Origin of the sequence: Kitasatospora sp. GP30 (assembly GCF_029892145.1) — a bacterium.
GTDB classification, from domain to species: domain Bacteria; phylum Actinomycetota; class Actinomycetes; order Streptomycetales; family Streptomycetaceae; genus Kitasatospora; species Kitasatospora acidiphila.
The window spans coordinates 1-56,214 of record NZ_JARZAH010000012.1 but is presented as its reverse complement, the minus strand read 5'-3'; the positions used below and the strand labels follow the sequence as shown (position 1 = coordinate 56,214).

Below are 56,214 nucleotides of genomic sequence, written 5' to 3'. Positions count from 1 at the left end.
CCGGCACCGGCGGGGCAGGTCCGGCGACCTCGCCGATGCCGATCGTGCCCAGGCCCGCCCAGGCGGCGGCTGGGGGAGTGGGTGGCGCCGAGGGGCAGGGTTCTGCCTCGCCGGCGGGCCGACCGGAGCGGGAGACCCGCGATGCGGCGCAGGTGCAGCGTGCGTCGCGCGGTGGTGGCGGTCCGTCCCGCCGGGAGTCGGCCGGATCGGTGCCGTCCGGCGGTGTGTCCGGAGGCGCCGGTGTCAGCTCGGTACAGCGGGCGCCGCGTTCTTCCGGGGCGTCGGCCGCCGGTGTGGAGAGCGGCAGGCGTGCCAGCGGCTCGGGCGGGTCGGTCCCGTCCGGCTCCGCGTCGGGTGGTGCGGCGGGTGGAAGTGGCAGCAGTAGTCGTGGGAGTGGCTTGGGTGGGCCGGCTCAGTCCGGCTCCGGGGTCGGCGGTGCGGCGTACGTACAGCGGGCGTCCGGTGAGAGGGGTGCGGGTTCCACTGGTGTGCCTTCGGCTGGAGCGGGCAGTGACAGCCGTGCCGGTGGCTCTGCCAGGTCGACGCAGTCCAGCCCCGTGCCTGGGGGCGCCGCGCAGGTGCAGCGTGCGCCCGGGGCGGGCCCTGCCGGGTCGGCGTCGGGGACTGACTCCACCGACCCGCGGACGCGTGGCGGACTGGGAGCCCCACTGAGTGCGCTGCCGCCGAGCGCCGCGGTGTCGAGCGGCGCCGCCCCGCTGCTTGGCGGGGGTGGGATCGCTCGGCGGATCACGAGCGCTGGGGCGAGGAGTGGCACGGGTGGTGGGAGCGGATCGGCCTCCGTGCCCGCGCCGGTGCAGTCGGCCGCGTCGCCCGAGCTGGTGCTGCGCAGCGAGGGCACGCCCCGCGAGGCTGCCTCGACGCTGGACGCGGCAGTCGTTCAGCGCGCCGGCGACGGCCGTCCGGTCCGTCGCGCACGAGGCGGCATCAGCGCGCCAACAGATACTGAGGCGGTTCAAGTCGAGTTGCCGAATGCTGTGCAGGGTGCTGACCGCTCCCAGGGTGGTGCGGTGTCGGCCGACGGTAGGCCCGTCGCGCCGTCGCGCCCGTCGATCGGCGTCCTGGGCGCGATGCCCACCGTTCGGCTGAGCAACTCCGCCCAGGGTGTCGGTGGCGCCGTGCAGCGCGCGGTCGAGCCCATCCAGCGCACCCGGGCGCTGCTCGGCGAGCGCCGCCCGGGGTTCACGCTCGCCACGCCGGCGATCGTCCCCGCACCGGCCGCCGGCGGGGCGGCGAAGCCGGCCGTACCGGTGGTCAGGGCGGCATGGCCGCAGCGCCAGGCGACGAGTACCGAGGCTTCGGCGGCCGAGAAGCCGGCGGTGCAGCGGAGTTCGCGAGGCCCGGTCTCCGCTGCCCTGCGCCCCTCATCGCATGAGTCGGAACGCCGTGGCGGCACCTCGTACTCGGCGCCGTCCGCGCGTCCGATGGGTGCGGCCCCGAGCGCGGCCTCATCGCCGTTTCGTGGTGTGAGCCGTGGCCCGCAGTCGTCGGCCCCCACCGGGGACCGTGGTGCGGCGTCATCGGCGACCCCAGGCGGCGGCGCGCCCAACCTGGCCGTCCAGCGCTCCGCACCCGGTACCCAACTCCCGGCCCAGCCGGTCCAGTCGGCCGAGCAGCCCGGTTACCCCGGCGCCCCTGGCCCGCGTACCTCCGCGCCCGCCCCCGTCGTCCCCCTGGTGCGCCTCGCCCCGCCGTCCAGCCCGGAGTCCCCGACGAGCCTCCAGCGCCTGCCGGTTGGGGCCCGCCCCACTCCGCCACCCGTTACCCAGCCGTCAACCAGCGCCCCGTGGACCCCCGCCACCCTCACAGGTTCACCGACCCGATCACTCTCGCCCTCCTCACCGCAGCCGCGACCGTCGTCCGCCACGGCCCAGGTCCTGCAGCGCGTGGCCCAGCAAACCGGCCTGGTCGGAGTGCCGTTGACCGCTGTCCCGGCCCGCACGCCTACCGTCCCGCGGTCCGCGCCCGCGTCCGCGTCCGTGCAACGCAGCGCCGGCACCACGCCCTCGCCCGCTGCTCCAGCATCGATCACCGTCTCACGCGCCCCCGCCGCCGCACCCCCGGCAAAGCCCGCACCCACCGTCCCCGATGTCGACGAGCTGGCCCGGCGCCTGGTCGAACCCGTCGGCCGGCTGCTGCGCGCCGAGCTGCGCAGGGGGAGGGAGCGCGCCGGACGGCCCTATGACAGTGGTCGCTGACCAGGCCTGAAACCACACCGCCCGCTCGCCAACGGGCAAGGCAAGCAACCGAAGTACGGAACAGGGATGACCGACAACATCTTCGCATCGAGCATCTTCTTCAGGCTCACCATCGGTGGCAACGACCTGGGGGAGTTCGCGACGTGCTCGGGGCTCGGCGCCCAGGTCGAGATCGAGCAGTACCAGGAGGGCGGCAACAACGGTTTCGCCTACCAACTGCCGGGCCGCATCACCTGGTCGAACATCACCCTGACCCGCGCGGTCACCAAGGACACCACCAAGATCGCGCGCTGGTTGGACGAGATCATCCGGCGGGTGCAGCCCAAGGACGGCGAGATCGTGGCGCTGCAGCCGGACGGCACGCCCATCGTCAGCTGGCAGGTGCTCGGCATCGTCCCGGTCCGCTGGGAGGGGCCGACGTTCGACCCGAACAGCTCCCAACCCGGCCTGGAGACCCTGGAGATCGCCCACGTGGGCCTGCGCCCGTCCTGACCCGAGCCCCGCCCGCTCGGCCCCCCAACCCCCGTCCACCGCAACCCGATCGGAGAAGCGACAGGATGTCCTCAGCGGTCCCCGCGAGCGTCACCCGGGCCCAACTGACCATCATGGAGCCCCCGTCGACGGTCGGTGGCCAGCCCGGTGGGGCGTTGGCCACGCTGCAGCTCCAGTTCAACCCGGCTACCCTCAGCCTGAGCAAGTCCACCGAGTGGCGCCGCACGCCCTCCCGGATGGCGGGCGAGTCCGCGCTGCCCGAATTCGTCGGCGCCGGACCGCGTTCGCTCTCGCTGGAGGTGTTCCTCGACGCGACGGCCACCCACGACGACTCGGTGGAGGAGGCCGTGGAGAAGCTGATGAAGGGCTGCGTTCCCACTCCGAGCAGCCTGGACCGCAAGAAGCCGTCGAGCCCGTGGGTCCGGCTGGACTGGGGCACCTCGCGGACCACGTCGTTCAACGGGGTGATGGCCGCGCTCTCCGTCAACTACACGCTCTTCGACGTCGATGGCCACCCGCTGCGGGCCACCTGTTCGCTCACCATCGAGGAGGCCAGCGTCGACCCGGCGGGCCAGAACCCGACCTCCGGTTCCGTGGAGGCCCGCAGCATCCACCGGGTGATCACGGGCGACACCCTGCCGATGCTCGCCTGGCGCGAGTACGGCGATGCGACGGCCTGGCGCACCATCGCCGAGGCCAATGACATCGACGATCCGATGGTGCTGACGCCGGGTATGGAACTGATCGTGCCGGGAATCGACGAGTCGTCGGAGGGGGTGCGCTCATGACGACGCCGGAAGCGCGCAGCGGCCGCTCGTTCGCCGCGGATCCGATCGTCTCGGCGCCCGGTCCGCTGCCGCCGGCCTGGGTGAAGCAGTTGGTGTCCTGCGAGATCGACCAGAGTGTCGGGCTGCCCGACACCGTCGTGCTGTCGTACCGCGACGCGAACCACACCTTCCTCAGCGACACCGGGATCACCATCGGGGCTCAGCTCCAGGTATCCGTGGTCACCGTCCAAGGGAACACCCAGGTAAAGCTGTTCAGCGGCGAGGTGACCGCACTGGAGCTGGACGTGGACGGCACGGGCTCCTACACCGTGGTGCGGGCCGCCGCACTCACCCACCGCCTGATGCGCGGGCGCCGGGTGAAGGCCTACCGCAACATGACGACCACGGACATCGTGCAACAGGTCGCCGCGGGTGCCGGGTTGAGCCTCGGCCGGGTGGACTCGTTCTCCGTCGTCCACCAGCAGCTCTCCCAAGCGAACGTCTCGGACTGGGAGTTCCTCCAGTACCTGGCACAGGAGAGCGGTGCGCTGCTGCGCGTCGACGAGACCGGGCTGCTGGAGTTCGTCAAGCCCGAGCCGGCCTCCTCGGCGCCGGCGCCGTCCACCCCGGCGCCGCAGAGCCCGATGGTGCTGGAGTACGGCCGCAACCTGATGGCGCTGCGCGGGGTGCTGACCGGCGCGGGCGGTGCGAACACGGTCGAGGTGCGCGGCTGGAACGTCGCCACCAAGAACGCCCTGGTCGCCACCGAGCCGTCGGTGACCAGCCAGACCGTGCAGCCCGGCCTGAGTCCCACCATCGGGGCCACCGGCTCAGCGAAGCTGACCGTCACCGATACTCCGTACCGGACGCAGGCGGAGACCACCAGCACGGCCGAGTCGGTCGCCGCCTCGGTCGCGGCCGGATTCGGCGAGTTGGAGGCGGTCGTCGAGGGCAACCCGCAGCTGCGGGCCGGGACCCCGGTCGCCCTGGGCAACGTCGGTCCCGCCTTCTCCGGCCGCTACACCGCGACCGCGGTGCACCACGTGCTGGAGCCCTACCGGGGTTACCGGACCACCGTGGTGGTCAGTGCGGCGCCGGACCGCTCGCTCGCCGGGCTGGTCCTCGGGGGCAACGCACCGCAGCGCGGCGCCCGGATGCCGGGACTGGCGATCGCCGTGGTCACCGACGTCCGGGAACCGGGTGACGGGCAGCGCGGCTGGGTGAAGCTCAAGTTCCCCTGGCTGGACGACACGTATGTGTCCGACTGGGTGCGTACGGTGCAGTGGGGAGGGCAGGGCGGCGGCGGGGTGTTCAGTCCGGAGGTCAACGATGAGGTGCTGGTGGGCTTCGAGCAGGGCAGCCTCGACAGCCCCTATGTGCTGGGCGGGCTCTACAACGGCGTCGACAAGCCCTCGCAGCACGAGGTGCCGCTGATCGACGCGGGCTCCGGCAAGGTCAACCGTCGTTCGCTGGTGTCCCGTTCGGGCAACCGGCTGGAACTGCTGGACGTGCCGGGCGGCCAGTCCGGGGTCCGGCTGGCCAGCGGCGACAAGAAGCTGGAGGTGCGGTTGGACGAGCAGCGCGGCGAGATCAAGCTGACCGTCTCCGGTGGCCTGGGAGGCGGGAGTTCGGTGACGCTCTCGGCTTCCGGTATCACGCTCGACGCGGGCACCGGAGAGGTGAAGGTGACCGGTGGATCGGTGACCGTCAACGGTCAGACCGCGGTCACCGTGAACGGTGGCGTGGAAGCCGTGCTCAAGGCCGATATCGTTCGCATCAACTGACGAAGCCAACCGAAGAGTCAACCGAAGAGTCAACCGACGAGCCAACCGACGAGCCAACCGAAGAGCCAACCGACGAGCCAACCGACGAAGCTAATTGACGAAGCATCAAGTCGACGAAGGAGAGCGAGAATGCCCCCCGCAGCCCGCATGGGCGACGCCACCGACCACGCCGGTGTCATCACCACCCCACCACCAGGAGCCATCGGGGTGGATACCGTGCTGATCGGCGGTCGGCCGGCCGCCGTGACCGGCAGCCTGCACGCGTGCGTCCCGCATGTGGAACTCGGGCCCGCCAACGTCGTCATGCCCAGTCTCGGGTCGGTGACCGGGGGAATGGTGCTGATCGGTGGACTGCCGGCCGCGAAGATGGGGGACGACACGGCCTGCGGGGCCAAGATCGTGGAGGGCGCGTTCAACGTGCTGATCGGAGGCGCACTGTGAACGGCGCCTTCATCGGCCGGGGTTGGGCCTTCCCGCTGCGGGTGAACGCCACCGGCGGTATCGGCATGGTGGATCGGGACCGCGAGATCGCGGAGGCCATCCGGCTGATCCTCGGCACGGCGCCAGGCGAGCGCCCGATGCGGCCCGAATTCGGCTGCGGCATCCACGAGTACGTGTTCGCACCGGGCGACGGCACCACGGCCGGCCGGATCGCCCGCGAGGTGCGCACCGCGCTGGAGCGCTGGGAGCCCCGGATCGACGTCGACGACGTCGTGATCGCCTTCGACACCATCGACGAGGGCACCCTGTACATCGACGTCCACTACACCGTGCGGTCCACCAACGACCGCCGCAACCTGGTGTTCCCGTTCTACACGATCCCCGAGGGCCCGGACGGCGCGGGCCCGCAGGAGGGAGATAGCTGATGGCACTGCCCTCCCCGAACCTCGACGACCGGCGGTTCCAGCAACTCGTCGACGAGGCCAAGCGATACGTGCAACAGCGCGCACCCGAGTGGACCGACCACAATGTGTCCGACCCGGGGGTCACCCTCATCGAGACCTTCGCCTACCTGGTCGACCAGCTGCTGTACCGCCTGAACCGGGTGCCGGAGAAGAACTACTCCGCCTTCCTGGACCTGTTGGGCATCCGGCTCTTCCCGCCGGCGGCGGCCACCGCCGAGGTCGACTTCTGGCTGTCGGCGCCGCAACCCGAGACCGTGCAACTGCGCGCCGGCACCGAGGTGTCCACCGTGCGGACCGAAACCGAGGAGGCCGTGGTGTTCTCCACGGTCGACGACCTCGCCATCGTCCCCAGCTCCCTGGAGCGGCTGGTCACGGCCTCCGTCTCCGGCGAGCAGAACGACCGCACGGCGCGACTTGCCGACGGCCTGGACGTGCCGTGCTTCCAGGCGCGCCCCGAGGTCGGGGACGCCATGCTGTTCGCCCTGCCGGCGGTGGCGCCGCGATGCATCCTGATCGTCAGGCTGGACAGCCGAGTCGAGGGTGTCGGCGTCGACCCGCGGCAGCCGCCACTGGCCTGGGAGGTGTGGGACGGCGCGCGGTGGACCGCCTGCGAGATGGGCCCCGACACCACCGGCGGCCTCAACCGGCCAGGAGAAATGGTGGTGTTCGTGCCCGCCGGGCACACCGCCTCGGTGATCGCCGGGCGCCGGGCGGGCTGGCTGCGCTGCCGGGCCACTGAACCCAAGCCCGGCCAGCCGTTCTACTCGGAGTCCCCGACGATCCGCCGTGCCGAGGTGTTCACGGTCGGTGGCACCGCGACCGTCGCCCACGCCCACACCGTGACCGACGCACCGCTGGGCACCTCGGAGGGGGTTGCCGGCCAGCGCTTCCGCCTCGCCAGGCCGCCCGTGCTGCTCGACGGCGAGCCCCCGGTGGTCGAGGTCTCGGCCGGCGAGGGCTGGGAACGCTGGACGGCCGTCGAGCACTTCGGCGAGTCGGCGCCGACCGATCGGCACGTGGTGATCGACGCGACCACGGGCGAGTTCATGTTCCCGCCTGCTGTCCGCGAACCCGACGGCGGCCTGCGTGCGTTCGGCGCGGTGCCGCCCAAGGGAGCCCAACTGCGCGTGCCGCACTACCGCACGGGCGGCGGGACGGCGGGCAATGTGGCGCGGAGCACGATCTCGGTGCTGCGCAGCTCGGTGCCGTACGTGGCCAGGGTCGACAACCGCGAGGCAGCACGCGGCGGGGTCGACGGCGAGACGGTGGAGAACGCCAAACTGCGGGCCCCGCATCTGCTTCGCCTGCAGGAACGTGCCGTCACAGCCGGAGACTTCGAGATGATCGCCCGTCAGGCCGCCCCGGCCGCAGCCCGGATCAAGTGCGTGTCGGCCGTCGCCGGGGAGGCTGGTGCGGTGCGGGTGCTGGTGGTGCCCGACGCGGTCGCGGACGAGGGCGACCGCCTGCGCTTCGAGCAGCTGATCCCCTCCGAGCCGATGCTGGCCGCGATCGCCCAGGCCCTCGATGAGCGGCGGCTGATCGGCACCCGGCTGGTCGTCCAGCCCCCCAACTACCAAGGGGTGACGGTGGTTGCGCGGCTCACCACCCGGTCCCCGGACGCCGAGCGGGTGTGGGAGGCGGCGCTGGAGGCGCTGTTCCGCTACCTCAACCCGCTGCGCGGCGGCGCCGACGGCACGGGGTGGCCATTCGGCCGGGCGGTGCAGTACGGGGAGATGTTCGGGGTGCTCCAACGGGTGCCCGGCGTGGCGGTGGTGGAGGAGCTGCGGCTGTTCCCGGCGGACCCGATCACCGGGCGCCGGGGCGCACCGGCCGAGCGGGTCGACGTCGAGCCGGACGCGCTGGTCTTCTCGCACCAGCACCAGGTGGTGGTCACCGAGGGCGGTCCGTCATGACGCGTGCCGCGATACCGGGGCTGCCGAGCCGGCATCCGATCGGTGAGTTGCTACCAGGGCTCTACGCTGACGACGACCTCGCCCAGCGGTTCACCGCCGGCCTGGACACCGTCCTCGCCCCGGTCTTCGCCACCCTGGACAACCTGCCCGCCTACTTCCAACCGCACCTGGCGCCAGCGGACTTCCTCGCCTGGCTGGCCGACTGGGTGGCCATGGAGGCCGACCCGGCCTGGCCGGAGGAGGTGCGCCGCGCCGTGTTGCTGCGCGCGGTGGCGCTGCACCGGTGGCGCGGCACCGGGCGGGGGCTCCAGGAGCGGCTGCGGCTGGTGCTCGGCGTCGGTTCGGAGATCGTGGACGGGGGCGGCGTGGCCTGGTCCACCTCGCCGGGGCCGGCCCTCCCGCCCGCGCCCGCAGGGGAGTTGCTGGTGCGCGTCTGGCCCGAGCGCACCTCGGAGGTGGACGAGGAACAGGTGCTGGCGGTGGTCAGGGCGTGCTGCCCGGTCCACCTCGGCTGCCGGGTCGAGATTCTGCAAGGGCCGCCCGATTCGGCTGGCGGAGAGGAGAGTTGACGGATGCGTACCTGCCCCGAATGCGGAGCGGCCAATGAGGACGGTGACGACTTCTGCGGCAACTGCGGTGCCTACCTCGGCTGGTCGCAGTCAGCGGCCGGCCCTGAGCCGGTAGCGGAGACCAGCACACCGGCCGAGCCTGCGGCACCTGCTGCGGCGCCTGCGCCTGTGCCTGCACCTGCACCTGCACCTGCGCCTGCAGTGCCGTCCACGCCTGCTGCGCCGCCTGCGCCTGCTTCCAGCGCGCCCTCCGCACCTGCCGTGCCCTCCGCACCTGCCGTGCCCTCCGCACCTGCCGTGCCCTCCGCACCTGCCGTGCCCTCCGCACCTGCCGTGCAGTCCACGCCGACGCCGGCGCCTGCGGCGCCCGCTGCCGCACCAGAGCCCGAGCCCGCCCCGGCATCTGCCGAGCAGCCGCGAACCTCAAAGCTGGCGCGGGCCTTCAAGTCGGCGGCTGCCCTCAAGCCGCCCGGCCTGTCGGAGCTCGGGAGCCCCGTCAAGCCGCCCAGCGTCTCGGAACTGGGGAGCTCCCTCAGGACGCCCAGCGCCTCGGAACTGGGGAGTCCCGTCGAGCCGCCCAGCGTTCGGGAGGTCGTGAGCCGCCTCGAGCCGCCCAGCGTCCGGGAGCTCGGGAGTTCCTTCAGGCCGCCCAGCATCCGGGGAGTTGTGAGCCGTCTCAAGTCGGCTGGCACCTCGGAGCCCGCGAGCAGCTCCAGGCCCGCGAGCCCCCCGGAGCCGCAGCCCCCCGCGCCCGCCACAGAGCAGTCCCCTGCCCCGGAGCAGCCTGCCGCGCACCAGCAGTCCGCGGCTCCTGCCGCGCCTGCCGCGCCCCCCGCCGAGTCGCCGGGCCCCCGGGCGCCGCAAGCGGAGCCGGCGCCCACCGCACGCCGTCCCGAGCCGCCCCGTCCGCCCGAGCCCGTCCAGCGCCAGTCCGACCCCGTCGCCGTGCAGCCCGCCAAGCCCGTCGCGCCCCGCCCCGTCGTCCGCCCGTCCACGGCCGCCGACACCCAGGTCGGCCCGCCGTGTCCCAACTGCGGCACGCCCAACCGCCCCGACCGCAAGTTCTGCCGACGCTGCGCGGCCCCCCTGACCCCGTCCGTCGAAGCGACGGCCCTGCCCTGGTGGCGCACCCGCTGGCCGTTCCGCCGCAGGGTGCGGATCGGTGGCAACGGCAACGCCCTGCGCCGGATCATCATCCTGCTCCTGGTGGTGGCGCTGGTGGTCGCGGGGATCCTGCTCTACCCGCTCGGCAAGTCCGTGTTCCAGGACACCCTGGACAAGGTCCGCAAGCCGTCGGCGATCACCCCCACCGGTGTGTCCGCGAGCGCCTCGGTGGCGGACCACCCGCCGTCCCTGGCCGACGACGGCCTCACCAACACCTACTGGGGAGCGCCGAAGACCGGGGACTCGATCACCTTCACCTTCGGCTCGCCGTTCCGGCTGGTGGATCTCATCATCCACACCGGCACCTCCACCGACCCGCAGGAGTTCCAGAAGGAGGCCCGCCCGACCAGCGTGGACCTGCAGGTCACGTCGAAGGACGGCAAGGTCCACGAGCAGCAGGTGACCCTGAACGACAAGCCGGGCCCGCAGACCGTGGTGACCGGAGTCAGCGATGCGGTGCGCGTGACCCTGGTCATCCGCGACGCGGCCGGCACCGGCGCCGGACGTCATATCGCCCTGGCGGAGGTGGAGTTCTTCAAGCGCGACTGAGCGCGGCTCGCCATGGGGGAGTGGCAGGCTTCCCCATGGCGATGAGTCAACGCGCGTCACTCGACGGGTGAACGGACGGTGGCGGAACCGGGTCTACGCGGGTCCTGGTGGGCGTTGTTCCAGCGATGGAGCTTCAACTCTCTAGCGGTGTACGGGTGTTCGCCGTTACCTTCTGGCAGTACTCCGACAGCGGCACCTTCCCGGGCGACCAGGACTACTTCAACGGCGCGACCGACCGCCTGCAGGCCCTCGCCCTGGGCTGATGAACCGTCAGAAGCCAATGGCAGCACGGGGGAACCGGTCGAAGCCGGTTCCCCCGCACGGTCACGACCACTTCGCCGCGAGAGACACCACCAGGAACACCACGCCCGCCGCCAGCGCCACCCCGATCGCCCCGGTGCCTACACCGGCGACGACCTTGCGCCCCCGCGCCGCCCAGGCCGCCTGCCGCAGCCGACGACCGGCCGCCGGCGCCGCGAGCTCGACGCCGACGGGCAGCAGCTGCAGCGCACCGCTGAGCGCGGCGACCGCGAATCCGAGCAGGAATACCCAGCCCGCGATCGGCGCCACCCCGACCTGGTTCAGTTGGCCGCCGTGGTACTGCATCGGCAGTCGGTCTCCGGCCCAGTGATCGCCGGTGCTGATCGAGCCGACGGAGAGCCTGCGGCCGTCGTCCGCCTGGAAGACGCCGTGGCAGACGATGCGCCGCTGGCGCCCCGTGCCGTGCGGCTCGCAGTGGTCCACCAGGTATAGCCCCGGGGTGCCGGTCAGCCGAGCCGCGTAGGCCAGGTTGTCGCCGCCCCACCAGCCGCCCGCCGCCGCGCCCCCGCCCAGCAGGAGCACCAGCAGCAGTACGAAGGACGCCAGCCCCGGGTTGCGCGGGGGCGGCTTGCCGATGTGCGACCGGTGCTGCTGTGGCGCGCTCATCCGGGTCCCCCGTTCCAAAGCCATCCGTCGCCGCCCGCCATCCGGACGGCTGTTCGGGCATCATGCCAGGTCAGAGCCGTGAACGGCAGACCCGGGGTCACCCTCGGCGCGCGGGCGGGTGCACGGGCGGCGACGACGCGCGAAGCTTGGGACCGTGGGTACCGTCGCCGCCGTTCGACTGCGGACGTACCAGGGGCTCCCCAGCGAGCCGGTGCGCCCGCGCGGGCTGCCGCGCGTGGCCGAGGTGGTCCCCGCCGGCACGGCCGAGTCGGTGCGCCTCTGCTGGGACACCACCGACCTGCGCCTGCTGGCCCACGGCGGCGCGCTGGAACGCCGCCAGGGCGCGGCCGGCGGCGCCTGGCAGCTCACCCTGCCGGACGGCACCGAGCTCAGTGGCACCGGCGCCACCGTCCCCGCCGAGCTGCACGACCGGATCCGCTCCTACACGGGCGGCCGCCCGCTCCACCCCGTGCTGCGGATCAGCAGCCACCGCGCCCGCTCACTGCTGCGCGACCATCACGGCCGCACCCTCGCCGAGCTGGACCGCACCGAGGTGGTGGCCCAGCCGCTCGGCGGCCCCCCAGGGCCGGGACGACTGGCCGGCTGGACCCGCACCGAGGTCCGCCTGCTCCGCAGCCGGCCCCGGCTGCTCGCCGCCCTCGACGGCCGCCTGCGCGCGGACGGACTGACCGAGGTGCCCGCCACCGTGCCGCAGGCCGTGCTGGTCCACCCCGCCACCCTCAGCGCACCGGCACCGGGCAGCGCCGGCGCCGCCCTCGCCGCCTACCTGCGCCGCCAGTGCGCCCAACTGCTCGCCCTGGACGGTGCGGTGCGCCGGGACGAAGCCGATTCCGTGCACCAGATGCGGGTCTGCGCCCGGCGGCTGCGCAGCAGCCTCACGTCCTGCCGAAGCCTGCTGCGCCAGACCGGAGCTGCCGACATCGCCGTCGAACTCCGTTGGCTGGGGCAGGTGTTGGGAGCCGCGCGGGATGCCGAGACTACCGGGCAACGGCTGGCCGCGGCAGCCGAACAGCTGCCACCCGAGCTCGCGTTGGACAACCCCGCGGCCGGCCTGGCCGAGCGGTTCCGGCAGCGGTATGCGGCGGCCCATCAAGAAGTCCGTGAAGTCCTCGACAGTGAACGGTACTTCACGCTGCTCGCAGCCGTGGAGCAGCTGGCCGCCGACCCGCCGCTGCGGCGCCGGGCCGGGCGCGGCCGCACCGAACTCGAGTGCCTGCTCCGCCGTGAGCAGCGCCGCACCGGCCACCGACTGAACCGGGCGCTGGCGCTGGACGAGGGCCCGACCCGCGACGAGGCCCTGCACGCCGCCCGCAAGGCCGCCAAACGCGCCCGTTACACCGCCGAGTTGGCCGGCGCCAAACCACTGGCCCGCCGGATGCGCACGATCCAGGAGACCCTGGGCAGCTACCAGGACGCCGTGGTCGCCGAGCACCTGCTCCCCACCCTCGCCGCCGAGGCCCACGCCGCCGGCGCCAACTCGTTCTCCTACGGCCTGCTGCACGCCGCCCAGCGGCCCCTCGCCCGGTCCGCCCTGGCAGCGGCGCGGCCGGCCTGGCAGCGGGCCCGCAAGACGAAACTGTGCCGCCTCCGGTGACCTGAGCGTTCTAGGCTGGCGGCATGACGGCGAAGCGCGAGGTTCACAACTTCCTGGCCCGGGTGCGGCAGGAACCGGAGCACTGGGTGCCGGACGGGTCGCTGCGGCGGCTGGCCGGCTTGCTCACCGGTTACCAGGCCGGGCTCACCCCGTACGCGGCAGTCGGTGTACCGGAGTTCGGCCCGGATGGTGCGTTCGCCCACTGGCTCGGCCGGCAGGACGGCTACCAGAGCGCCGAGGCCGCCGACTGGGTGGCACTGATCGAGCGCGACGCCCGCCCACTGGACACCTTCTTCACCCTGGCCCAGCGCTACTGTGAAGAGCAGCCGGCCACCGGGGTGGACCTGGTCCGCCATCTGAGCCGGAACACCTTCGTCACCCTCTACCGGCGCCGCCCGCTGCTGGACGAGACCACCGCAGGGCTGCGTGCCCAGGGCTGCCGAGTGGTGCAGGTCGACACCGCCGGTTGGACCGGCCAGCACGATCTGCACCGCGAGTTGGCCGCCGCGCTGGACTTCCCCGACTACTACGGCCACAACTTCGACGCCCTGAACGACTGCCTGCGTGATGTCTTCGACGACACCGCGGCGCCGCTCGCCCTGGTCCTCACCGGTTTCGACCACTACGCCCGCACCGACCCGGAGGCCGCGCACATCCTGCTCGACATCGTCGCCGACCGGGCCCGGGTGCACGCGGTCTCCGGCTGCCACCTGCTCTGCCTGGTGCAGAGCGACGACCCGCACCTCACCCTGGAACCGGTCGGCGCGATCTCGGCGCTGTGGAACGACGCGGAGTGGCTGAACGCGAACCGGACCTGACGGCTGAGGATGTGACGGCTCCGAGTGTGACGGCTGCGGACGTGACAGCTCCCAACCCGACGGCTCCGGACGTGACGGCTGATCACCCCCGCCGCTCCGGGAACCCGTGCGCCCGGGTCGCGAGCACGATGCCCAGCGCCGGAGCGAGCAGCACCACCACCGTCCACGGCAGCGCCAGCGTCCCCAGCGCGCCGAGCAGCACCCCGCCGACCGCGCCGCCCCCGGCCATGGCACCGTTCCAGAGGGTGACCAGCATGGCCATCACGGAGTCGGCGGCCGCCCCACCGGCGTTGCCCCCAGCCGTCTGCAGCAGCGTCGGCACCCCGCCCCAGCCGAGCCCCCAGAGCGCGGCGGCCAGGTAGACCAGGGCAGTGCTGCCGCTCGACACGGCGAGCAGCGCGGCGGCGGCGCCGACCAGCAGGGTGGCGCCGATCATCAACGTCCGCAGCCGGCGGCCGATCTGGGCGCCGGTGATCGAGATGCTGACCAGTGAGGCCGCGCCGAACACCAGCAGCACCAGGCCCACCGAGTTCCCCAGGCCGAGCCGGCCGAGGAAGGGCGCGATGAAGGTGTAGAGGATGGTGTGGGCCAGCACGAAGGTGAGGGTCACGCCGAGCACCGCCGCCACCCCGGGCAGCCGCACCGCCTGCCGCATCGGCAGCCGCGCACCCGCGCGCTGCCCGGGGTGGTCCGGCACGGCCAGCAGGATCCACCCGATCAGCAGCACCGCCAGCACACTCACACTGAGGAACGCCCACCGCCAGCCGACAGCCCGCCCCAGAAACGTACCGGCGGGCACCCCGAGCGAGAGCGCCACCGGAATCCCGGCCATCGCGATGGCGATCGCCCGGCCCTGGAGCGCCTCGGGCGCCATCCGTCGCGCGTAGCCGGCCAGCAGCGACCAGGCCAGCCCGGCGGCCACCCCGGCGAGGAACCGCCCGACCATCGCCACCGGGTAGTTCAGCGCGACGGCGGTGAGGGTGTTCGCCACGGCAAAGGTCGCCATCGCGGTGAGCAGCAGCCGCCGGCGCGACCAGCCTGCGGTGGCGGCGGTCAGCGGCAGGGCGGTGAGCGCGGTGCCGATCGCGTACACGGTCACCGACTGGCCCATCGCGGACGCCCCGACCCGGAGCGAACCGCTCATCGCGGGCAGCAGCCCGGCCGGCATGACCTCGGTGAGGCAGGTGATGAAGACCGCCGTCGCCAGCGCCAACAGGCCGGCCAGCGGCAGGCGTTGGTGATCAGTGGTGACCCTTGCGGCGGTGGCGGGTGAAGCGGTGTCAGTCGTCATGCCGGATATGGTCGAACCTGACACTGGTGTGAGAATCAACCGGACCAGCTGTGGGCTGGGCCACACGCGAATCGGCGCGCCGGCGCCGCGACTGCTCCCCTCCAGCGGCGCGATTGAGCTCAGCAGCGGGAAACGGCGTCCGCTTGCTCTCGGAAAGCAGCCGGCGGTGGAAGCCGGTCAGGACAACGGCGGCCCGTGCATGGCGTTCGATGATCGCCGCGATCTCGGGCAGAACGCCATCAGGCCTTCGGCCTTCGATCCACTCCCGAAGGAACGCGTCTGGATCCATACCGCCCCGAACGCGGTTGACGAGGTGGTGGTGGATCAGATGGCTCGCGGTGTAGTGGCGGTCATACGCGAGATGGTCCGAGAGGAACTGCTCCTCGGCCGCAGAGAGTTCGAAACCCGAGCTCAGGGCCAGCCCGAAGTCCGCGAAGTAGATCAGCCGGCCGTCGGTCAGGAGGTTGCGGAAGTGGGCATCGAAGTGCACGAGCCCGCGAGAGCTCATGAACTCCGTCCCCTGCGCCAAGGCATCCGCCACCCACGAGTACGCCCGGCCGCCGTCGGTCGCCAGCCCAGCCTCCCGATGCTCGTGCAGCCACGCGCCGAGCGTCTGCGGCACGTATTCCAAGAAGAGCACCAGGCTGTAGGACGACCGGACGATGGCCTCCAACCGCTCGCGCACGGCCGGTGAGCCCTCCCAGTGCGCGACCACTCCGTCGATGCCCCCGAACTCGTCCGCGAAGCCCTCGGGCGGTGAGTCGGGCAGGACACGCCAGTGGTACATCAGCGGAAAGCCCTGGTACTCCTTCCCCAGAACCCAGTTGGTGGTCATGGTGTGTACGGCCAGCTCCCGCCAGGCCCCGAATCCAGCCGAGCCCACCCCGTACTGGTAGAACATCGGCAGTCCGAAGAGGTTAGCCGTCGACCGGACGTTCTCCGGCCGAGTCTCGACGTCCGTCAACGGCACCCTCTTGACGAACACCCGCCTCCCGTCGACGTCCAACTCTGCACACCTGCCGCCGATCCCGGCCGCGACCGCAGCAGCGGACGCCACGACATCGCTGAGTCGCCGGTCGCTCAGCAGGGACAGCCGGGTGCCCACGGTCCCGTAGACAGCGAGCCGCGCGGCGTACGTGGAATCGGGGTGGCCCATCGCCGGCTCCTCAGTGCCCCGAACCAGGGCGTCAATGATCGTCATGGCCACGGATACCAGGCCGCCGGTGGTCTATCTCAGGGCCTTTTCGGCCGACGAGGTCGCCGCGCGGCCGGGCAGGGTACGTGCTGTGATGGCGCGCACCGAAGAGGAACAGCTTGGGCGGGCATTCGAGGTCATCGGACCGTTTGTGGCCGTCGGCCGGCCCGGGGAGACCTTGCCGCCCGTTGGAGCAGCCCGTCTCTACATGCCGGATAACGGCTGGGACCAGGCCGTGCTGGAACTGGTGCGGGAGGCAGGATTGATACTGCTGGGTGCGGGGACCAGTGCCGGTATCCGGTGGGAGATCGAACAGGTCACCGCGATGGTCCCACCTGAGAAGATCGTCATAGTCGTGCCTTTCGGTAAGCGGGGGTACGAAGAGTTCCGGTCGACGGCAGGCGGGTACTTTCCGCGCGGTCTGCCAGCGTGGGGCGAGGGGCCTGCACGCACCCGCCTGGGGCTGCGCGCGGCCGTGTACTTCGGGCTGGACTGGACACCGCATTTCGAGCGCTTCGACACGCGGGTCCGCGCGACGGTGGAGGGGAGTTGCTTCCGGTGCCTGCTCAATGTGTACCGGCAGAACGGTATCCAGCTACCTGGCACGTTCCCGGTGGCTGTCGACGAGCGGGCCGTAGACGGCTGATCGCACTCGCTCCGCGGCGGCTCCGGTGGCCCGCTCGTTCCAGCGGCGTGATCCGCTACCAGGGGCCCGACCATCCCTCCGCTTCGGTGATGACGACGAGACCGCCGTCGCCGACACAGGCGATGAGCGGTTCACGAGGGTGAACGCTGAGCGCGTGCACACGGCCGGAAACGGGGAGGCGGGCAAGAGTGCGGCCGGTCGTGCGTGCTGAGAGGACCAGGAAGCCGTCGTTCCCGGCGCTGATGATGATGCTTCCCGATGGCGAGACCGCCAGTGCGTTCACCACCCCGCGGTGGACTTCGCGGTACCACACGGGTGCGTTCGCGCTGCTGGACCAGTGCGCCAGCGATCCGTCCGAGCCGCCGGAGACCACCGAGTCGGGCCCCGCCCAGCGGAGGGCGGTCACCGGTGAGCCCGGGTGGCGTCCCAACGGCGTGCGAGCCCAGCCGGTGTCGAGCCCGGTGAGCTCGATGTGACCGTCGGCGTCTGCGACGGCCACCGTGTTGCCGGCCCCAAGAGCGAGGACGGTGACCGCTGCCGAGTGCTGCTGCGCAGCGGTGACCGGAACACCCGTGCGAGGGTCCCAGAGGTGGAGCAGCCCGCGGTCGCCACCCGAGGCCACGAAGGCACCATCCGTCGCGGCCGCACACGCCCGCACCGGTGCGCCATCCCCGGCGAACCGCTGGAGTTTGACGGAGCGACAGACGTCCCACACCTGGCACGATCCGTCGAACCCGCCGGTGACGACCAGGCCACCGGTGAGCGGTGCCAGGCCCCAGACCTGTGCCCCGTGCTCGCCGACAGCCACGGCAGCCGGCATCGGCCCGGCAGCTGAGGACGGGAGTTCGGCCCGCAGTACCGCACCGTCGTCACCGGCGGCGAGGACGATCTGCCCGCCGCCGGCCGACACGTCGTCGTACAGCATGAGGACGGTCGAGCCCGGGTGTTCGACGGCCGGGCCCACCTCCTGACCGGTGGCGGTCTCCCAGCGCCTGACCGTGCCGTCGACCGAGGCTGTCACCAGCAGCGCGCCGTCGCGGCTGAACGAGCACTGCTGCACGAGGCCGTCGTGCCCGCCGAGGCGCGAACCGCGGGCTGCCGCGACGTCCCAGACGCACGCCGTGCCGTCTCCGCTCACCGAGGCCAGGACCCGCCCGTCCGGGGACAGGGCGGCTCCCACGGACGTCGTGGTGTGGGCGTTCAGTACCGCCGAGAGGTGCAGCCCCGGCAGTGCCCAGAGATGGACCTGTCCGCTGTCCGTGGGTGTGGCGAGCAAGGAGCCATCGGCGCTGAGCGCACAGTCCACGACGGACGAGGACAACCGATGCTCCTGGAGCCGGCGCCGGGTGGTCAGATCCCAGAGGACGACGCGCCCCTCCAGCCCGTAGGGGTCGGCCGTGCCGACGGTGACGAGCGAGCGGCTGTCCGGCCCGAGGGCGACCCCGGCCAAGGGTTCCCCAGTGCCACAGACCAGTTCGGCAACGGGCCCCGAGCCGTCCGTGCGGCGGACGTAGGCCACTCCCTCCCTGCCTCCGTAGGCCACCATCTCTCCCGTGGGGCTGACGGCACCACAGGTCAACTGCTCGGGCGCTGGCAGCTCACCCTCAGGGTTCAGCTCCGGCAGACTCCAGCGCCGAATCCACCCGTCGGTGCCGAAGGTCAGCACCGCGCTGCCGTCGGGAAGAACAGCACAGGCGGTGCAAGCGGGATCATGCGCGGTCCGCCAGGCAACCTGCCGACCGGTACGAACCTCCCACACGTGTACCGCACCGGCCGGATTACCGGTCGTGGCGATGACGAACCTCCCATCCGGTGTGGCAGCACAGGACTGCGGAACGACGGACATACCGGTGAGGGTCCGCACGCGGCGACCTGTTGCGAACTCCCAGAGGCCGACGCTCCGCTGCTCATCCGCGATGGCCAGCAGCCCGGTGCGGGGCACGAACGCGCAGGCGAGCAACCGGCGCTTGTCGGAGCCATCGCTCATGCGGCGGATCAGCGACTCGGACTCGGGTGGGCGAGTGCGTGACCGCAGGACCAGGGAAGTTCCCGCTCCGGTCCGCCGACGAGCCTCGGCGCGAACGAGCTCCGCCAGATCGGGCTCCCACTGGAGCCGGTTGGCCACTTGCTGCCAGGCGAGTTCCGGGTTGGCGGCCAGGGTGTGGGCCTCCAACCGCATTGCCCTGGCGAACTGCTCCAGGACTCTGCCATGGACCGCCGTCTTCCCTGCGCCGGTGGTGCTGGGCCCAGCGCCGCCCGGTGCGCGGTCCTGGTCGTCCACGGCCCCCTGCGGCCATACGCGCAACGCCAGTTCGTAGTCGTCCTGGAGCGCGTAGATGCCGGTATGGGACCTCGTTCCCTGGCCTTGCCCGCTCTCCACGCCCACCGCCGTGAGCTTCCGCTCCAGGAAGCCCAAGTCCGTGAGGGTGGCATACAGCTCGTCCCATGAGCTGGACAGCGCTTGGTGGTAAGGGAGTTCAGCCAGCTTTCGGGTATTCGGCGCCACCTGCGCGCCACCTGTCATGTCCACCGGCTGCGCCCCGAAGTAGCGTGCGAGGCGCCTGTGCAGCGCGGTGCTTCCGTTCTCGCCGAGATACCTGGCGCTCACCGCCTCGGTCAACTGTCGGTGATAGAAGCCGAGTAACAGCCGTCCCTCACTGCGCCGCACATTGAGGTACGGCTCCAGATCCATGCGCAACCGCGCCCACAGCACAGGCGGAAGCATGCCTCCGGTCCTGGGGGACCGGGGCATCTGCTCCGCCACCTCCCGCAACACGGACGCGTTCGCAGAGAGCAGATCCAGCAGCTCCGACTCGCTGAGTCCGTTGCGGGACACGGCCAGGAGGCTGAGAGCCTCCTGGACCAGAACGGCTCCGTGCTCCTTCTCAAGCCATTCGAGCAACCGACGTGTCATCCCGGGCACATCTGCGGTGAGCGAGCCACGAACCACCTGCGTGTACGACGCCCAGCGACGGGCCTCCCCGAACGCGAGCCGCAGCTGCAACGGATTCCCGTGCTCGGCGAAAGCCCGCAGCACCTCGTCCCGCTGCTCCGGCACCAGGGAACGCCCGGCTTCGGCGAGCCACTGGTCGAGTAGCTCCCCGCCGTCAGCCAGCCCGAGCCCAGGCAGCCGTAGCGGGATCGCCCCCGCTTCAACGGCAGCCGCAGCGGCGGAACTCCCCTCCTGGGCCGAGAGCACCACGGACACCCCGCGCGGCAGTTCGGTCGGCAACCAGCTCAGGTCGGGGGCTCCCGACAGCTGGTCCAGGGCATCGAGGACCACGACGACTCCGGGATCGGGCGGGACCGCAGCGAGCGACTCGCGCACCGCCTCGGCAGCGAAGGAGGGTCGTTCCGGCCGGCTGTCCAGCGGTCGGTCCAGGCGCGGCAGGTTCCGGCGCAGATCGTCGAGAAGGGTCCGCAGGTCAGCCGACTGCGGCGTCGCGCCGATGAAGCGAACGAGGAGAGGACACCCGCCTTCCCTGACCAGGCGATCCGCGACCTCGGCGAGCACCGCTGTCTTCCCGCTCCCAGGCTCCCCGACCAGCACGAGCGGCCGGGCGTCGTCGGAGCGCAGGTAGCCGGTGATGCGTCCGATCGTGTCCTGCCGACCGGTGAAGTGTGCTCGGCGTTCAGCTCCGAAGTCACGATGCGCCTGCTCCTCGTGATGGCGCTCCTCGCTCGTCGCCACCGCGCTCAGCTCGTCCTTGATCACCTCGGCAAGGGCCGTGTACACGTCCTCGCAGAGACGGTCGATGTGATCACTGGTAGGAAGCCCGAGCTCGGAGTTCCACGCCACGTGGTAGCCGGCGACCGGCAGGCTCTCCGCGCCGATCGCGCACAGCCGGTCGCGCAGCCGCTCCTGGGCCGCAGCCGCCTCGGGGTCCAGTTGGCCGTCAAGAACGTCCTGGTAAGGCCTGGCGGCAGCGTCATTCGGCAGCCCGTCGATCGTTCGCAGGAAGGCGAACGCCGCACCGTGCCGGGGCGTTTCACCCGCCGGGATCCCGTGCATGATCTCCTGCTCGGTGATCGATGTCCGCAGCAGGGCGAGCGCCTCCGGCTCAGCGGGATCCTGGAGCGCGGCAGCGGTGAGCGCCTTGCTCAGGGCACGCTCCACGGAATCCCACGGTGTGTCATCACCGTGGCCGCCCCGCCGCTGCGGCTGCAGCACGAAGGCGGCCGGCACGTGGTTGCGGTCTTCCGCATACCAGCAGTCCACCAACTTGGCTTGCTCCGACGTGAGTCTTGCGCGCAGCCGCCGGAACAGCGCTGCATCGACCAGGGGTGGCACAGGGCGCGCCCCGTACCGTTGCCCAAGCAGCACGAGGAAGTTCGGCCGTTGGGTGACCTGCCTGCACCGGTCGACCTCAGTCAGGCAGATCTCCGCGACCCGCTGGTCGGCCACCGCACCCTCGGAGACTCCCCAACGAAGGTCGATGGCCTGAAACTCGGCATTGGCCTCGGCACACAGCGAGCGCAGGCGTGGGAAGACCCGGTCGTGCAACGCCGCCCGCTCGACAGCGAGATCTCCGAACGTGGAACTGATGAAAACCCGGAATGTCCTTATCGCGATTGGCATTTGGCGCCCCCAGATTGATCACGCGACTCACCGGAAGGTTACTCGCCGCCGCCCGCTGCCCCGGCCGCCCCCGCTGGATGGCCCGGCGCGGTCAGGAGGCCCGCATGGAAGGGCCCCTGTCGGCGGGAGTCGCCGACCGGGGCCCTTGCTCGGGGGTCAGACCTCGCCGAGCGGCACGTCGGTGTCCGCGAGGCGGGCCGGGTCCACCACCCGCTTGGAGACGATGAGTTCGCGAATCGGGTCGGTGACGTCCCAGATGTTGACATTCATCCCGGCCAGCACTCGCCCGTCCTTGAGCCAGAAGGCGACGAATTCCAGGGACTTCACGTCACCGCGGAAGACGACCTTGTCGTAGCCGTCCGGCTCGACGTAGCCCAGGTACTCCATGCCCAACTCGTACTGGTCGGTGTAGAAGTACGGCACCCGGTCGAAGGCCACGTCCTGGCCGAGCATCGCCTTGGCGGCGGTCTGCGGCTGGTTGAGCGCGTTGGCCCAGTGCTCCACCCGGATCGCCTGGCCGAACAGCGGGTGCTGGGCGCGGGCCACGTCGCCGGCGGCGAAGATGTCGGCGTTCGAGCTGCGCAGGCTCTCGTCGGTGAGGACGCCGTCGGACACCTCCAGGCCCGCCGCCTCGGCCAGTCGGGTGTTGGGTGCGGCGCCGATGCCGATCAGCACGGCGTCGGCGGGGACCACGGTGCCGTCCGCCAGCCGGACCCCGGTCACCGTGCCGTTGTCGCCCTCGATGGCCTCGACCGTGACACCGAACCGCAGGTCCACGTCGTGGGCGCGGTGCAGGTCGGCGAAGACCTGGGCGACCTCGCGACCGAGCACCCGCAGCAGCGGCAGTTCCAGGACCTCCAGTACGGTCACGGCGACGCCGGCGGCCCGGGCCGCGGCGGTGACCTCCAGGCCGATCCAGCCGGCCCCGACCACCACCAGCCGCTGCGCGCTGCCGAACAGTTCGCGCAGCTGGTCGCTCTGCTGCACGGTGCGCAGGTAGTGAACGCCCGTCAGGTCGGCACCGGGAATCGGCAGTCGGCGCGGCGAGGCGCCGGTGGTGAGCAGTAGTTTGGCGTAGTCCAGGCTGCTGCCGTCGGAAAGGGTCAACCGGTGCGCGGCCGGGTCGATCGCGGTCACCGCGGTGCCGAGCCGCAGCTCCACGTCGTGCTTCCGGTACCACTCCTCGGGGTGGACGTAGATCTTCTCCCGATCTTCCTTGCCCTGCAGGTAGCCCTTCGACAGCGGGGGCCGCTCATAAGGGCGTTCGGGTTCCTCGCCGATCAGCACCAGCGGTCCCTGATAGCCCTCCGCGCGGAGGGTCTCGGCCGCCTTGGCGCCCGCCAGGCCGCCACCGACGATGACATGAGCAGTACTCTCGGTCACACCGTCTCCTCAAACATGTGCAGGCACCCCGTTGGGCACTACGTGCACTCCCTCCCCATTCGAGCGCGCACTCACACGTGGCCAGGCGCAGGATGGAGGAGTCCGAACCGGCCGGGCCGAGGAGGTCGTCGATGTCCGCCATGGAGCAGCAGAGCAAGTCCGAGAAGGGGGCGCCCAAGCCGCACCCGTTCCGCGACATGTGGGACGCGGTGTGGAACATCAGGCTGACCTGGGTGCTGATCATGGTCGGTGTGTCGATGGGGCTGGGCCTGTGCGCCTACCAGATCGCCACCGAGCAGGTGGTGGAGATCATGGCGGTGTTCTGGGGCCTGACCGTGCTGGCGATCCTGATCTTCACGGCCCGCTGGCTGACCGAGCGGCCGGGGCGCGGTCGGCACCGGCAGGTGGCCCACTGATCGGCCTGGGCGCGGTCGGCACCGGCAGGTTGCCCGCAGCGAACCGGGCGCTGACCACCCGGTTCGCTGCGGCGCCGAACTAGGAGCGCTCGGCCTGCACGCCGTGACCGGTCCCAAGCAACCCCGCCGCCGGGCCGTCCGCGAGTCCCGCTCCGCCGGACCGCTCGCGTGACTCCGCGGCCGTCCAGGTGAAGATGCCCCTGGCCATCAGGGAGGTCTCGGCTTCGGCGCGGGCCTGGTTGACCTCGGCGCGGACCGCGTGCAGGGCGGCGTCGTCCGGTGCGGCCTGAACGGCCAGCTCGGCCAGGTGCCCGGCCAGCCGGAGCTCGCCCGCCTCGGCGTAGCGGCGGGCGGCGTCCGTCAGGGCGACCGCGCCACCGGCGAGCTCGGCCAGGGCGGTCGCGAGTCGGGTGTCGGGGGCGGGCTTGAGGTGCGCGGGGTTCCCGTCGTACCAGCCGGCGTAGCGCCGCCAGAGGTTGCGCACGATGAACTCCGGTTCGTCGTACTTGGCCTGGAGGTAGACGCGGTCGGCCAGGTGCGCGGGCGGACGGACCGAGTGCACGAGATCGTCAAGCCGGGCACCGGAGTTGAGGCCGTCCAGGGTCTGCTCGACCAGGCTCTCCAGCCACTCGGCGGTCTCGGTGAGCGCCTGGCGGATCCGGTCGGCGCCGAAGATCGGGGCGCCGTGCGAGGGCAGCATGATCTCCGCGTTCAGCGCGGCCATCCGGCGCAGGGCGAGGGCCCATTCCCGGGGGTAGCGCTGGACCTTCTGCGGGTTGCCGCAGTTGGGGGTGACCCAGATGAACATGTCGCCGGGGCAGAGGATGCGGTGCTCGGGGATCCAGGCGACGGTCGCGTCGTCCGTCTCGCCCCGCACGTGGAACAGTTCGAAGGTCAGGCCGCCGCGGGTGACGGTGAGTGCGTCCCGGTAGGTCACCTCGGGCCTGCGGTACTCGGTCGGCCAGGTCAGGTTCGGTGCCTGGAACTGCCGCTGGTTGATCACCGCGTTGTAGCCGTTGGTCAGCAGGTAGCGGTCGAACCGCTCGCCGATCCGCTCCTGGGCGACCACGGTGGGCCGGGGCGCGTCCTCGGCGTCGAACGGTCCCATGCCGAAGACGTGGTCGATGTGTCCGTGGGAGAAGACCGCCGTGGTGACCGGATCCCGGCTCCACGCGCGCACGGCCTGGTGCAGCGAGCCCGCGGCCAGTGGATTGCCGGTGTCGAACAGGACGATCTCACTGTCGCCGCGGAAGGTGATGACGTTGCCGAAGCCCGGGTACCAGCCGACGCCGTCCGTCACGTCGATCACCCCCGCACCGGCCTGCCCGGTGTGCACGATGCTGTCGTCGGCGGCGCCGTCCCAGACCCGGTCGGCGTACTCGGTGATGGAGAAACTCATGGCACTTCCCGTTACTCGTCCGGGCGCCCACGTCCCGGTGGCTGCGGGGCTGCTGATGGGCGGAGCCGGTGACTGCCGGCTTGAAGATCCGCTTCGCTCCCGTCCCACTCTCGCCCGGTCGACGAGCCCGGACAACCCGCCCGGCGGACACCGGGAGCGGGCTATCGTTGTGACATGTCACAACTCGATGGGGTCGCGCAGGAGCCTCCGCCGAGCAGCGAGGCGGTGCGCGAGCAGGCCGCCCGGCTGGCGGCTCGCCTCGCACCCCAGGTCAACCGGTTGGCCAGGCGGATCGTCGAGCGCGCACGGGCCGAGGTCCCCGGGTTCGACCGCCTCCCCGGCGACATGCAGGATCTGGAGATCGCCGACACCACCCGGCATGCGCTTCGCGGATTCCTCCGCCACGTGCAGGGCCTCCCGGACATCGACACCGAGCTGTTCCGGGAGCGGGCCGCCCAGCGCGCCAAGGAGGGCGTGCCCCTGGTCAAGCTGCTCAGGGCGTACCACGTCGGCGTCGAGGTGCTGATGGACGCGCTCGCCGCTGCCGCCCGTCCCGGTGAGGAGGTTGCCCTGCTCCTGCTGGCCCGTCAGCAACTCACGGCGCTCAACGCCACCGTGGAGATCGTCACCGAGGCCTACCTCGCGGGGCTGGCCGACCAGCAGGCGTCCGCACGGGAGTTGGCCCGGGCCCTGATCCGAGGCGACGCGCCGGAGGAGGTGGCCGAGCGCTACGGCCTCCCCCTCGAACCGGGCTATCTGGTGCTCAGCGTCGGCGCCCCCGGAGTCGATGAGCCGGTCGCGGCCCGGCGGTTGCTCCAGCAGGTCCTGACCCGCTTGGCCCCGGCCGCCGAAGGCCGCGCGCTCAGCCTCCCGAATGGGCTTGGCGGCTACGTCCTGCTGCCAAGCGGGACTCCGTACCCCGAGGTGGTCCGCTGCCTCTCCAGCGGGTTGCCCCAGCCGCCGACCGCGGGCGCGGCCTCGGCCGCCACCCCGCAGGACGTCCCCGCGGCCGCCCGGCAGGCCGACCGCATCGCGGCCGTCGCCCGCAAGCCCGGCCTGCACCGGCTCCGCGACGTCCTCCTCGAATACCACCTGGCCGGCCCGGTGGACAGTTCCGCCGAACTGGCCGCGCTCCTGGACCCGTTGGACCGCCACCCCGGCCTGGTCGAGACGGTCGCCGCCTTCCTCGACTGCGACCTCGACCGGCGCCGCACCGCGCAGGCGCTGGCGGTCCACCCCAACACGGTCGACAACCGCCTCGCCCGCGCCGCCCACCTGACCGGCGTCGACCCGCACACCACCCGCGGCGTCCAAATCCTCGGCGCAGCCCTGGCCGTCCGCCGCCTCGCGGACCGCGGCCACCGGGCGGCGCAACCTTTCGAGGACGAGCGATGAACTGACGGACCGTCAGAGTTGGTAGCGGCCGATCACCGTGCCCGCCCCCGACGCCCTGCCCTCCCGAATGTCCCGGCTCATGACCCGCACCGCCCATCGCCTCGGCATCGGCCACCACCGCGCAACCGCCCATGCCTGACTCGGATGCACGCCATCACCGTTCCGCCGCAACGCGCGGTCCGGCGGGCGCTGACGAGCCGACAACAACCGCTGCGGCCGCCAAACAGATCCTTCGCCGGCAGCCCCGAAGACGCCCCCGACTGCGTCGACCGGGCCCGAACTCCGACGCGGCGACACTCACGGCACTGACTCCGGGGTCAGCCCCCGCAGGATTTCCGGAGTCGACCACTAGTCAGGTCGCTGACCACGAAGCTCGCTGACCACCCACCCCCGGTGGGTGGTCAGTGCTTGTGGTCGCCCAGGAAGAACAGCAGCATCACGAAGAACGCGAAGAAGTGCGTTCCGGCGATGTAGATGGCGGCGCGGACCAGCGCTGCCCTCCGCTTGGTCCGCTCGTCGCGGACCGTGCTCTCGGCCGCGTTGCGCGCGGCGGCGTCGGTGGGGGAGATGAACGGCGGCGCGGACTGCTCGGCCATGGTGTCCTCCGGTACTGGGGCGCTCACAGGGCGGCTCGCGTGGTGGTGGTGTCGCGCGGCTGGGCGGGCAGGGTGCCCTGATCGCCCAGGCTGAGGTGTGGATGCATCTCGGTGAGGATGCGGCGGGCGGCTCGCAGCAGTTCGGCGACGTCCGGCGTGGACAGCGCGTAGATCACCGTGCTGCCCTCCCGGGTCGCCGTGACCAGGCTGCTGCGGCGCAGCACGGCGAGCTGCTGGGAGAGGCTGGACGGCTCGATCTCGATCTCCTCCAGCAGCTCCCGGACCGGCCTGGGGCCGTCCTGCAGCAGTTCGAGGACCCGGATCCGGGCGGGGTGGCCGAGGGTGCGGAAGAACTCCGCCTTGGCTTGGTACAGCGGTACCGGCATGTCCACTCCTCCCTGTTCCGGGAGCATCATCCACTGAATATGAAGAAATCTTCAAGTCGATGATCGTCTGAGGTGACAGCAATCGGGCGGGCACCGGCCGAAGCCGCTGCCCGCCCGGGGCGGAGCGGTCTCAGAGCACGCAGGCTCAGAGCACGCAGTCTCCGAGCAGGCGGTCCTGGAGCACGCAGTGTCAGAGCGACTGCCAGCTGGGCTTGGCCGCGTAGGTCGCCCGGAAGTAGTCGGCCAGCTTGAGGTCGGCCGCCGCCGCCTCGTCCACCACCGCGGTGGCGTGCGGGTGCAACTGCAGGGCCGAGGCGGGCACCAGGGCGGCGAGCGGGCCCTCGACGGCCTGGGCGACCGCCTGGGCCTTGGCCGCGCCGGTGGCCAGCAGGATCAGGTGGCGAGCCTCCAGGATGGTGCCGATGCCCTGGGTGAGCACGTGGTGCGGGACCTCGTCCAGACTGTTGAAGAAGCGGGCGTTGTCCACCCGGGTCTGCTCGGTCAGGGTCTTGATCCGGGTGCGTGAGGAGAGCGAGGAGCACGGCTCGTTGAAGCCGATGTGACCGTCGGTGCCGATGCCCAGCAGTTGCAGGTCGACGCCGCCGGCGGTGGCCAGCTCCTGGTCGTAGGCGCGCGCGGCGGTGGCGATGTCCTCGGCCGAGCCGTCCGGGCCGATGAAGCGCTCGCCGGGGATGCCCAGCGGCTCCAGCACCTCGCGCAGCAGCACCTCGCGGTAGGACTCGGGGTGGCCGGCGGGCAGGCCCACGTACTCGTCGAGCTGGCAGACCCGGGCCCGCGAGACGTCGAGCGTCCCCGCCGTCACCTTGGCCTCCAGGGCCCGGTAGATCGGCAGCGGCGTCGACCCGGTGGCCACGCCGAGCAGCGCGTCGGGCTTGCGGGTGAACAGCTCCGCGATCGCCGTGGCGATCAGCTCACCGCCCGCCGCGGCGTCGGGAACGATCACTATCTCCATCTTGACCCACCGTCCGAAAGCGTGTATGTAGAGGTCTAGACCAATCTGCGCGAGTTTACCGCGCCGGTCGACCGCTCCGAAACCCGGCTTCGGCGGGAGGTCTGGTCAGCCGCGCGGCGGCGCGATGACGCAGAACGAGGCGCCGCCGTCGTCCCGGGCCACCGCCATCCGGCCGTAGGGGGAGTCGGTCGGCGGCACCAGGATCTGGCCGCCGAGCTCGGCGATCTGGGCCGTCGTCAGATCGGTGTCGCCGACGTGGAAGTAGGTGGTCCAGAAGGACGGGGTGCCCGGCGGGATCATCGGCGGCTGCTCGCCGATGCCGCCGACCGGCGCGCCGTGCAGCTTGATCACCGTGTAGTCCATGCCCGGGATCTCGTCGTACTCGTAGCCGAAGACCTGGTGGTAGAAGGCACGGACGGCGCGCGGGTCGGTGGACAGGTTCTCGTTCCAGGTGAACGTGCCCGGCTCGTTGGCCAGGCCGGAGCCGATGTGGCCGCCCGCCTGCCACAGGCCGAACATCGCGCCCGCCGGGTCCTTGGCCATCGCCCAGCGACCCGCCTCCTGCACGTCCAGCGGGCCGTCCAGCACCTGGCCGCCCGCGTCCCGGACCCGCGCGGCCACCGCGTCGATGTCGTCCGCCGCCAGATAGGTGGTCCAGTGGGTCTTGCCGGCTCCGGGCTCGGGGGAGATGCCGGCCACCGGGGTGCCGTGCTTGAGGGCCATCCGGTAGTGGCCGCCCTGCTCTCCGGTGTCGGCGTACTCCCAGCCGAACAGCTCCTGGTAGAAGGCCATCGCCCGTTCGGCGTCCGGGGCGGCGAGGTCGACCCAGCACGGGACGCCCTCACGGTAGGCGGTCATCTTGGTCACGGCTCTGCCCTCCAGCGGTGATGCACAGGTGTGCGGCCAGGCTCGATCAGCCGGCCGCGGCTCGCAACCGGGGGCGGTGGGGTGGGTGAGCGGCCGGGCGTGCAGGTGTGTGGGCGAACGGGCGTGCAGGCGGATGAGCGAACGGACGTCAGGGGCCGACGGCGAGCACGACGTAGCCCGCCGGCACCGACAGGTGCACCCCGCCCTGCCGGGGAGTTGCGCGGCCCGGGATCACCGTCAGGGCGCCGACCGCCACGATCAGAGCCGGCAGCACCAGATGGGTGACGCTCAAGCCCAGCACCAGCGGCCCCTTCAGCCGCACCCAGGCCGGCGCGACCGCCGGAATGGTCATCCCGGCCATCGCCGAGCCGAGGGCCGGCTTGAGCCCGATCTGCACCTGGTCCCGGCGGGCGGCCCGGATCGCCGTGATGGTCTCCGGCAGCAGCACCACCAGGGCGATCACCACGCCCATCACCGAGGCGGGCAGCCCGGCGGAGGTGAGGGCCACCTCGATGTTCGGCGAGACCGTCTTGGCCGGCCCGACGACCGCCGCCACGACCGGGGGCAGCGAGCGGTGCTGCTCGCCGCGAGGTCCTTTCCCGGCCCCACGCCGCCGGCAGCGTGGCCTACTGCTCGAGGACCACGACGTTCTCGGCCTGTGGCCCCTTCGCTCCCTGCACCAGGTCGTATTCGACCCTGTCGTTGTCCATGAGGGATTTGAAGCCCTGGGACTGGATCGCGGAGAAGTGCACGAAGACGTCCGGCCCGCCGTCGTCCTGGCTGATGAAGCCGAATCCCTTGTCCGCGTTGAACCACTTCACGGTTCCTGTCGCCATCGCACATTCCTTACGCTCGGTGTCCACTGCTCGACCAATGTTCCCCCGGGCGGGCCGCCACGAACCCTCGGGTGCTCCCGTCTCCAGGAGTCCTCCGGGCCCGGGACCGTGACCGTCAGGTCGGCCGGCCAGCCGGGTGGGCAGGACCTCGGCAACGGAGAGCAGCATCGGCGCGGACGACCGGCGTCAGCACCCTCGGCTCTCCGGCCTGGAGGTCCCGTGCCTCAGCGGGCGGCCGACGCCAGTTTCGTGTCGATGAGGGCGGCCATGTCACCGACGGTGTGGTGCGGCCGGAGGTCACCGTCCTCAAGGGGCACCCCGAAGGCGGACTGGACCCGCATGGCCAGGTCCACCCGGGCCAGGGAGTCCACGTGGAGCTCCCTGAGGGTGGACTGGGGCGTGACCCTCGCGAGGGGCACCTCGGCTACGGCGCTGACCAGTTCGCTGAGGTGGGTGATGGTGTCCATGGCGGGTTCCTTTCCCGGATTGGCTGTGGGACTGGTGTGTGGCGAGTTCGGGGGAGACGACTGGCGGGCGGTCACGGCACGGCGAACACCAGGGCGGCGTTGTGCCCGCCGAAGCCGGAGGAATTGCTGACCGCCACCTGCGCCCGGTGCGGGCGTGCGGCGCGGGTCACCACATCGATGTCGATGTCCGCGTCCGGCACGTCGAGGCCGGCGGTCGGGGGGACCACGGCGTGTTCGAGGGTGAGGACGGTGAGGGCGGCCTCGATGGCGCCGGCGGCACCCAGGGCGTGCCCGAGGGCGCCCTTCACGGAGGTCACCGGTGGGCGGTGCGGGAACAGTCGGGTGAGCAGGGCGGCCTCGACGCGGTCGTTGAGCTTGGTGGAGGTGCCGTGGGCGTTGACGTGGCCGACGTCGGCGGGTGCCGCGCCGGCAGCGCGCAGCGCGTCGCGGATGGCGGCTTCGGCGCCCATGGCCTCCGGGTGCGGAGCGGTCACGTGATGGGAGTCGCAGGTCGCGGCGTGCGCCAGCAGCCTCCCCCGGACCCGGGCGTTGCGGGCCTCGGCGTGCTCCGGGCGTTCGAGGATGAGCGCCGCCGCACCCTCGGCCAGGACGAAGCCGTCCCGGTCCCGGTCGAAGGGCCGGGAGGCCAGGTCGGACTTCTCGTTGCGGGACAGCGCGTTGATCCGGTGGAAGCCACTGGCCATGAGCGGGCTGATGGCCGCTTCGGAGCCGCAGGCCACGGCGATGTCGCACACCTGGTTGTGCAGCAGGGTGTTGGCGAGGCCGATCGCGTCGGCGCCGGAGGAGCAGGCGGTGTTGACGGTCAGACAGGGCCCCATGGCCCGGAACCGGAGGCTGATCTGCGCCCCGGCCATGTTGGCGAGCCCGGCGGGGTGCAGGTACGGCGAGACGGCTGACGGGCCGTCCTGGGCGAGGACGAGGTGGCCGCGGTCCACGGTGGCGGTTCCCCCGGTGCAGTTGCCGACGATGACGGCGACCCGCGGCGGGTCCCACTGCAGCGGGTCCAGCGCCGCGTCCTGGAGCGCCTCGGCCACCGCCGCGAGCGCGAAACGGGAGACGGGGTCCAGGAGTTGACGGCCCTTGCGGTTCAGCACCGGGCTGTCGAAGTCGGGCACGCGGCAGCTGTTGAGGGGGCCCAGGGCACTCAGTGCCGGGTCGACGGCGGCCGTGGGACGCCCGGCAAGGACGCTGCGCCAGGTACTGGCGGCGTCGACACCACCGGGGGTGACCATGCCGATGCCCGTCACGGCCGTGGGGCCGCCGGCGGTGCGGGTGCTGCTGGCGTTCATGAGGCCTCGCTCCGTCCCGCATGGGCGGTAGGCACGCGGGGGATGGGCCGGCGGGTGGCGTGGGCGTCCAACGCGCTGCGGCGGCGCAGCCGTTCCTCGTCCGGCCAGCGCACGTCCCGTACCCAGCCCAGGAGTTCACACCAGCGGATGACCCGGGCGCAGACGTCGAGCTGGCCGCGCAGCACCCCGTGGCGGGCGCAGGTCGGTGCGGCGTGATGGAGGTTGTGCCACGCGTCACCGAACGAGGGCAGCGAGAGCCACCACACGTTCCCCGAGCGGTCGCGGGCGCGGAAGGGCCGGTCGCCCGTCACGTGGCAGATCGAGTTGATGGAGAAGAAGACGTGCTGCACCAGGGCGATGCGCACCAGCGAGCCCCAGAAGAACGCCGTCACCGTCCCTTGCCAGGACCAGGTGAGAAGACCGCCGAGGGCTGCGGGCAGGAGCAGGGAGACCATGGTCAGTCTCCAGTAGTGGCGTGAGATGCGCATGATGGTGCGGTCGGTGAGTAGGTCGGGAGCATATGTTTGCAAGGGCGCATGCTTGTTGAACAGCCAACCGACATGGGCGTACACCATGCCCCTGGCCACCGCCCCCGTCGTGTGACCGAAGCGCCAGGGGGAGTGCGGGTCACCGTCCCGGTCCGCGTACTGGTGGTGTTTGCGGTGGTCGGCGACCCAGGTGATCGGGGGTCCCTGTACGGCGAGGCTGCCGGCGATGGCCAGCGCGACCCGCATGGCGTGGTTGGCCTTGAACGCGCCGTGGGTGAAGTAGCGGTGCATGCCCATGGTGACGCCCAGCATGGTGGTGCAGTACAGGACGACGAGGATCACCGCGTCGCTCCACCCCAACCCCCGTCCCCAGGCCATGGGAACGGCCAGCAGCAGCGCGGCGAAGGGCGCACCGATCAGGAAGGACAGCACGAGCCGGTTCTTGAGGGTGGGTTGGCCGAGGACGCTCGTCATGGTGTTCCCGTCGAGGTGATCCGCTGGTGGCGCCATGCGCGCCGGCGTCGCCTCAGGGCGCCACCAGGGCAGCCCGGTTGACGAGCCATCGAAGTGATGGAGAGTGACTCCGTCGTCACGGAACGTACCACAAAGGGCGGATGGGGTATTTCGAGGAAGGGCCACATCGCGGGGTGTCGCCCGAGCCGATTTGGAGGTGACTCCGAGTGGGGCTAGCATCACGCAGAGAAGTTTTCTGACTACTTTGAGTGAGTGAGCGGAGTGCGCGTGCGTGCTGCGTGGGAGTCCTTCGGCCCAGCTGCCGAGGTCGCTCGCCGCTACCGGGAACAAGGGTGGTGGCGGAATGAGACGTTCTCCGAGGAGCTGCGGTCCGCGGCCGCCGAGCGGCCGGACGAGCCGGCACTGCTGACCTGGCGTCACCGTGAGGACAGGCTGGTCGCCCTGTCCTTCGGCGAGTTGGACGCTCGTGCCGACAGCGTCGCCGGCGCGCTGCGGGATCTCGGGGTGCGTCGCGGCGATGTCGTCGCGTACCAGTTGCCGGCCTGGTGGGAAGCCGCCGTGCTGGTCGTCGCCTGCCTGAGGGCGGGTGCCGTGGTGGCTCCGCTGCCGATGCTGTTCGGCGGGTACGAGACCGAGCGGGTGCTGGCCTCGACCGGGGCGGTGGCGTGCGTCGTTCCCGAGGAGTGGGAGGGCGTTCCGTACGCGCGTCAACTCCTGGAGCAGGCAGCCCGGTTGCCCGCGCTGCGGCACCGCATCGTGATCGGCGACGCCACGGCCACCGGCGCGGTCAGCCTGCACGGCAGCTTCCACGGCGAACAGCCCACCGGCACGGCCCGCGACCTCGATCCGCTCGGCGCCGACGAGGTGTGCGCACTCCTGATGACGTCCGGCACCACCAGCGAGACCCAGATCGTCGTCTGCAGCCCCAACACCTTGGGTGTCGGCGTGACGGACTGGGATCCGCCGGTCCGCGCCGGGGAGGTGTTCGCGACCACCTCGGGGCTGAGCCACCTCACCGGGTACCGCCAGATCCTCCGGACGATCAGTGCGCGGACCCCGACGGTGTTCAGCGACAGCCGCGACCCCGGGTGCTGGCTGCGGCTCATCGAGGACATCGGTGTGACCCGCCTGCTGTGGGCAGCGCCGCAGATGCTGCGCGCGCTCGCCGAGGAGCAGCGGTGCCAGGGCCGTGACGTGTCAAGTCTGCTGGCCGTCCACAGCGTTGGCGGTCCGCTGTCTGCGCAGGTGGTGGCCGTGGTGCGGGAGACACTGTGTCCCGTCGTGCTCAACAACTGGGGAATGACCGAGGCCGGGAATCTGATCGGCACTGCCACCGGCGACCCGGGGGACTGGGCGGGGCGGAGCCTCGGTCGGCCCCGCGCCTGGGCGCAGATCCGCCTGGAGCCCGTCGACGGGAAGGCCTTCCGGCTGCACGTGCGCGGGCCCGCGCTGTGCCTGGCGACGGTCGGCCGGGACAGCGGGCAGGTCAAGTGGTCGCCCTCCCACGACGACGGTTGGCTGGACACGGGAGACCTGGTGGAGCCCGACGGGGTGGGCGGACTGCGGTTCGCAGGTCGGGTGGCCGAACGCATCGGTGATGCCTGGCAGATCCCGGTCGCCGACATCGAGGACGCACTGCTGACGCACCCCGACATCGACGATGTGGTGCTGGTGCCCTGGCCGCACGCCGACGGCCGTGAGACCGCGTGCGCCGTCGTCATCTCCCAAACCCGGCTGGAACTGCGGGACGTGCGCGACCACGTGGCCGGACTCGGCTTCCACGAGTCCCATCTGCCCACCCGGATCGAGCACGTCACCCACTTTCCCCGCACCGAACTCGGCAAGGTGCGCCGAAAAGTCCTGCTCGGCCTCCTGGCGGAGGCGGCAGGTCCGACCCTGACTTGAGAGGTACGCGTGCGCACTGCGTGGGAGTCCGTCGTTCCGCCCGCCGGGCTTGCCCGGGGCTACCGTGAACAGGGCTGGTGGCGTGATACGACGTTCTCCGATGATCTGAGGGATTCCGCCGCCGAAAGCCCCGATGCCACAGCCCTGTTGACGTGGCGGCACCGCGAAAGCCGGCTGGTCCCACTGTCGTTCCGCGAGTTCGACGCTCGCGCGGACGCCGTCGCCGGAGCCCTGCGGGACCTCGGCGTACGCCGCGGCGACGTGGTGGCCTACCAGCTGCCCGCCTGGTGGGAAACCGCGGTCCTGATGGTCGCCTGCTTGCGGGCCGGGGCGGTCATCGCTCCCATGGGCATGCTCTTCGGCCCGTACGAGACCGAGCGGGTGCTCGCCGCGACCGGCGCCGTGGCATGCGTCGTTCCCGACGAGTGGGACGGCGTCGAGCACGCACAGCGGCTCCTGGAACAGGCGTCCCGGCTGCCCGACCTGCGCCACCGCATCGTCATCGGTGACGCCGCCGCCACGAGCGCGGTCAGTCTCGACCACGCCTTCCACGGCCGACACCCCGCCGGCGGGCGGCCGCACGACCTCGCTCCCCTCGCTGCCGACGACGTGTGCGCACTCCTGATGACCTCCGGGACCACCAGCGAGACCCAACTGGTCGCACACAGTGCCAACACGCTGTACGGAGTGCCCCTGCGGCGTGCCGCACCGGCCCCCGGGCAGCTCCAGGCGATCACCTCCGGAATGTCCTTCATCGCGGGGTTCCTGAAGGCCCTTCGCACCACTTCGCGGATGACGCCGATGCTCTTCAGTGACAGCCGGGACCCGGGAAGCTGGCTGGACCTGATCGAGCGGACCGGGGTCACCGAGCTGTGGACCTCGCCCCTGATCCTCCGCACCCTGAGCGAGGAGCAGCGGCGCCAGGCCCGCGACGTGTCGAGCCTGCGATCCATCCACAGCTTCGGCGCTCCGCTGCCCCAGGTACTCCTGTCCGAGGTGCGGGAGGGGCTGTGTCCGGTCGTGCTGAACGTCTGGGGCATGACCGAGTGCGCCAACGCGATCTTCACCGTCCCGGATGATCCGCCGGAGCAGGCCAGCCGCAGCCTCGGCCGGATGGGGCTGGGGGGAGAGGTCCGGCTGGAGCCGGCCGGCCGGACACACCACGGCGACGTCTTCCGCCTGCACGTGCGCGGGCCTGCGGTGTGCCTGGCGACGGTCGGCCGGGACAGCGGGCAGGTCAGGTGGTCATCCTTCCAGGACGAGGGTTGGCTGGACACGGGAGACCTGGTGGAGCCCGACGGGGCGGGCGGACTGCGGTTCGTCGGCCGGGTGGCCGAGCGCATCGGCGACATCTGGCGGATCCCGGTCGCCGACATCGAGGACGTGCTGCTGAGGCACCCCGACATCGATGACGTGGTGCTGGTGCCCTGGCCGCACGCCGACGGCCGCGAGACCGCGTGCGCCGTGGTCATCTCCCGAACCCGGCTGGAACTGCGGGACGTGCGCGATCACGTGGCTGGGCTCGGCTTCCACGCCTCCTGCCTGCCCACCCGGATCGAACACGTCACCCACTTTCCCCGCACCGAACTCGGCAAGGTGCGTCGGAAAGTCCTGCTCGACCAGCTCAGGGAGCGCGCGAACGCTGTCGCCGCTGCGCAGCCGACAACCCCTGCGATCCCGTGACAACCTCTGCGATCCCACCTCTGCGATGCCGTGACAACCTCTGCGATCCCGTCGGCGCCCGGAAGGTCGCGATGAGCCCCGCAGGCTGAAGGAGCCGACCTGGTGGCACCCGCACCGTACGACGGGGAGCCTGCGAACGCGCCCGGGGCCGGCTCCCGCCGGTCCCGTGAGCCCCGGAGCGTGTGGGCAGGGCGGGCGTACCGGCTCTCGCTGGTCGTCTCGACCGTCCTGCTGTCCCTGGGCTCGGCGGCGTCGCTGGCCTGCCTCGCGGGCTTGCCCACACGGCTGCTGGCGCTGCCAGGGGCGGCGTTCGCCTTCGTCCTCAGCAGGAGAACGAGCGGTCGACCCGCGGGTGAAGAGCTCCTGCCCTCCGCGGTGTTCGCCGCGGTCGCCGGGACCGCGGCCGCTCTCGCCTGGCTGATGCCCCGGCATCCGGTCGTGGGCGCGGCGGCCTTCGTCGCGCTCGTGACCGCCTCGGGCTGGGTCCGGCGGTTCGGCAGGAGGGCCGGGCGGGCCGGCGCCGTGGTGCCGCTGGCGCTGATCGCCTCGTTGATGGCGCCCGTGGGTGTACGGGGCTGGTGGCCCGTCGGCGGCTGGCTGGCCCTGGCCGCCCTGCCGGCGTTCTGGTGGGGTCCCACGGTGCGCTGGGTCGGCCACCGGCTGACCGGGCTGCCCGGGTGGGCAGGCCGCCGAGCAGGACCGCTGCCCCCTCGGCGGCCGGGGACGATGTCGGCCGGCACCCGGAAGGCGCTGCAGACGAGTGTCCTGCTCACCGCGGCGTTCACCGCGGGCATGCTGCTCTACGCGAGGCACTGGCCGTGGACCGTGCTGAGCGCGATGGTCGTCGGCTCCGCCACGGGCGGCCGGGCCAACCTGGTCCTGAGAGCAGCCGAGCGTGGCGTCGGTGCCGTGGCCGGCACCCTGCTCGCCACGGGTCTCGCCGCGGTGTGCCATCCAGAAGGGGCGCAGGGCATCGTCCTGATCCTGGTGGTGCTCACCACGGCGGCAGGGCTGCGAGAGGTCAGCCTGCCGCTGTTCGTCGCCGCGCTGACCGCGATGATGTCCCTGCTGAACGGCTACCTCGGCCGGTTCGACGTGCACCTCCTGCCGGTCAGGCTCCAGGCGCTGGCCCTGGGGTACCTGCTCGCCGTCACCGTGGGCTGGCTCCTGGCACCTGTTCGCGCGGGTGACGTGCTGCGCTTCCGGCTGACGGTCGCCCTCGATGAGCTGGCGGCCGTCCTCGACGCCCGCCGCACCGGCAGCGGAGCCGACGCGGCGCTGGTGCGGTTCGAAGACGCCGCCGCCGCGGTGGAGGAGGTCGCCGCACCGCATCGGCTGCACCGGCTCCTCCGCAGCGGCTCGCGCACCGGCGTTCCCCATCGAGCCGATCTGGTGGACGCCCTGCGCGACTGCTGCCGGCCGCTCCGCACGCTCGCCGCCGGGCCCGTCGTGGGGCCCGCCGAGGCTCGGACCGAGGCCACCGTCGCCACATTGCGGAGCTGCCTCGCCGACCACCGCGCACCCGTCGGTCTCGGCCGTGCCGTGGCAACCGGCCTTCCGCTGACCGAACTTGACGCCGCTGTCGAACGCCTGGCCCGCGCACTGCCGGCTCTCGCCGCCCGAACACCCCCGGCCGAGCGCCCTGTTGCCTCCGAACAGTCCCCTGACCGCATCAACGTGCCCCGATGAGGAGCCTTCACCGTGATCGAGAAGCCGAGCGCCGCCGTGGCGGTGGTGGGTGCGGGGCCGCGAGGGACCAGGATGCTGGAACGGATCGCCGCACACGCGCCCGGAATCCTCGGGCGTCAGCGGTTGGAGATCCATCTGGTCGACCCGTACCCCCCGGGAGCAGGCCGGATCTGGCGCGACGAGCAGTCCCCGCTGCTGCGGATGAACAATCACGCGGAGCTCATCACCATGTTCGACGGAGACCTGGGGTCGAGCCAGGGCTCGGACTCGGACACCTGCCGCTGGTCACTGACCCAGTGGTCGAGGGCCGCAGGCCTCGGTGAGCCGGGCGTCGAGCTCGCGCCGGACCTGGTGGCCGAGGCGAGGAACTTGACCGCGCGGTCCTATGCGAGTCGCCGCCTGCAGGGCGCCTACCTGCGGTGGGCGTACGCATCCGCGGTCGCGAACCTGCCGCAGGGGGTGACGGTCCACGAGCACCGGTGCCGCGCCGTCAGGGTGGCGGGCGGCGACAACGATCGGCAACGCGTCTGGTTGCACGGTCGCGCCGAACCCCTCATCGCCGACGCGGTGGTGTTCGCCCTCGGACACGCAGAGGCGGAATCGGGGCCGGAGCAGGACGAGTTGGCCTCGTTCGCCGAGCGCCACGGCCTGATCCACCTGCGGCCCGCGGCTGTTGCGGACATTGACCTGTCCGTCCTGCCCCCTGGTGAGCCGGTCCTCGTGCGAGGGATCGGACTCACCTTCATCGACATGGTGGGGCTGCTCACCGAGGGCAGGGGCGGCCGGTTCGTGCCGGACGGCCCTCCCGGGGCCGGCGGGCTGACCTACCTCCCCTCCGGGCAGGAGCCGATCCTGTATGCGGGGTCGCGGCGCGGTGTGCCGCGCCGCGCCGAGATCGGCTACCGGTGGTGGGGCGAACCGACGCCGCTGCCGCGCTTCTTCGGCCCCGACCAGGTCCGCCGACTCCGGGCACGGCAGGGGGCACTGGACTTCGCCCGGGACATCCAGCCCCTGATCCTCCAGGAGTTGGGGTACGCCCACTACCACCGACTGTTCGCCGCCCATCCGGAGCGCACCCGCGGGCGGTGGTCCGCGTTCGAGGCGCGGTTCGCGGACTGCGAGCCCGGGAGTCCCTCCCTGCGCGCACTCGTCGCGGCGCACGTACCCGACCCGGCCGACCGGTTCGGCCAGGCTGCCAGGCACCGGCCGTTGAGCCGCGTGCGCTGCCCGACCCTCGACGCCCTCCAACCCGCTGTCCACGCCTACCTGGCAGACGACCTCGCCCGTCGCCAGAACCCGACGCACAGCTACGAGCTCGCAGTGCGCGGGGCGCTGCTGTCCGTCATGCGACACCTGGCGCCGCTGGGTGAGGCCTGGTCATGGCACCGGGACACCTTCCGGTTCCACGCCGCCGGCCCGCCCGCCCACCGGATCCGTCAGCTGCTCGCCCTGGCCGAAGCCGGGATCGTCCGCTTCCTCGGGGAGCGGACCGCGGTCAGCGCCGATCCGGCGCACGGCGTCTTCCGCGCCCACAGCGCGACCGTCCCCGGGGCATCGACTGCCGCCCGTGCCCTGGTGGAGGCCAGGGTGCCGACCATGCAGCACGCCACGTCGCTCTCCCCGCTGCTGGACGACCTGCGGGCGCAGGGAGCCGCCATCACCACCCACGGACTCCTGGACGTCAGCCGGGACGGCCGGATCCGTGACCGGCGCGGCCGGTCCCATCCGCGCCGATTCGCCTTCGGCATGCAGACCGCAACCCTCGCCCCGCCGTCCTTCCAGCGACGCCGGGGCGTTCCTGCTGCCGGCTGGCGGGAAGACGTCCTGGCCCGAGCCGTACTGACCGTCCTCAGCGCACCGTAACCCAGCACCGCGGGTTCGTCGGACATACCCAGCACACCGGCCGGTCCACCAGGACAGCACCAGCGCCGTGTCCGGTTTGCCCGGCCGTGTTCCGTGATCGCAAGCGCGCCGTGTGCTCGTCATGCGCTGGTTGACGGGCCGTCGTCTGCTGGCCAGCCGGCCGCAGCAGCGTTCCGGGCATGCCGAACTGGGGGGTCAGCGCCGCTGCGTCGCACTGCCGGCGGCTCGGCGCGGCCGGTTCGCTGGTGCTCGCGCTGGGCGGGCTCGGGGCCGGAGCCGTGCTGTTCGGGCGGCCGCATCCGCCGACCGGGCCCGGGGTGTTCCTGGCCTGGTTCGGCATGGTGCTGCTGATCGCGGCCTGGCTGCTGCTCGGCCGAGCCGTGCGCGGTCCCGAACCGCCCAGCCCGGCCTGGCTGTTGCGCACCCTGCTGTACTGGGCGGCGCCGCTGCTGCTCGGCCCGCCGCTGTTCAGCCGGGACGTCTACAGCTACCTGGCTCAGGGCGCCCTGGTCGGTGCGGGCGTCAACGCCTACACCCACGGCCCGGCGGTGCTCGGCGGGCCGCTGGCCGCCCAGGTGCCCGGGCTCTGGCGGGACACCCCGGCACCCTACGGGCCGGTCTTCCTCGGGCTCGCCGACGTGGTGACCCATCTCGCCGGCAGCGCGGTGAGCGCCGGGGTGCTGCTGCTGCGGCTGGTCGCGCTGGTCGGTCTCGGCCTGCTCGCGCTGGTGCTGCCCCGGCTGGCCCGGGCCTGCTCGGTGCCGCCCGCCGCCGCGCTCTGGCTGGGCCTGCTTAACCCGCTGGTCCTCTTCCACCTGGTCTCCGGTGCCCACAATGACGCGCTGCTGCTCGCCCTGCTGGCAGCCGGACTGCTGGCGGTGCGCGGCCAACGGCCGCTCCTGGCCACCGTGCTGGTCACGCTGGCCGCGCTGATCAAGCTGCCGGCCGCGCTCGGCCTGGTGGCGGTGGCGCTGCTCTGGGGACAGCGCTTGACCGGACGGGCCGGGCTGGGCCGCGCGGCACTCGCGACCGCCGCCGTGGCCGGGCTGACCACGGCGGCCGTCACCGCGCTGACCGGGACCGGCTACGGCTGGGTGCACGCGCTGGCGGTGCCGGTTTCGGCCGGGAGCTGGTCACTGACCAGCGCGCTCGGCCGGCTCTGCGGCTGGCTGCTGGCCGCGCTCTTCGATCCCCTCCCGGCCTTCGGCGGCGCGGGCGGTCTGCTCGCCGCGGTGCTCACGTTCTGGCGGTGGCTCGGCCTGGCGGCTGCCGTCGCGTCAATTATGTTGCTCATCAGGCGAGTTCGCCGCCGAGAGGTGAATGCGGTGTATGCGGTGGGGCTGGCGTTGCTGGCCGTGGTCGCGCTGGGGCCGGCGATCCGGCCGTGGTACGCGCTCTGGGGCGGGGTGCTGATCGCGGCGGCGGCACCGGACGGGCGGGTGCGGCGCTGGGCGCCGGTGGTCTGCGGGCTGCTGGCGCTGGCGGTCGCGCCGGACGGCTTCACGCCGGGCCCGCATGCGGTTGCCATCGCGGTGGCCGGTGGGGCGCTGGGGGCGGTCACGGTGCTGGCCGGGCTGTGGCTGGCCCCGGCGGCGCTACCGGTCGCGGCGCCGAACGGGCGGCCGGTCGAGCGGCTGATGGAGGTCACCCCGGCCGAAGGCCTGGGGAGGGTGCGATGAGTGGGGCCGGCCGGGTGTGGGCGCGCGGTGGCACGCCGACCCGAGCCGTGGTGCTGCTGCTGGTGGTCGCGGCCTGCACCGCGTTCCTGGTCGTGATCCCGGGCCACCGCGGCTGGTTCGACGCCGACATCTACTACGAGACGGTGCGTCAGTGGCTGCACGGCGGCCGGATCTACGACTACCAGCGGCCCGGCACCAGCTACGGATTCACCTACCCGCCGTTCGCGGCCCTCTGCATGGTGCCGGTGACCCTGCTGCACTGGCCCGGTGCGGTGACGGTCGACGTCGGGCTCAGCGTGCTGGCAGTGCTGGCCCTGCTCCACTGGCTGGTCGACCCGATCGCCCGCCGGCTCGGCTGGCAGCGCTGGTACGCCCTCGGGCTGCTGGGCTGCCTGTTCGCGATCCTCAACCCCGTGCGGGACACCTTCAGCTTCGGCCAGATCAACCTGCTGCTGATGGCCCTGGTCTTCGCCGACTACCGCCAACTGGTGTGCGGGAGCGGGCGGTTCGCCGGTGTCGGAACCGGGCTGGCCACCGCGGTCAAGCTGACCCCGGGCCTGTTCATCGTCCTCCTGCTGATGACCGGCCGGCGGCGGGCCGCGCTGACCGCCACCGGCACGGCGCTGGCCGCCACCCTGCTCGGCTTCCTCGCCGCTCCCGGGCAGTCCCGGTACTTCTGGACCTCGGCGCTCTGGAACACCGACCGGGTCGGCTCGGTCTCGTACATCTCCAACCAGTCGCTGCTGGGCATGACGAGCCGCCTGGTCCCGGGGGCCGGAGCACGGCCGGTCTGGCTGCTGCTGGTGGTCCTGGTGCTGGCGCTCTGGGCGCGCCGCTCCCGGGAGGCGGCGCGGGCCGGGGACCAGCGGTCCGGCTTCGCGCTCACCGGAATCACCTGCTGCCTGGTCAGCCCGATCAGCTGGGTGCACCACCTGGTCTGGATGATCCCCGCCCTGCTGGTGCTCGCCGACGCCGGCTGGTCCGCCACCGACCGGGGCCGCCGAGCGCGGCTGCTGGCCGCCGCGGCCGGCGGGTGCTTCCTGCTGACCAGCGGACTGGTCTGGCTCTGGCGGTTCCGCGCCGACGGGATCGGCGGGGTGCTCGGTGGCAACTCCTATGTGCTGCTCGGGCTGGCGCTGCTGCTCGGGATGCCGCCGCGCCCTGGCAGCGACCTGGAGAGCCGGGCACCGGTAGGCGGTGGGGGTGAGCTGAGCCGCAGGCCGTGACGGTGGGCCGGGGTAGGCTCGCCGCCATGACGAGCCGACCCGACCCCGCGCCGCTGCTGCCCGTCGAGGACGTCGAGGAGCCGGAGCGGCTCGCCACCCGCGTCACCTGCCGCGCCTGCGGTCGGCCGCTGCACGACCCGGAGTCCCGCCTGCTGCGCTACGGCCCCGGCTGCCGCCCGGGGGTCGACCCGGTGCGGCGGCACGACGTCGACCAGGACGCGCTGCCGGGGCTCTGAGCCGCGGCTCGACTCCGGCTTGCCGGCTGGCCGACGGTGAGCTCGACTCCGGCCTGCCGCCTGACCTGGCGCCGAGCGCGGATCCGGCCCCAGCGTCCGCGGATCCGGCCTACCGCCCGCGCAACCCGCGCCAGCCGTCGCGAGCGGCGACGGCCGGGCGGCGGGCCCAGGACGGGGTGCGCTGCAGCGGCACCTGGGAGCGGCCCGGGGCGTCCGGTGCCTCGGTGGCGGGTTCGTACAGCGGCGCCTCGGCACCGGGTACGGCGAACGGCATCGGCTCGGGAGCGGGCTGGGTCGGCTCCGGGGCCGGCGGCTGCGGGACCACCGCGGAACCGGTGAAGTAGTCCGGATCCTTGGGGCGTTGGGAGCGCAGCTTGGTGCCGTGCGGTGCGGGCAGCAGATGCGGGATGTGCTTGGAGCAGTGGATGTAGGCCTCGTCCACGGACAGGTGCACCCAGAACTCCGCACGACGGCCGGGGGCGGTCTCCTGCGGCAGCTGCGGATAGGCGATGCGCAGCGCGTCGTCGGGGCGCAGGTGCGCCGTGCCGTTGACGTGCAGGCCGATCCGGTCGCCGCTGAAGTCCACGAAGAGCAGGCCGAGATGGGGATTCTCGGTCATGTTCCCGGCGCTCGCCATCACCCCGTTGCCCCGGTACTCGGGGTAGGCGAGGGTGTGGTCGTCCAGCACCTGCACGAACCCGGCCGGGCCGCCCCGGAAGCTGGCGTCGCAGTGGCCGTTGCCGTCGGCGGTGGCGATGAACACCATGGTCTGGCGGGCGATGAACTCCCGCATCTGCTGGGTCAGGCAGGGCCGCACCTGCCGCTCGTAGAACTGGGCGGCGCGCTCCGCGGTGCCCATGTGCTGCTGCAGCTGGTGCTCGCCGGCCGAGCCGAAAGCAAGCTCCGCGTCGATGCCGGGACGGGTCACGGCTGGTCCACCTCGTCGAGGGAGACGAACGGGTCGTGGTAGAGGCGCTCCAGCGGCATGCCGCCGCGCCGCAGCAGCCGGGCGACGCTGACGATCATCGAGGCCGGGCCGGCCAGGTAGGCGTCGTGGTGCAGCCAGGGTCCGTTCTGGGCAAGGGCGGTGAGCAGCTGATCACCGCTGTCGGCGGTCTGCTCGTCGGCCACCGCGGCGCGCACCGCGATCCAGGGGTGGCGCTGGGCGAGCTGGTAGAGGTCGTCGAGGTCGTAGAGCTCCTCCAGGGTGCGGGCGCCCACGAACAGGTCGATCGGACGCTGCGAGCCGTCCAGCACCGCCTGCTCGACCAGTGCCCGGATCGGGGCCAGGCCGGTGCCGCCGGCCACGCAGACCACCTTGTGCGGCACCGTGGGATCTATTCGCAACTCGCCGAGCGGCGGCCCGAGTCTGACCATGTCGCCGACCGTGGCGCGCCGCACCAGGGCGTTGCTGACCCGGCCGCCGGTGACCGCGCGCACCTGGAAGGTGATGGTGCCGTCGGGGCGCGGCGCGTTGGCGGGGGAGTAGTAGCGCCAGGTCTTGGGCCACCAGGGGGTGTCCATGCTGATGAACTGCCCACCGGTGTACGGGTAGGGCTGGTCGGTCCGGACGGTGATCTCGGCGAGGTCGCCGGCCCGGCGGCGGTGGCCGACCACCGTGGCGTGCCAGACGGCGGGCCGGTGCTGGGCGTCCTCGATGGCGGCCGAGTCCATGACCTGGGCAGCGGTGTTGTAGGCGGCGACCCAGGCGGCGGCCGCCTCCGGGGTCCAGGCCGGTCCGGCGAAGTGCTCCAGGGTGGCGAGCAGGCATTCGCCGACCGCGGCGTAGTGCTCGGTGACGGTACCGAACTTGCGGTGGTCGCGGCCCAGGTTGGCGCAGAACTCCGCCAGGTGCTGCGGGTCGTCGACGAGCTCGACGATCAGGAGCAGCGCACGCAGCAACCGGTCCTGCTGCACATCCAGTTGGGCGGGGAAGAGATCGCGGACGTCGGGGTAGCGCTCGAACAGGGTCGCGTAGAAGAACCGCGGCAGATCGGCCGCGCACGGCTCCACCGCCTCCCGGACCGACCGGATCAGAGCTACCTGACGACGCGTCAGTAGCTGGCCCGGTTCGGGTAGTTGTGGCCCGGCGGCGGTCCACTCGACGGTCGGCGGAGTTGCCGTGGCAACTTCGCCGTCGCGCTGGAGGGAGCGGAACTTCACAGTGCGGTTCTCCTGACCCGGTCGAAGCCCCCCGTGAGCTGCCGGTCTGCGGCATGAACTCGACAGATTCTGCCGACCGAGCCGGGCGGCGCCAAGGTCAATACCGTGAAAACTGTGTGAGGGTGGGCCGTTGGCGTGTTTGGCCGGTGACTGGTAATGACCGTCACGGGGAGCCTGGAGGAGATTCCGCAGGGTGAGGGCGGTCTTCGGTGGCGATGTGGGGAGGGGGTGGCGGCGGAATGCGAGATTCCGCCGTTCATGAGGGTGCGCGTTCAAGAATCTGCCGACGGAATTGGTGAGAGCCTTGTGGAGCAAATATGTGCGCATCCTCTGCGCCGGTCGCGCGTTTAACCAGGCATGAAGAAGCGCTGCATGCTTGCCGTCACCTCGCTCGCCGTCGGCGTCGCCGCCTCCCTGGCCGCGCCCAGTGCCCATGCCGCCGAGTCGATCGGCGACGGCACCACCCCGAACTTCACGGGCAGCCACCTGCTGCCCCTGCAGCTGGACGAACTGCTCGGTCACCACCAGCAGGCGGCCGGCGGCCAGCAGCCGACCACCAGCACCACCGGGAACCTGCTCCCGGGCCTGGGGTAGCGCACCGGATCGGGGCGGTCGTGCTGGATCAGGCCGGATGCGCCGTGATCGGACTGGTCTGCCGGATCAGGCCGATCGCCGGGCCCGCAGCAGCACGCCTTCCTGGCCGCTGAAGGTGATGCCCTGGAACTGCGGGCCGCGGCGGAGCTCGGTGAAGCCCAGCTCCAGGTGCATGTCGATCGACGCCGGGTTCGCCGCGGAGACGAAGCACCAGACGTCCGGGTCGTGCTGCCAGGCCCAGTCCATCCGCCAGCGGGTGAGCGCCGTCCCGATCCCGCGTCGGCGCCAGCCCGTGGCGACCGTCACGCCCACCAGGTAGTAGCCGGCCGGTGCGTGGTCATCGGGGTGCTCGGCCAGGTGCGCCGCCGTGGCGTAGCCCGCGAGCTCCTGCCCCACCCGGGCCACCACCACCGCGTTCCGCTCGCGGCCGACCGCGCGGCCGATCCGGGCTGCCCACTCGGCGACCAGGCCGCCCCGCGCGCTCGTCTGGAGCTCGGCGAGACCGGCCACATCGGCCGCGGTGGCCTCGGCGAGCGTCGGCTCGGCCGCGTCCGGGCGGGAGTGCGGTTCGGGCTGGTAGTCCGCGAAGACCGAGGGCGCGTCAGGCATGCCGGCGATCCTAGCGATCCGCTCACCGTGACCCGCCGCGGCCGGTATCGTCCCGCTCAGCTGCGGGCCAGGCAGCCGCGCACCAGGGCGGCCTGGCCGACGTGCTGGAGGTCGTCGGCCAGGGTGCTGATCAGCCGGACGCCCAAGGTCACCGGCGGCTCCCACATCGCGTCCACGACCCGCGCGTAGTCGCGCTCGTGCAGCCTGCCGAGGTAGTCCACGGTCTGCAGATGGGTCGCCTCGTAGTAGCCGGCCAACTGCTCGGCGGTGGCGGAGAACTTGCCCACCTGGGCGCTGGAGGCGCCGTAGCCGGTGGCCTCGGCCCGGTACGGCAGAGCGAACCTGCGCTGCCAGTCCTGGGCCCGCCACACCTCGGGCAGCTCGGCGGCGTCGGACACCTGGACGTCCTGGACCCGGCTGAGGTGCCAGACCAGCCAGCCGATGGAGTTGGTGTGGCCGTCGGGACCCCGCCAGGACAGCTGCTCGGGAGTGAGGCCGTCCAGCACCTCGGTCACCGCCTCCTGGACGCGTTCGAAGCCGTCGATCAGCAGCCTGGCGCTCGCCATCGTCATGCTCGCCCTCACTTCGCCGCCCGGGTGGTCCGTTCCAGCATGGCCGCACCCGCCCGCCCGGGCCCGCAGATCGCCGGGGCCGGGCGGATCATGCGCCCGAATGGCGGAGCTGCGCAGGATCGCCCCGGCCGCCGTCTCAGGATCGGGCGTCCGGCGGCGGATACACCTGCTGGTTGCCGTGCTGGACGGCGAACACGGTGCCGGAACCATGCGCCGTGTTGGTCTGTTCGGAGGCGACTGCCCGCCGCTCGCCTCCGAAACCGGTCACCAGCCGGGCGAGTTCACCCCGGGCGGTCGGATCCTGACCCAGGACGGCCGCCAACTCCCCCGACCAGCAGGCGAACAGGGCCTCCCGGACCTCCTCGGGGTCGGGTGCGTCCCGCACCAGTTGGGCGTTGTGCTCAAGCCGTGCCGCGACGGCGATCTGCCGGCCTCCCGCCCGTTCCGGTGACCAGTACAACGTCCGGATCGGCGGTGATGCCACCGGCCCGGTGGTGGTGGGCGGGGACAACCAGGTCGAGGTGACCAACCCGGCGCCGCCGAAGACCGACGGCGCGTCAACCCCGGCCGCCGATCCCGGCCAGCACAACATCGCCCGCGACCACGGCACGCTCTACAGCGGGCAGCACGGGGAGCTGCACATCCACCACCACGAGGACAGCGGTGCGAGCAGCGGTAGCTGACGGTACGTCAGTGACCTAGCGGCCCGGTGAGGTCGGTGCCCAGGTCGGCCAGCTTGGTCAGGTCGCCGAGGTCGGTGATGCCGCCCACCGGGATGCTGTAGGGGTGGCCCTGCTTGGACGGCATCGGGTCGGCGGTTGCGGCGGCGGCCGGGCCGATCGCCGCCAGCAGGGCGGTGGCCAGCAGGCTGGCGGCGGTGGTCGGGCGGGCGGCGGTGCGCATCGGGGCCTCCGGGGTTCGTGGGAAGTACCGCCTGGTGCAACGTCCGTGCCCGGTGGCGGTCACGCCCCTGTCACTCGGCCGGCTCCTCGCGGATCACCTCGGTGGGCTTCTTGTCGTCCCGCACGCCCAGGTAGCGCGGCTGGCGCAGCAGGCCGGCCTTGGTCCACTCGGTGAAGGCGACCTGCACCACCAGCAGCGGTTCGACCCAGTGCACCCGCGGTTCGCGCGGCGCCGGCTGGAACGGCGACTCGGGCCGGGTGGTGGCGTCGAAGTAGGTCCGCAGCGCCTCCAGGGTGCGGCGGTTGAAGCCGGTGCCGACCTTGCCCGCGTAGCGCAGTGCGCCGCCCTGCTGGTAGCCGAGCAGCAGGGCGCCGAAGCCGGAGCGGCCGCCGCCGGCCGGTTCGGTGAAGGCGCCGACCACGAACTCCTGGGCCCGCAGGCACTTGAGTTTCAGCCAGCCGTCGCCGCGCCCTGACCGGTACCGGCCCTCGGCGCGTTTGGCGATCAGCCCCTCCCAGTGCTGCGCGCAGGCCTCGGCGAGCAGCGTGGCGGCGTCGCCGGCCTGGTGCGGGGTGTAGCGGAGCGGTTCGGTGAACTCGACGGCCTGGCGCAGCAGGGTCTTGCGGCAGCGCAGCGGCAGCCGGGTGGTGTCGGTGCCGTCCAGCCAGAGCAGGTCGAAGAGGTGGAGCACCACGGCCACCCCGGTGCGGGCGATGGCGCGCACCTCGGTGAGGCCCATCCGCTGCTGCAGCAGGGCGAAGTCGGTGCGGTCGCCGCGCATCGCGGTGATCTCGCCGTCCACCACGAAGGCCCGGCACGGCTGGGCCAGCAGGGCGGCGACGATTTCGGGGTAGGAGTCGTTCAGCGGCTTGCCGGTCCGGGAGCGCAGCCACACCCGGTCGTCGAGGCGCAGGGCCAGTGCCCGGATGCCGTCCAGCTTGCGCTCGAACACCCAGCCTTCGTCGAATGACTGACGCTTCGTCAGTTCGGCCAGCATCGGCGGCTGGTCGATCAACTGCCGGGCCTGGTCGGGCGGAAGCGGGCGCAGCAGTTCGCGCAGCTGGTCGGGGAGCAGGGTGAGCGCGGACATCTGCCTTCGTCCTCGGCGGCGGTGGCCCTCACGCTAGCCGGGGGAGCGGGCGCGGCGCTGGAGGCGCGGCCCCGCTGTCGCTTTTGTGTCATGCGTTTTTGTGTCATGCGGGGGTCTGGCCGGGACCGGGTTCTTATTGTACCTTGCGTCTAATAAGGAATGGTGAAGGTGTTCGCACGGTGAAGGCATGCGGAGGGCGGTCATGGCGACGACCGGAACGGCGACAGGCAGACTCGGCCACACAACTGCCGACGAGGACGTCTCGCAGCGGCTGCTGGACTCGGCCGCGCAACTCTCCTACGACCCGGCCGTGGAGATCGACTGGGACGCCCCGCTCTCGCCCGACCACTACGGACTCAATCCCGAGTGGAGCACCCTCTACGGCACCCGGCTGTGGCGGGAGATGACTCATGAGCAGCGGATCACCCTGACCAGGCACGAGGTCTGCTCGATCATGAGCACCGGCATCTGGTTCGAGATGATCCTCCAGCAGATGGTGCTGCGCGACCAGTACCTCAAGAACCACGCCACCGCCGAGTTCCGGTTCGCCCTCACCGAGATCGCCGACGAGTGCCGCCACTCCATCATGTTCGCCCGCGCCTGCGAGAAGATGGGCGCGCCGGCCTACATACCGAACCGGCCGGTCGCCGAGGCCGCGCGCGCCTTCAAGACCCTGGCCGCCGGTGAACTCGCCTACGGCGGCATCCTGGTGGCCGAAGAAGTGCTCGACGTGATGCAACGCGACTGGATGCGCGGCGAGGACGTGCTGCCGATCGTCCGGGGCGCCTCGCGGATCCATGTGGTCGAGGAGTCCCGGCACATGAAGTTCGCCCGCCAGGAGATCCGCGAACGGCTGCGCGGCGCCGGACCGGTGCGCCGCCACAACTGCGCGCTGGGCACCGCGATCGCCGCCGCCGTGATCCTCTCCAGCATGGTCAACAAGCAGGTCTACGCGGCCGCGGGGCTCAACGTCGAGCGGGCGGTCGCCGAGGTCAGGGCCAATCCGCACCGCAAGGCGATGATGCGCACCAGCTCCGCCCACCTGATCCACTTCCTCGGCGAGGCGGGCCTGCTGACCCGCCCGGCGGTGCGGATCTACCAGAAGCTGCACATGATCTGACGGTTCGTCACTTCGAAACGCCACTGCTGCCGGACGGACCCGAGGACCACCGCCCCCATGGCCTACGCGATCACCCAGAACTGCTGCACCGACGCGACCTGCATCTCGGTCTGCCCGGTCAACTGCATCCACCCCACCCCCGAGGAGCCGGACTTCGGGCACACCGACCTGCTCTACATCGACCCGGCCGCCTGCATCGACTGCGGCGCCTGCGCCGACGCCTGCCCGGTGGACGCGATCTTCCCGGTGGATCGGCTGGCCGGCTCGCTGGCCCGCTACGGCGAGGTCAACCGCCAGTACTACCAGGACAATCCGAACACCCACGCTTGGGGCAAGCCGGAGTTCCCGCGCAGCGTCCCGGCCGACCTCGGCACCCTGCGGGTGGCCGTGGTCGGCACCGGTCCCGCCGCCGCCTACACCGCACAGGAGTTGCTGCGCACCGCCGGCGCCGAGGTCACCATGATCGACCGGCAGCCGATGGCCGGCGGGCTGCTCCGGCACGGCGTGGCCCCCGACCACCAGGCCACCAAGCGGATCGGCGACAGCTTCGCCCAGCTCTACCGGAACCCGCGGCTGCGCCTGCACCTCAACGTCGAGATCGGGCGCGACCTCTCCGCTGCGGACCTGGCCGCCCACCACCACGCCGTGGTCTACGCGGTGGGAGCCACCGCGGACCGCCGACTCGACGTCCCCGGCGAGGAGTTGCCCGGGGTGCTGGGCGCCGGCACGGTGGTCGGCTGGTACAACGCCGACCCGGACGTGCCGGCCGTCGCCGTCGACCTCAGCGCCGAGCGCGCGGTGGTGGTCGGCAACGGCAATGTCGCACTGGACATCGCCCGGGTGCTGCTCTCGGACCCGGAGCGGCTGGCCGGCACCGACATCGCCGACCACGCCCTGGCCGCCCTGCGCGGCAGCTCGGTGCGCGAGGTGGTGCTGCTGGCCCGGCGCGGCCCGGCCGACGCCGCCTACACCGCACCGGAGTTCCTCGCGCTGCGTCAACTCCCGGGCATCGCCGTGGTGGTGGCCTCGGATGAAGCGCTTCCCGAGGTGGCTGAGGGCAAGTCGGCGCTGCTGGACGGGCTGCCGGTCGAGGCGGTGGACTGGACTCGGCCCCCGCCGGCCGGCCGCCGGATCGTGCTGCGGTTCCTGGAGCGGCCCGCCGAGTTCTTCGGTCGGGACCGCGTCGAGGGGGTGCGGTTGGCGTCCGGCGGGCTGGTCCCCGCCGGGCTGGTGGTGCGGGCGATCGGCTTCCGCGGCGCGCCGCTGCCCGAACTGCCCTTCGACGAGGCCACCGGGACGGTGCCCAACCGCAACGGGCGGGTGGCGCCCGGGAGTTATGTCGCGGGCTGGGTCAAGCGCGGCCCGACCGGCGGGATCGGTGCCAACCGCGCATGCGCCCAGGAGACGGTGGACGCGCTGCTCGACGACGCGGCCGCCGGGCTGCTCCCGCCGCCACCCGGCAGCGCGGCCGACTTCGACCGCCTGGTCCGCCGCCGCTGCCCCGAGGCCACCGGTCTGCGCGAGCTGCGGGCGATCGACCGGCTGGAGCGCGAGCGCGGTGCGGCCGGCGGCCGGCCCCGGGTCAAGCTGGCGACGGCCGCCGAACTGCTGTCCGTGCGAGGCCGATAGACTGCTGTCCCTCGTCTGGGGCCCCACCTACAGTCGAGGTACCGGGAGTTCGACCGAGCGACCGGGCCGCTTGACTGCCGACTGGGCCGACCCGGGAGAGCCCCCATGACACTCACGGTTGCCGACGTCGACGCGCTCGCCGAGCGGGCGCATGCCGGTCAGCTGGACAAGATCGGCGTCCCCTACATCAAGCACGTCCGCGCCGTCGGGGACGCGCTGGCCTCGTTCGGGCCGCACGCGCAGATGGCCGGGCTGCTGCACGATGTGCTGGAGGACACCGACTGGACCGCCGAGGGCCTGCGGGCGGCCGGGGTACCGACAGTGGTGGTGGACACCGTGGTGGCCGTGACCAAACAGCCGGGGGTCTCCTACGAGGAGATGATCCGGTCGATCGCCGGCAAGCCGCGGGCCACCCTGGTCAAGATCGCCGACAACGCCCACAACTCACTGCCCGAGCGCGCCGCCGACCTGTCCGCTCCCGATCGCGAACGGCTCGCCGCCAAGTACCGGGCGGCCCGCCGGGTGCTCTGGCCGGCCGCCGGGAGCGTGGACGTGGCGGTGATCGTGGGGCGGGTCAACCCGGCCCTGCTGGTGGAACTCTGATGGATCGTCAGATCCGCCGCAGTGCACCCTCGGCGCGCAGCGAGTCCAGCGTCGGGTAGCCGTCCACCGCCATCAGCAGGTCGGCCTCGGCGAGCAGCGAGCGCAGCACGTGCACGACGCCGTCGGTGCCCGCCAGAGCCAGCCCGTAGACGTACGGGCGGCCGACACCCACCGCGGTGGCGCCCAGGGCCAGTGCCTTGACCGCGTCCGTGCCGCTGCGCACGCCCGAATCGAAGAGCACCGGCAGGCCGTCCGCCGCCTCGACCACGGCCGGCAGCAGGTCGAGCGCGGCCAGGCCGCCGTTGGCTTGGCGACCGCCGTGGTTGGAGCAGTAGATGCCGTCCACCCCGGCGTCCCTGGCCCGGCGCACGTCCCCGGGATGGCACAGGCCCTTGAGGATCAGCGGCAGGTCGGTGAGTGAGCGCAGCCAGGGCAGGTCGTCCCAGGTCAGGGCGTTGCGGAAGAGCTGGGCCCAGGTGAGGATCGCAGCGCCCGGATCCTCCTGGGGAGCCTTGGCGAGCCGGGAGCGGAACACCGGGTCGGAGAAGTAGTTGGCCAGGCAGTGGCCGCGCAGCTGCGGGAAGTTGCCGGTCGACAGGTCGCGCGGCCGCCACCCGGTGACCCAGGTGTCCAGGGTGACCACGATGCCCCGGAAGCCGGCCGCTTCGGCCCGGTGCACCAGGCTGGCCGCCAACTCCCGGTCGGTGGGCGTGTAGAGCTGGAAGAACCCCGGGGTGTCGCCGAACTCGGCGGCCACCTGCTCCAGGGGATCGACGGTCAGCGTGGAGGCGACCATCGGCACCCCGGTGCGGGCGGCGGCCCGCGCGGTGGCCAGGTCGCCGTGCCCGTCCTGGGCGCACAGTCCGACCACCCCGACCGGGGCCATGAAGAGCGGCGACGGCAGGGTGTGCCCGAACAGTTCGACGGACAGCTGCCGCTGGGTCGCGCCGACCAGCATGCGGGGTATCAGACCCCAGCGCTGGAAGGCGGCGGTGTTGGCCCGCTGGGTGGACTCGTCACCGGCCCCGCCGGCCACATAGGAGAACAGCGAGGCGGACAGCGTGCCCTGGGCCCGGTCCTCCCACTCGGCGAACGTCATCGGCAGGCTGGGCAGCACCCCGCCGAGCGCCGCGAGGTAGATCTCGTCCTGGTAGGTGCCGAACTGCTGTGCCATGGCGGATCGTCATCCTCCGAAGTCGGCGGCGGCCGTGACGACCGCCGGGGTCGGGCCGTCGGGGCGGACGGTGATGCTGTAGGCGGCGCGGGGCGGCGTGCTGCGGAACGCCACGGTGTAGGCGGGGAGCAGCTCTTCGAGTAGCGCCACCGACTCGCGCAGCGCGAACTGCATGCCGAGGCAGGCGCGCGGGCCGAGGCCGAACGGCAGATAGGCGCCGTGCTCGGTCGGGCGGCCGCCGGGGCGGGTGAACCGGGTGGGGTCGAACCGCTCGGGCTCCGGCCAGCGGACCGGGTCGCGGTGGGTGAGGTACGGGCAGACCAGCAGATCGGTGTCGGCCTCGACGGCGAAGCCCGCCACGGTGTCGGCCGCGGCGGTCCAGCGCGGCAGGATCCACGCGGACGGGTAGAGCCGCAGCGTCTCGTGGACCAGGGCCTGGATGGCCTCCCGGCGTTCCGGCGAGCCGGCGGGACCGGCCGACAGCGCCTGCTCGCGGGCCTCGGGATGGCGGTCGAGCAGCAGGTAGAGCCAGGTCAGTGTGGTGGCGGTGGTCTCATGCCCGGCCAGCAGCAGGGTGACCAGCTCGTCCCGGATCAGCTGGTCGGTGTACTCCGGCCGTTCCGCCGAGGCCTCCAGCAGCACCTGGAGCAGGCCGGGGCCGTCGGGGCCGGGCGGCTGGGTGCGGGCGGTGTCGATGGCGCGGTGGGCGATCGCGTCGATCCGCTCCAGGAAGGCGGCCACCGCCTCGTGGGCCTTGACGGAGTCGTCGGGCAGTTGCGGCAGCGCCGCCACCACGGTCCCCACCAGCTCCAACTCGGCCTCGGTGGTGGCGTCCAGCTCGAACCCGGTGAGTGAGCGCCAGATGGTGTCCAGGGCGAAGTGGCGCATCTCGGTGGCGAGGTCCAACTCCTGGCCGGTACGGGCGTAGCCGGCCCAGCGGGCGGCGGTCACCCGGGCCGCCTCGGCGATCCGCTGCTCGTAGCGGCGCATCCCCTGGCCGGTGAACTGCGACTGCAGCAGCCGTCGTTGGCTCTTCCAGGCGTCACCGGTCGCGGACAGCACGCCGTCACCGATCAGCAGTCGGGCGCGGTGCGAGCGCTTGACGTAGCGGTCCGGGTGCTGGGCCAGCACATGCTGGACGGCGCGCGGTTCGGTGACCAGCACGGTGGGCCTGGCGCCGCCGAGCCGGACCGCGGCCAGGCCGCCGACCTGCTCCCGGGCCAGCGTCAGCAGCTCCACCAACTCCCCGCCGCCGGTCTGCCAGCGGGCGATCTCGGCGGGATCCAGCTCGGGCACAGGGGTGTTCGGCGGGGCGCCGGTTTCGGTGGCCACGGGGTGCTCCTGTTCGGCCGCTGCGGGCGGGTTCTGACGGACCGTCGACCTCACGGACTGTACGCGATCGGGCGTCTCCGGTGACAGCCTCCCTTTCGACGGGGCGGGAGGGGCACTCAGTGCCTTGCGCACTGGCACTCAGTGCCATAAGGTCTCCGCACACTGGCTGAATTGGAGGGAACGACCCGTGCAGCAGACGCTCACCCCCGAAGCCCCCGTCGACGACGAGACCGTGCTCCACTACCGCCAGTGCCGCTGGTGCAGCTCGCCCACCGAGCACTACCGGCTGCTCTGCCCGGTGTGCGGATCCACCGACATGGCGGAGCTGTGCAGCACTGGCGAGGGCGTGGTGCGCCGGATCGGCGCGGTGGCCCGCTCCCAGGTGCTGGAGCACCGGATCCGGCAGAACTGCGCGATCACCCTGGACGAGGGGCTGACCATCACCGCCGTGGTGACCGCGAGCCGCTACGAGGTGATTCCGGTCGGCACCCGGGTGCGGCTGCACACGGCGGTCGGCGACACCGCGGAGTTCCGGCTCGCCTGACGGAACCGCCGGGTCCTTCAGGCCGTCAGGCTCAGACGGCGGCCGGCACCCCGCTCGCGTCTCAGACGGCCGCCGGCACCCCCCGCTCGCTAGGGTTTTCGGCCATCCCGTCGGCCAGCGGGGAGCGGGACAGGCCGATGCAGCCGGCCAGCACCACGCCCATCGCGAGCACCTGCGGGACCAGCCACCAGCCGGTGCGCAGCGTCTCAGCGAAGAGCGTCACACCGTAGCTGGTACTGATCAGCGCGTCACCGATGCTGAGCATCGGCTGCGAGGCGGCCAACGACCCGGCCTGCAGCGCGTTCTGCAGCACGAAGAGCGAGCCCACGCCCATCGCCGCCGTCGCATAGATCTGCCACCCGGTGAACAGCGCGCCGGCGCCATGGTCCAGGCGGGCCATCGCGTCCTTCATCAGCGCCGCGGTCAACGCATATCCGCAGGCCGCCGCCAGGCCGAGGGCGGCTGCCCGGGCGTTGCCGTGCACTTTGAGCCCGATGCCGAGCGTGACGACCAGGAACAGCCCGGTGGCCAGCAGCGCCACGGGCCAGGAGCCGGGCGAGACCGAGGCGTTGCCGCCGCTGGGTGCGGCCGCCATCAGGAAGAGCGCCAGCCCGACGGCCACCGCGGCTATCGCCAGCCAGACGTGCCGCGAGAACCGCGAGCCGTGGAACAGCAGACCACCGAGCACCAGGGTGAACGGCAACTCGATCACGAAGATCGGCTGGACGATCGCGATCGGGCCGGTGGCGAGCGCCACCGCCTGGCAGACGGCCGCCACTATGCTCATCGCGATCCCGCCCAACCAGACCGGTCGGCGCAGCAGATCGCGCAGCAGCTGGAAGCGCAGGGCGTCTTCCTCCGGCGCGGTGGCGGCGGCTCGGCGCTGCAGCACCGAGGCGGTGCCGTTGCTCACGGCGGTCAGCACGGCGAACAGGATCGAGATCATCTCTCCATCATCCGCCGTCGAACGGTGTGTTGCGGCCCGGTTTTTAATGATTCTCTGAGGAATCACCGCTCTCTGGCAGGTCGGCGAACCGGAACGGCGCTGCTCACTCCGGCTGCGGGGCCCCGCCCGGCGGTCCGGACCGCCGGGCGGGGCCCCGGGGGCCCCCCCCCGGCCCCCCCCGCCCCCCGGGGGCGCCCCCCCCCCCCCCGGCGCCGCCGGGCGGGGGGGGCCCCC

General features: G+C 72.3%; 52 protein-coding genes and 3 pseudogenes. 30 read left to right on the top strand and 25 right to left on the bottom strand.

Features of this window, described 5'->3' with window-relative positions; all coding sequences use genetic code 11:
- Positions 1–1,088 precede the first annotated feature (1,088 nt).
- The 11 genes and pseudogenes from P3T35_RS19245 to P3T35_RS19195 all read left to right on the top strand — a co-directional run bounded on the left by P3T35_RS19245 (position 1,089) and on the right by P3T35_RS19195 (position 10,622).
- Positions 1,089–2,216: a hypothetical protein gene (locus P3T35_RS19245; RefSeq protein WP_180356309.1), complete on the top strand. Its 1,128-nt coding sequence runs from the start codon at positions 1,089–1,091 to the stop codon at positions 2,214–2,216.
- Positions 2,217–2,282: 66 nt separating this feature from the next.
- Complete coding sequence (locus P3T35_RS19240; RefSeq protein WP_101378843.1) at positions 2,283–2,708, top strand: phage tail protein; 426 nt, start codon at positions 2,283–2,285, stop codon at positions 2,706–2,708.
- Positions 2,709–2,773: 65 nt separating this feature from the next.
- On the top strand, positions 2,774–3,496 hold the full coding sequence (locus tag P3T35_RS19235; RefSeq protein WP_101378842.1) for a LysM peptidoglycan-binding domain-containing protein: 723 nt from the start codon (positions 2,774–2,776) through the stop codon (positions 3,494–3,496).
- A complete protein-coding gene (locus tag P3T35_RS19230) occupies positions 3,493–5,259 on the top strand; it encodes a VgrG-related protein (RefSeq protein WP_101378841.1) in 1,767 nt (588 codons plus the stop codon). Before P3T35_RS19235 ends, P3T35_RS19230 begins: the two co-directional genes overlap by 4 nt.
- A 129-nt stretch (positions 5,260–5,388) precedes the next feature.
- The gene (locus P3T35_RS19225) at positions 5,389–5,700 is read left to right on the top strand and encodes a PAAR domain-containing protein (RefSeq protein WP_101378840.1); all 312 of its coding nucleotides are present in this window, start codon (positions 5,389–5,391) and stop codon (positions 5,698–5,700) included.
- Positions 5,697–6,125: a GPW/gp25 family protein gene (locus tag P3T35_RS19220; RefSeq protein WP_101378839.1), complete on the top strand. Its 429-nt coding sequence runs from the start codon at positions 5,697–5,699 to the stop codon at positions 6,123–6,125. Before P3T35_RS19225 ends, P3T35_RS19220 begins: the two co-directional genes overlap by 4 nt.
- Positions 6,125–8,077 carry a putative baseplate assembly protein gene (locus tag P3T35_RS19215; protein ID WP_101378838.1) on the top strand — a complete coding sequence of 651 codons (1,953 nt, stop codon included), beginning with the start codon at positions 6,125–6,127 and terminating at the stop codon, positions 8,075–8,077. Before P3T35_RS19220 ends, P3T35_RS19215 begins: the two co-directional genes overlap by 1 nt.
- Entirely contained in the window at positions 8,074–8,646 is a 573-nt protein-coding gene (locus P3T35_RS19210) for a phage tail protein (RefSeq protein WP_101378837.1), read from the top strand. Before P3T35_RS19215 ends, P3T35_RS19210 begins: the two co-directional genes overlap by 4 nt.
- Positions 8,647–8,649: 3 nt before the next feature.
- Positions 8,650–8,715 (top strand): annotated as a pseudogene (locus P3T35_RS19205) (zinc-ribbon domain-containing protein); the annotation flags it as partial.
- An 876-nt stretch (positions 8,716–9,591) separates the two neighbouring features.
- Positions 9,592–10,359, top strand: coding sequence for a zinc-ribbon domain-containing protein (locus P3T35_RS19200; protein ID WP_101384807.1), 768 nt, complete (start codon positions 9,592–9,594; stop codon positions 10,357–10,359).
- 125 nt (positions 10,360–10,484) lie between these two features.
- Positions 10,485–10,622: a hypothetical protein gene (locus P3T35_RS19195; protein WP_180356213.1), complete on the top strand. Its 138-nt coding sequence runs from the start codon at positions 10,485–10,487 to the stop codon at positions 10,620–10,622.
- Positions 10,623–10,683: 61 nt separating this feature from the next.
- Here P3T35_RS19195 and P3T35_RS19190 read toward each other — a convergent pair whose 3' ends face one another.
- A complete protein-coding gene (locus P3T35_RS19190; protein WP_101378836.1) occupies positions 10,684–11,286 on the bottom strand; it encodes a hypothetical protein in 603 nt (200 codons plus the stop codon).
- A 154-nt stretch (positions 11,287–11,440) separates the two neighbouring features.
- Between P3T35_RS19190 and P3T35_RS19185 the strand changes: the two genes are divergently transcribed.
- Together P3T35_RS19185 and P3T35_RS19180 are read left to right on the top strand one after the other, a co-directional pair.
- Positions 11,441–12,901: a CHAD domain-containing protein gene (locus P3T35_RS19185; protein ID WP_143676727.1), complete on the top strand. Its 1,461-nt coding sequence runs from the start codon at positions 11,441–11,443 to the stop codon at positions 12,899–12,901.
- A gap of 23 nt (positions 12,902–12,924) precedes the next feature.
- Positions 12,925–13,719: a barstar family protein gene (locus tag P3T35_RS19180; RefSeq protein ID WP_101378834.1), complete on the top strand. Its 795-nt coding sequence runs from the start codon at positions 12,925–12,927 to the stop codon at positions 13,717–13,719.
- 82 nt (positions 13,720–13,801) lie between these two features.
- Here P3T35_RS19180 and P3T35_RS19175 read toward each other — a convergent pair whose 3' ends face one another.
- Both P3T35_RS19175 and P3T35_RS19170 read right to left on the bottom strand, forming a co-directional pair.
- A complete protein-coding gene (locus P3T35_RS19175) occupies positions 13,802–15,010 on the bottom strand; it encodes an MFS transporter (protein ID WP_101378833.1) in 1,209 nt (402 codons plus the stop codon).
- Positions 15,000–16,166 (bottom strand): serine/threonine-protein kinase, encoded by a 1,167-nt coding sequence (locus P3T35_RS19170; protein ID WP_107503381.1) that lies wholly within the window; start codon positions 16,164–16,166, stop codon positions 15,000–15,002. Before P3T35_RS19170 ends, P3T35_RS19175 begins: the two co-directional genes overlap by 11 nt.
- A gap of 34 nt (positions 16,167–16,200) precedes the next feature.
- Between P3T35_RS19170 and P3T35_RS19165 the strand changes: the two genes are divergently transcribed.
- Positions 16,201–16,851: a hypothetical protein gene (locus P3T35_RS19165; RefSeq protein WP_143676726.1), complete on the top strand. Its 651-nt coding sequence runs from the start codon at positions 16,201–16,203 to the stop codon at positions 16,849–16,851.
- A gap of 55 nt (positions 16,852–16,906) precedes the next feature.
- Here P3T35_RS19165 and P3T35_RS19160 read toward each other — a convergent pair whose 3' ends face one another.
- Positions 16,907–20,968, bottom strand: a complete 4,062-nt coding sequence (locus P3T35_RS19160; protein ID WP_280706978.1) for an AAA family ATPase — start codon at positions 20,966–20,968, stop codon at positions 16,907–16,909.
- 222 nt (positions 20,969–21,190) lie between these two features.
- Between P3T35_RS19160 and P3T35_RS19155 the strand changes: the two genes are divergently transcribed.
- Entirely contained in the window at positions 21,191–21,448 is a 258-nt protein-coding gene (locus P3T35_RS19155) for a hypothetical protein (RefSeq protein ID WP_280706976.1), read from the top strand.
- Between the two features lie 138 nt (positions 21,449–21,586).
- On the opposite strand, the gene P3T35_RS19150 is transcribed toward P3T35_RS19155, so the two are convergent.
- Positions 21,587–22,813: an FAD-dependent oxidoreductase gene (locus P3T35_RS19150; protein WP_101378830.1), complete on the bottom strand. Its 1,227-nt coding sequence runs from the start codon at positions 22,811–22,813 to the stop codon at positions 21,587–21,589.
- A 131-nt stretch (positions 22,814–22,944) separates the two neighbouring features.
- Between P3T35_RS19150 and P3T35_RS19145 the strand changes: the two genes are divergently transcribed.
- Positions 22,945–23,229 carry a hypothetical protein gene (locus P3T35_RS19145; RefSeq protein WP_101378829.1) on the top strand — a complete coding sequence of 95 codons (285 nt, stop codon included), beginning with the start codon at positions 22,945–22,947 and terminating at the stop codon, positions 23,227–23,229.
- A gap of 79 nt (positions 23,230–23,308) precedes the next feature.
- Here P3T35_RS19145 and P3T35_RS19140 read toward each other — a convergent pair whose 3' ends face one another.
- A complete protein-coding gene (locus tag P3T35_RS19140) occupies positions 23,309–24,628 on the bottom strand; it encodes an alkyl sulfatase dimerization domain-containing protein (RefSeq protein WP_101378828.1) in 1,320 nt (439 codons plus the stop codon).
- Between the two features lie 174 nt (positions 24,629–24,802).
- On the opposite strand from P3T35_RS19140, the gene P3T35_RS19135 reads away from it, so the two are divergent.
- Entirely contained in the window at positions 24,803–26,023 is a 1,221-nt protein-coding gene (locus P3T35_RS19135) for a helix-turn-helix domain-containing protein (RefSeq protein ID WP_101378827.1), read from the top strand.
- A gap of 401 nt (positions 26,024–26,424) precedes the next feature.
- On the opposite strand, the gene P3T35_RS19130 is transcribed toward P3T35_RS19135, so the two are convergent.
- From P3T35_RS19130 to P3T35_RS19090, 9 genes and pseudogenes are all read right to left on the bottom strand, one after another.
- Entirely contained in the window at positions 26,425–26,619 is a 195-nt protein-coding gene (locus P3T35_RS19130) for a DUF6126 family protein (protein ID WP_101378826.1), read from the bottom strand.
- 23 nt (positions 26,620–26,642) lie between these two features.
- Positions 26,643–27,005, bottom strand: a complete 363-nt coding sequence (locus P3T35_RS19125) for a metalloregulator ArsR/SmtB family transcription factor (protein ID WP_101378825.1) — start codon at positions 27,003–27,005, stop codon at positions 26,643–26,645.
- A 190-nt stretch (positions 27,006–27,195) separates the two neighbouring features.
- Entirely contained in the window at positions 27,196–27,978 is a 783-nt protein-coding gene (gene nagB, locus P3T35_RS19120; protein WP_101378824.1) for a glucosamine-6-phosphate deaminase, read from the bottom strand.
- A 105-nt stretch (positions 27,979–28,083) separates the two neighbouring features.
- Positions 28,084–28,836 (bottom strand): VOC family protein, encoded by a 753-nt coding sequence (locus P3T35_RS19115; RefSeq protein ID WP_101384806.1) that lies wholly within the window; start codon positions 28,834–28,836, stop codon positions 28,084–28,086.
- Positions 28,837–28,993: 157 nt separating this feature from the next.
- Positions 28,994–29,392: pseudogene (locus P3T35_RS19110) on the bottom strand (ionic transporter y4hA); the annotation flags it as partial.
- Between the two features lie 79 nt (positions 29,393–29,471).
- Positions 29,472–29,681 carry a cold-shock protein gene (locus P3T35_RS19105; RefSeq protein WP_101378822.1) on the bottom strand — a complete coding sequence of 70 codons (210 nt, stop codon included), beginning with the start codon at positions 29,679–29,681 and terminating at the stop codon, positions 29,472–29,474.
- A gap of 224 nt (positions 29,682–29,905) precedes the next feature.
- A complete protein-coding gene (locus P3T35_RS19100; protein WP_101378821.1) occupies positions 29,906–30,148 on the bottom strand; it encodes an acyl carrier protein in 243 nt (80 codons plus the stop codon).
- Between the two features lie 71 nt (positions 30,149–30,219).
- The gene (locus P3T35_RS19095) at positions 30,220–31,458 is read right to left on the bottom strand and encodes a beta-ketoacyl-[acyl-carrier-protein] synthase family protein (RefSeq protein ID WP_101378820.1); all 1,239 of its coding nucleotides are present in this window, start codon (positions 31,456–31,458) and stop codon (positions 30,220–30,222) included.
- The gene (locus P3T35_RS19090) at positions 31,455–32,420 is read right to left on the bottom strand and encodes an acyl-CoA desaturase (protein ID WP_280706967.1); all 966 of its coding nucleotides are present in this window, start codon (positions 32,418–32,420) and stop codon (positions 31,455–31,457) included. Before P3T35_RS19090 ends, P3T35_RS19095 begins: the two co-directional genes overlap by 4 nt.
- Before the next feature lie 267 nt (positions 32,421–32,687).
- On the opposite strand from P3T35_RS19090, the gene P3T35_RS19085 reads away from it, so the two are divergent.
- From P3T35_RS19085 to P3T35_RS19055, 7 genes are all read left to right on the top strand, one after another.
- On the top strand, positions 32,688–34,325 hold the full coding sequence (locus P3T35_RS19085) for an AMP-binding protein (RefSeq protein WP_180356308.1): 1,638 nt from the start codon (positions 32,688–32,690) through the stop codon (positions 34,323–34,325).
- A 9-nt stretch (positions 34,326–34,334) separates the two neighbouring features.
- On the top strand, positions 34,335–36,008 hold the full coding sequence (locus tag P3T35_RS19080) for an AMP-binding protein (protein WP_101378817.1): 1,674 nt from the start codon (positions 34,335–34,337) through the stop codon (positions 36,006–36,008).
- A gap of 102 nt (positions 36,009–36,110) precedes the next feature.
- Positions 36,111–37,697: an FUSC family protein gene (locus P3T35_RS19075; protein ID WP_143676725.1), complete on the top strand. Its 1,587-nt coding sequence runs from the start codon at positions 36,111–36,113 to the stop codon at positions 37,695–37,697.
- 12 nt (positions 37,698–37,709) lie between these two features.
- Complete coding sequence (locus tag P3T35_RS19070) at positions 37,710–39,560, top strand: FAD/NAD(P)-binding protein (protein WP_280706963.1); 1,851 nt, start codon at positions 37,710–37,712, stop codon at positions 39,558–39,560.
- A 179-nt stretch (positions 39,561–39,739) separates the two neighbouring features.
- On the top strand, positions 39,740–41,239 hold the full coding sequence (mptB, locus tag P3T35_RS19065; RefSeq protein ID WP_180356306.1) for a polyprenol phosphomannose-dependent alpha 1,6 mannosyltransferase MptB: 1,500 nt from the start codon (positions 39,740–39,742) through the stop codon (positions 41,237–41,239).
- Entirely contained in the window at positions 41,236–42,465 is a 1,230-nt protein-coding gene (locus P3T35_RS19060) for a glycosyltransferase 87 family protein (protein WP_101378815.1), read from the top strand. The genes mptB and P3T35_RS19060 overlap by 4 nt, the downstream gene beginning before the upstream one ends.
- A 26-nt stretch (positions 42,466–42,491) precedes the next feature.
- On the top strand, positions 42,492–42,701 hold the full coding sequence (locus P3T35_RS19055; protein WP_101378814.1) for a DUF6011 domain-containing protein: 210 nt from the start codon (positions 42,492–42,494) through the stop codon (positions 42,699–42,701).
- Between the two features lie 337 nt (positions 42,702–43,038).
- Here the strand turns inward: P3T35_RS19055 and P3T35_RS19050 are convergent.
- Together P3T35_RS19050 and P3T35_RS19045 are read right to left on the bottom strand one after the other, a co-directional pair.
- A pseudogene (locus P3T35_RS19050) lies at positions 43,039–43,560 on the bottom strand (pyridoxamine 5'-phosphate oxidase family protein); the annotation flags it as partial.
- A 65-nt stretch (positions 43,561–43,625) separates the two neighbouring features.
- A complete protein-coding gene (locus tag P3T35_RS19045; protein WP_180356305.1) occupies positions 43,626–44,864 on the bottom strand; it encodes a globin domain-containing protein in 1,239 nt (412 codons plus the stop codon).
- Between the two features lie 372 nt (positions 44,865–45,236).
- Here P3T35_RS19045 and P3T35_RS19040 point away from each other — a divergent pair, with 372 nt between their 5' ends.
- A complete protein-coding gene (locus P3T35_RS19040; protein ID WP_143676723.1) occupies positions 45,237–45,458 on the top strand; it encodes a hypothetical protein in 222 nt (73 codons plus the stop codon).
- Between the two features lie 66 nt (positions 45,459–45,524).
- Here P3T35_RS19040 and P3T35_RS19035 read toward each other — a convergent pair whose 3' ends face one another.
- The 3 genes from P3T35_RS19035 to P3T35_RS19025 all read right to left on the bottom strand — a co-directional run bounded on the left by P3T35_RS19035 (position 45,525) and on the right by P3T35_RS19025 (position 47,024).
- Positions 45,525–46,067 (bottom strand): GNAT family N-acetyltransferase, encoded by a 543-nt coding sequence (locus P3T35_RS19035; RefSeq protein WP_101378812.1) that lies wholly within the window; start codon positions 46,065–46,067, stop codon positions 45,525–45,527.
- 56 nt (positions 46,068–46,123) lie between these two features.
- Complete coding sequence (locus P3T35_RS19030; protein ID WP_348533421.1) at positions 46,124–46,639, bottom strand: DUF664 domain-containing protein; 516 nt, start codon at positions 46,637–46,639, stop codon at positions 46,124–46,126.
- A gap of 136 nt (positions 46,640–46,775) precedes the next feature.
- Positions 46,776–47,024, bottom strand: coding sequence for a hypothetical protein (locus P3T35_RS19025; RefSeq protein WP_101378811.1), 249 nt, complete (start codon positions 47,022–47,024; stop codon positions 46,776–46,778).
- 10 nt (positions 47,025–47,034) lie between these two features.
- Between P3T35_RS19025 and P3T35_RS19020 the strand changes: the two genes are divergently transcribed.
- Complete coding sequence (locus tag P3T35_RS19020) at positions 47,035–47,322, top strand: hypothetical protein (protein WP_280706953.1); 288 nt, start codon at positions 47,035–47,037, stop codon at positions 47,320–47,322.
- Positions 47,323–47,329: 7 nt separating this feature from the next.
- Here the strand turns inward: P3T35_RS19020 and P3T35_RS19015 are convergent, their stop codons facing one another.
- Both P3T35_RS19015 and ligD read right to left on the bottom strand, forming a co-directional pair.
- Complete coding sequence (locus P3T35_RS19015) at positions 47,330–47,542, bottom strand: hypothetical protein (protein WP_101378810.1); 213 nt, start codon at positions 47,540–47,542, stop codon at positions 47,330–47,332.
- 70 nt (positions 47,543–47,612) lie between these two features.
- Positions 47,613–48,632: a non-homologous end-joining DNA ligase gene (gene ligD / locus P3T35_RS19010; RefSeq protein WP_101378809.1), complete on the bottom strand. Its 1,020-nt coding sequence runs from the start codon at positions 48,630–48,632 to the stop codon at positions 47,613–47,615.
- A gap of 202 nt (positions 48,633–48,834) precedes the next feature.
- Between ligD and P3T35_RS19005 the strand changes: the two genes are divergently transcribed.
- The 3 genes from P3T35_RS19005 to P3T35_RS18995 all read left to right on the top strand — a co-directional run bounded on the left by P3T35_RS19005 (position 48,835) and on the right by P3T35_RS18995 (position 51,984).
- Positions 48,835–49,752 (top strand): diiron oxygenase, encoded by a 918-nt coding sequence (locus P3T35_RS19005; protein WP_101378808.1) that lies wholly within the window; start codon positions 48,835–48,837, stop codon positions 49,750–49,752.
- 57 nt (positions 49,753–49,809) lie between these two features.
- Positions 49,810–51,381 carry an FAD-dependent oxidoreductase gene (locus tag P3T35_RS19000; protein WP_101378807.1) on the top strand — a complete coding sequence of 524 codons (1,572 nt, stop codon included), beginning with the start codon at positions 49,810–49,812 and terminating at the stop codon, positions 51,379–51,381.
- Positions 51,382–51,486: 105 nt separating this feature from the next.
- A complete protein-coding gene (locus P3T35_RS18995) occupies positions 51,487–51,984 on the top strand; it encodes an HD domain-containing protein (RefSeq protein ID WP_101378806.1) in 498 nt (165 codons plus the stop codon).
- A gap of 7 nt (positions 51,985–51,991) precedes the next feature.
- Here the strand turns inward: P3T35_RS18995 and P3T35_RS18990 are convergent, their stop codons facing one another.
- Positions 51,992–53,158, bottom strand: coding sequence for an alpha-hydroxy-acid oxidizing protein (locus tag P3T35_RS18990; RefSeq protein ID WP_101378805.1), 1,167 nt, complete (start codon positions 53,156–53,158; stop codon positions 51,992–51,994).
- 9 nt (positions 53,159–53,167) lie between these two features.
- The gene (locus tag P3T35_RS18985) at positions 53,168–54,490 is read right to left on the bottom strand and encodes a cytochrome P450 (RefSeq protein WP_280706947.1); all 1,323 of its coding nucleotides are present in this window, start codon (positions 54,488–54,490) and stop codon (positions 53,168–53,170) included.
- Positions 54,491–54,677: 187 nt separating this feature from the next.
- On the opposite strand from P3T35_RS18985, the gene P3T35_RS18980 reads away from it, so the two are divergent.
- On the top strand, positions 54,678–55,034 hold the full coding sequence (locus P3T35_RS18980) for a hypothetical protein (RefSeq protein ID WP_101378804.1): 357 nt from the start codon (positions 54,678–54,680) through the stop codon (positions 55,032–55,034).
- 61 nt (positions 55,035–55,095) lie between these two features.
- Here P3T35_RS18980 and P3T35_RS18975 read toward each other — a convergent pair whose 3' ends face one another.
- A complete protein-coding gene (locus P3T35_RS18975) occupies positions 55,096–55,980 on the bottom strand; it encodes a DMT family transporter (protein WP_101378803.1) in 885 nt (294 codons plus the stop codon).
- Positions 55,981–56,214 lie beyond the last annotated feature (234 nt).

Coding starts and splice junctions, on each gene's coding strand:
- P3T35_RS19180 (WP_101378834.1), top strand. CDS start 12,925: ATGACGGCGAAGCGCGAGGTTCACAACTTCCTGGCCCGGGTGCGGCAG.
- P3T35_RS19125 (WP_101378825.1), bottom strand. CDS start 27,005: ATGCCGGTACCGCTGTACCAAGCCAAGGCGGAGTTCTTCCGCACCCTC.
- P3T35_RS19195 (WP_180356213.1), top strand. CDS start 10,485: ATGGAGCTTCAACTCTCTAGCGGTGTACGGGTGTTCGCCGTTACCTTC.
- P3T35_RS19000 (WP_101378807.1), top strand. CDS start 49,810: ATGGCCTACGCGATCACCCAGAACTGCTGCACCGACGCGACCTGCATC.
- P3T35_RS19095 (WP_101378820.1), bottom strand. CDS start 31,458: ATGAACGCCAGCAGCACCCGCACCGCCGGCGGCCCCACGGCCGTGACG.
- P3T35_RS19235 (WP_101378842.1), top strand. CDS start 2,774: ATGTCCTCAGCGGTCCCCGCGAGCGTCACCCGGGCCCAACTGACCATC.
- P3T35_RS19005 (WP_101378808.1), top strand. CDS start 48,835: ATGGCGACGACCGGAACGGCGACAGGCAGACTCGGCCACACAACTGCC.
- P3T35_RS19035 (WP_101378812.1), bottom strand. CDS start 46,067: ATGCCTGACGCGCCCTCGGTCTTCGCGGACTACCAGCCCGAACCGCAC.
- P3T35_RS19130 (WP_101378826.1), bottom strand. CDS start 26,619: ATGGCCGAGCAGTCCGCGCCGCCGTTCATCTCCCCCACCGACGCCGCC.
- P3T35_RS19140 (WP_101378828.1), bottom strand. CDS start 24,628: ATGAGTTTCTCCATCACCGAGTACGCCGACCGGGTCTGGGACGGCGCC.
- P3T35_RS19040 (WP_143676723.1), top strand. CDS start 45,237: ATGCTTGCCGTCACCTCGCTCGCCGTCGGCGTCGCCGCCTCCCTGGCC.
- P3T35_RS19225 (WP_101378840.1), top strand. CDS start 5,389: ATGCCCCCCGCAGCCCGCATGGGCGACGCCACCGACCACGCCGGTGTC.
- P3T35_RS19055 (WP_101378814.1), top strand. CDS start 42,492: ATGACGAGCCGACCCGACCCCGCGCCGCTGCTGCCCGTCGAGGACGTC.
- P3T35_RS19090 (WP_280706967.1), bottom strand. CDS start 32,420: ATGACGAGCGTCCTCGGCCAACCCACCCTCAAGAACCGGCTCGTGCTG.
- P3T35_RS19100 (WP_101378821.1), bottom strand. CDS start 30,148: ATGGACACCATCACCCACCTCAGCGAACTGGTCAGCGCCGTAGCCGAG.
- P3T35_RS18990 (WP_101378805.1), bottom strand. CDS start 53,158: ATGGCACAGCAGTTCGGCACCTACCAGGACGAGATCTACCTCGCGGCG.
- P3T35_RS18975 (WP_101378803.1), bottom strand. CDS start 55,980: ATGATCTCGATCCTGTTCGCCGTGCTGACCGCCGTGAGCAACGGCACC.
- P3T35_RS19240 (WP_101378843.1), top strand. CDS start 2,283: ATGACCGACAACATCTTCGCATCGAGCATCTTCTTCAGGCTCACCATC.
- mptB (WP_180356306.1), top strand. CDS start 39,740: ATGCCGAACTGGGGGGTCAGCGCCGCTGCGTCGCACTGCCGGCGGCTC.
- P3T35_RS19190 (WP_101378836.1), bottom strand. CDS start 11,286: ATGAGCGCGCCACAGCAGCACCGGTCGCACATCGGCAAGCCGCCCCCG.
- P3T35_RS19015 (WP_101378810.1), bottom strand. CDS start 47,542: ATGCGCACCGCCGCCCGCCCGACCACCGCCGCCAGCCTGCTGGCCACC.
- P3T35_RS18995 (WP_101378806.1), top strand. CDS start 51,487: ATGACACTCACGGTTGCCGACGTCGACGCGCTCGCCGAGCGGGCGCAT.
- P3T35_RS19175 (WP_101378833.1), bottom strand. CDS start 15,010: ATGACGACTGACACCGCTTCACCCGCCACCGCCGCAAGGGTCACCACT.
- nagB (WP_101378824.1), bottom strand. CDS start 27,978: ATGGAGATAGTGATCGTTCCCGACGCCGCGGCGGGCGGTGAGCTGATC.
- P3T35_RS19135 (WP_101378827.1), top strand. CDS start 24,803: ATGTCACAACTCGATGGGGTCGCGCAGGAGCCTCCGCCGAGCAGCGAG.
- P3T35_RS19105 (WP_101378822.1), bottom strand. CDS start 29,681: ATGGCGACAGGAACCGTGAAGTGGTTCAACGCGGACAAGGGATTCGGC.
- P3T35_RS19030 (WP_348533421.1), bottom strand. CDS start 46,639: ATGACGATGGCGAGCGCCAGGCTGCTGATCGACGGCTTCGAACGCGTC.
- P3T35_RS19145 (WP_101378829.1), top strand. CDS start 22,945: ATGTCCGCCATGGAGCAGCAGAGCAAGTCCGAGAAGGGGGCGCCCAAG.
- P3T35_RS19245 (WP_180356309.1), top strand. CDS start 1,089: ATGCCCACCGTTCGGCTGAGCAACTCCGCCCAGGGTGTCGGTGGCGCC.
- P3T35_RS19215 (WP_101378838.1), top strand. CDS start 6,125: ATGGCACTGCCCTCCCCGAACCTCGACGACCGGCGGTTCCAGCAACTC.
- P3T35_RS19210 (WP_101378837.1), top strand. CDS start 8,074: ATGACGCGTGCCGCGATACCGGGGCTGCCGAGCCGGCATCCGATCGGT.
- P3T35_RS19170 (WP_107503381.1), bottom strand. CDS start 16,166: ATGGGCCACCCCGATTCCACGTACGCCGCGCGGCTCGCTGTCTACGGG.
- P3T35_RS19115 (WP_101384806.1), bottom strand. CDS start 28,836: ATGACCGCCTACCGTGAGGGCGTCCCGTGCTGGGTCGACCTCGCCGCC.
- ligD (WP_101378809.1), bottom strand. CDS start 48,632: ATGTCCGCGCTCACCCTGCTCCCCGACCAGCTGCGCGAACTGCTGCGC.
- P3T35_RS19060 (WP_101378815.1), top strand. CDS start 41,236: ATGAGTGGGGCCGGCCGGGTGTGGGCGCGCGGTGGCACGCCGACCCGA.
- P3T35_RS19165 (WP_143676726.1), top strand. CDS start 16,201: ATGATCGTCATGGCCACGGATACCAGGCCGCCGGTGGTCTATCTCAGG.
- P3T35_RS19230 (WP_101378841.1), top strand. CDS start 3,493: ATGACGACGCCGGAAGCGCGCAGCGGCCGCTCGTTCGCCGCGGATCCG.